The sequence below is a fragment of the Pseudoalteromonas sp. TAE79 genome (genome assembly GCF_000498015.1).
In the GTDB taxonomy this organism is placed as follows: Bacteria; Pseudomonadota; Gammaproteobacteria; order Enterobacterales; family Alteromonadaceae; genus Pseudoalteromonas.
The window spans coordinates 1-57,671 of record NZ_AUTL01000073.1 but is presented as its reverse complement, the minus strand read 5'-3'; the positions used below and the strand labels follow the sequence as shown (position 1 = coordinate 57,671).

General features: G+C 39.1%; 54 protein-coding genes and 4 pseudogenes (1 of these 58 running past the window's edge). 19 read left to right on the top strand and 39 right to left on the bottom strand.

What is annotated here, in order from left to right; all coding sequences use genetic code 11:
* Nucleotides 1-372: the 3' portion of a hypothetical protein gene (locus L655_RS0103165; protein WP_024604072.1), read on the top strand. It extends 177 nt beyond the left edge of the window; the window shows 372 of its 549 coding nt (coding positions 178-549); its start codon lies off the left edge, out of view; it ends in the stop codon at nt 370-372.
* Nucleotides 373-454: 82 nt separating this feature from the next.
* Here L655_RS0103165 and L655_RS1000000128460 read toward each other — a convergent pair.
* The 7 genes and pseudogenes from L655_RS1000000128460 to tkt all read right to left on the bottom strand — a co-directional run bounded on the left by L655_RS1000000128460 (nt 455) and on the right by tkt (nt 6,181).
* Nucleotides 455-768 (bottom strand): annotated as a pseudogene (locus L655_RS1000000128460) (transcriptional regulator).
* Between the two features lie 56 nt (nt 769-824).
* Nucleotides 825-1,241, bottom strand: a complete 417-nt coding sequence (locus L655_RS0103155; protein WP_024604071.1) for a GNAT family N-acetyltransferase — start codon at nt 1,239-1,241, stop codon at nt 825-827.
* Nucleotides 1,242-1,259: 18 nt separating this feature from the next.
* On the bottom strand, nt 1,260-1,715 hold the full coding sequence (locus L655_RS0103150) for a GNAT family N-acetyltransferase (protein WP_024604070.1): 456 nt from the start codon (nt 1,713-1,715) through the stop codon (nt 1,260-1,262).
* A 63-nt stretch (nt 1,716-1,778) separates the two neighbouring features.
* Nucleotides 1,779-3,014: a divalent metal cation transporter gene (locus tag L655_RS0103145; protein WP_024604069.1), complete on the bottom strand. Its 1,236-nt coding sequence runs from the start codon at nt 3,012-3,014 to the stop codon at nt 1,779-1,781.
* Between the two features lie 142 nt (nt 3,015-3,156).
* Nucleotides 3,157-3,513 (bottom strand): ribosome-associated translation inhibitor RaiA, encoded by a 357-nt coding sequence (gene raiA / locus L655_RS0103140; RefSeq protein WP_007376058.1) that lies wholly within the window; start codon nt 3,511-3,513, stop codon nt 3,157-3,159.
* Nucleotides 3,514-3,690: 177 nt separating this feature from the next.
* Complete coding sequence (locus L655_RS0103135; RefSeq protein ID WP_002958974.1) at nt 3,691-4,005, bottom strand: pyrimidine/purine nucleoside phosphorylase; 315 nt, start codon at nt 4,003-4,005, stop codon at nt 3,691-3,693.
* A 184-nt stretch (nt 4,006-4,189) separates the two neighbouring features.
* Nucleotides 4,190-6,181, bottom strand: coding sequence for a transketolase (gene tkt, locus L655_RS0103130; RefSeq protein WP_024604068.1), 1,992 nt, complete (start codon nt 6,179-6,181; stop codon nt 4,190-4,192).
* A gap of 304 nt (nt 6,182-6,485) precedes the next feature.
* On the opposite strand from tkt, the gene metK reads away from it, so the two are divergent.
* On the top strand, nt 6,486-7,637 hold the full coding sequence (gene metK / locus L655_RS0103125; RefSeq protein WP_024604067.1) for a methionine adenosyltransferase: 1,152 nt from the start codon (nt 6,486-6,488) through the stop codon (nt 7,635-7,637).
* A 96-nt stretch (nt 7,638-7,733) separates the two neighbouring features.
* On the opposite strand, the gene L655_RS0103120 is transcribed toward metK, so the two are convergent.
* A complete protein-coding gene (locus L655_RS0103120; protein WP_024604066.1) occupies nt 7,734-9,722 on the bottom strand; it encodes an alkaline phosphatase family protein in 1,989 nt (662 codons plus the stop codon).
* 294 nt (nt 9,723-10,016) lie between these two features.
* On the opposite strand from L655_RS0103120, the gene L655_RS0103115 reads away from it, so the two are divergent.
* From L655_RS0103115 to serA, 4 genes are read left to right on the top strand one after another with little or no spacing between them, the layout of a single operon-like run.
* On the top strand, nt 10,017-10,565 hold the full coding sequence (locus tag L655_RS0103115) for a hypothetical protein (RefSeq protein WP_024604065.1): 549 nt from the start codon (nt 10,017-10,019) through the stop codon (nt 10,563-10,565).
* Nucleotides 10,566-10,583: 18 nt separating this feature from the next.
* A complete protein-coding gene (locus tag L655_RS0103110) occupies nt 10,584-11,180 on the top strand; it encodes a 5-formyltetrahydrofolate cyclo-ligase (RefSeq protein ID WP_024604064.1) in 597 nt (198 codons plus the stop codon).
* Between the two features lie 53 nt (nt 11,181-11,233).
* On the top strand, nt 11,234-11,887 hold the full coding sequence (gene rpiA / locus L655_RS0103105; protein ID WP_002958979.1) for a ribose-5-phosphate isomerase RpiA: 654 nt from the start codon (nt 11,234-11,236) through the stop codon (nt 11,885-11,887).
* 9 nt (nt 11,888-11,896) lie between these two features.
* The gene (gene serA / locus L655_RS0103100) at nt 11,897-13,126 is read left to right on the top strand and encodes a phosphoglycerate dehydrogenase (protein WP_024595232.1); all 1,230 of its coding nucleotides are present in this window, start codon (nt 11,897-11,899) and stop codon (nt 13,124-13,126) included.
* Between the two features lie 53 nt (nt 13,127-13,179).
* Here serA and panP read toward each other — a convergent pair whose 3' ends face one another.
* A complete protein-coding gene (panP, locus tag L655_RS0103095) occupies nt 13,180-14,805 on the bottom strand; it encodes a pyridoxal-dependent aspartate 1-decarboxylase PanP (RefSeq protein ID WP_024604063.1) in 1,626 nt (541 codons plus the stop codon).
* A gap of 267 nt (nt 14,806-15,072) precedes the next feature.
* Between panP and L655_RS0103090 the strand changes: the two genes are divergently transcribed.
* Complete coding sequence (locus L655_RS0103090; protein WP_024604062.1) at nt 15,073-16,953, top strand: GGDEF domain-containing protein; 1,881 nt, start codon at nt 15,073-15,075, stop codon at nt 16,951-16,953.
* Between the two features lie 266 nt (nt 16,954-17,219).
* On the opposite strand, the gene L655_RS0103085 is transcribed toward L655_RS0103090, so the two are convergent.
* The 8 genes from L655_RS0103085 to folB all read right to left on the bottom strand — a co-directional run bounded on the left by L655_RS0103085 (nt 17,220) and on the right by folB (nt 23,392).
* Nucleotides 17,220-17,897 carry an SAM-dependent methyltransferase gene (locus L655_RS0103085; protein WP_024604061.1) on the bottom strand — a complete coding sequence of 226 codons (678 nt, stop codon included), beginning with the start codon at nt 17,895-17,897 and terminating at the stop codon, nt 17,220-17,222.
* Nucleotides 17,897-18,664, bottom strand: a complete 768-nt coding sequence (locus L655_RS0103080; RefSeq protein ID WP_007584748.1) for an ABC transporter permease — start codon at nt 18,662-18,664, stop codon at nt 17,897-17,899. Before L655_RS0103080 ends, L655_RS0103085 begins: the two co-directional genes overlap by 1 nt.
* The gene (locus L655_RS0103075; protein WP_024604060.1) at nt 18,665-19,594 is read right to left on the bottom strand and encodes an ABC transporter ATP-binding protein; all 930 of its coding nucleotides are present in this window, start codon (nt 19,592-19,594) and stop codon (nt 18,665-18,667) included. It abuts the gene before it with no gap.
* The gene (locus tag L655_RS0103070) at nt 19,594-20,214 is read right to left on the bottom strand and encodes a flavin prenyltransferase UbiX (protein WP_002961027.1); all 621 of its coding nucleotides are present in this window, start codon (nt 20,212-20,214) and stop codon (nt 19,594-19,596) included. Before L655_RS0103070 ends, L655_RS0103075 begins: the two co-directional genes overlap by 1 nt.
* Nucleotide 20,215: 1 nt before the next feature.
* A complete protein-coding gene (mpl, locus tag L655_RS0103065) occupies nt 20,216-21,571 on the bottom strand; it encodes a UDP-N-acetylmuramate:L-alanyl-gamma-D-glutamyl-meso-diaminopimelate ligase (protein WP_024604059.1) in 1,356 nt (451 codons plus the stop codon).
* A gap of 175 nt (nt 21,572-21,746) precedes the next feature.
* Nucleotides 21,747-22,547: an undecaprenyl-diphosphate phosphatase gene (locus L655_RS0103060; RefSeq protein ID WP_024604058.1), complete on the bottom strand. Its 801-nt coding sequence runs from the start codon at nt 22,545-22,547 to the stop codon at nt 21,747-21,749.
* On the bottom strand, nt 22,544-23,032 hold the full coding sequence (gene folK / locus L655_RS0103055; protein ID WP_024604057.1) for a 2-amino-4-hydroxy-6-hydroxymethyldihydropteridine diphosphokinase: 489 nt from the start codon (nt 23,030-23,032) through the stop codon (nt 22,544-22,546). The genes L655_RS0103060 and folK overlap by 4 nt, the downstream gene beginning before the upstream one ends.
* A complete protein-coding gene (gene folB / locus L655_RS0103050) occupies nt 23,033-23,392 on the bottom strand; it encodes a dihydroneopterin aldolase (RefSeq protein WP_024604056.1) in 360 nt (119 codons plus the stop codon).
* A gap of 230 nt (nt 23,393-23,622) precedes the next feature.
* On the opposite strand from folB, the gene plsY reads away from it, so the two are divergent.
* Nucleotides 23,623-24,234: a glycerol-3-phosphate 1-O-acyltransferase PlsY gene (plsY, locus tag L655_RS0103045; protein WP_024604055.1), complete on the top strand. Its 612-nt coding sequence runs from the start codon at nt 23,623-23,625 to the stop codon at nt 24,232-24,234.
* A gap of 11 nt (nt 24,235-24,245) precedes the next feature.
* Here plsY and tsaD read toward each other — a convergent pair whose 3' ends face one another.
* The 3 genes from tsaD to L655_RS0103030 are packed head-to-tail and all read right to left on the bottom strand — an operon-like array spanning nt 24,246 to nt 26,234.
* Nucleotides 24,246-25,259 (bottom strand): tRNA (adenosine(37)-N6)-threonylcarbamoyltransferase complex transferase subunit TsaD, encoded by a 1,014-nt coding sequence (tsaD, locus tag L655_RS0103040; protein ID WP_024604054.1) that lies wholly within the window; start codon nt 25,257-25,259, stop codon nt 24,246-24,248.
* A 38-nt stretch (nt 25,260-25,297) separates the two neighbouring features.
* Nucleotides 25,298-25,888 carry a YjaG family protein gene (locus L655_RS0103035; RefSeq protein WP_002961040.1) on the bottom strand — a complete coding sequence of 197 codons (591 nt, stop codon included), beginning with the start codon at nt 25,886-25,888 and terminating at the stop codon, nt 25,298-25,300.
* Nucleotides 25,881-26,234, bottom strand: coding sequence for a DUF2007 domain-containing protein (locus L655_RS0103030; protein ID WP_024604053.1), 354 nt, complete (start codon nt 26,232-26,234; stop codon nt 25,881-25,883). The genes L655_RS0103035 and L655_RS0103030 overlap by 8 nt, the downstream gene beginning before the upstream one ends.
* Before the next feature lie 75 nt (nt 26,235-26,309).
* Here L655_RS0103030 and L655_RS0103025 point away from each other — a divergent pair, with 75 nt between their 5' ends.
* From L655_RS0103025 to L655_RS01000000124965, 3 genes and pseudogenes are all read left to right on the top strand, one after another.
* Nucleotides 26,310-26,732: a DUF2721 domain-containing protein gene (locus L655_RS0103025; RefSeq protein WP_002961042.1), complete on the top strand. Its 423-nt coding sequence runs from the start codon at nt 26,310-26,312 to the stop codon at nt 26,730-26,732.
* Nucleotides 26,733-27,109: 377 nt separating this feature from the next.
* Nucleotides 27,110-27,994, top strand: coding sequence for a LysR family transcriptional regulator (locus L655_RS0103020; RefSeq protein WP_024604052.1), 885 nt, complete (start codon nt 27,110-27,112; stop codon nt 27,992-27,994).
* A 91-nt stretch (nt 27,995-28,085) separates the two neighbouring features.
* Nucleotides 28,086-28,701: pseudogene (locus L655_RS01000000124965) on the top strand (2OG-Fe(II) oxygenase).
* 38 nt (nt 28,702-28,739) lie between these two features.
* On the opposite strand, the gene ubiA reads toward L655_RS01000000124965, so the two are convergent.
* Both ubiA and L655_RS0103005 read right to left on the bottom strand, forming a co-directional pair.
* Entirely contained in the window at nt 28,740-29,618 is an 879-nt protein-coding gene (gene ubiA, locus L655_RS0103010; RefSeq protein WP_024604051.1) for a 4-hydroxybenzoate octaprenyltransferase, read from the bottom strand.
* Nucleotides 29,615-30,166, bottom strand: a complete 552-nt coding sequence (locus L655_RS0103005) for a chorismate lyase (RefSeq protein WP_024604050.1) — start codon at nt 30,164-30,166, stop codon at nt 29,615-29,617. Before L655_RS0103005 ends, ubiA begins: the two co-directional genes overlap by 4 nt.
* 168 nt (nt 30,167-30,334) lie before the next feature.
* Between L655_RS0103005 and L655_RS0103000 the strand changes: the two genes are divergently transcribed.
* Nucleotides 30,335-30,733, top strand: coding sequence for a flagellar basal body-associated protein FliL (locus L655_RS0103000; protein ID WP_024604049.1), 399 nt, complete (start codon nt 30,335-30,337; stop codon nt 30,731-30,733).
* 10 nt (nt 30,734-30,743) lie between these two features.
* On the opposite strand, the gene glpG is transcribed toward L655_RS0103000, so the two are convergent.
* From glpG to L655_RS0102970, 6 genes are all read right to left on the bottom strand, one after another.
* Nucleotides 30,744-31,562 carry a rhomboid family intramembrane serine protease GlpG gene (glpG, locus tag L655_RS0102995; protein WP_024604048.1) on the bottom strand — a complete coding sequence of 273 codons (819 nt, stop codon included), beginning with the start codon at nt 31,560-31,562 and terminating at the stop codon, nt 30,744-30,746.
* Nucleotides 31,559-31,876: a thiosulfate sulfurtransferase GlpE gene (glpE, locus tag L655_RS0102990; RefSeq protein WP_010554397.1), complete on the bottom strand. Its 318-nt coding sequence runs from the start codon at nt 31,874-31,876 to the stop codon at nt 31,559-31,561. The genes glpG and glpE overlap by 4 nt, the downstream gene beginning before the upstream one ends.
* Before the next feature lie 68 nt (nt 31,877-31,944).
* Nucleotides 31,945-32,970, bottom strand: coding sequence for an L-threonine 3-dehydrogenase (tdh, locus tag L655_RS0102985; protein ID WP_024595694.1), 1,026 nt, complete (start codon nt 32,968-32,970; stop codon nt 31,945-31,947).
* 50 nt (nt 32,971-33,020) lie between these two features.
* Complete coding sequence (locus L655_RS0102980) at nt 33,021-34,214, bottom strand: glycine C-acetyltransferase (protein WP_024604047.1); 1,194 nt, start codon at nt 34,212-34,214, stop codon at nt 33,021-33,023.
* Between the two features lie 159 nt (nt 34,215-34,373).
* Entirely contained in the window at nt 34,374-34,937 is a 564-nt protein-coding gene (gene gmhB, locus L655_RS0102975) for a D-glycero-beta-D-manno-heptose 1,7-bisphosphate 7-phosphatase (protein ID WP_024604046.1), read from the bottom strand.
* Nucleotides 34,937-35,995, bottom strand: a complete 1,059-nt coding sequence (locus tag L655_RS0102970; RefSeq protein WP_024604045.1) for a glycosyltransferase family 9 protein — start codon at nt 35,993-35,995, stop codon at nt 34,937-34,939. Before L655_RS0102970 ends, gmhB begins: the two co-directional genes overlap by 1 nt.
* Before the next feature lie 122 nt (nt 35,996-36,117).
* Here L655_RS0102970 and L655_RS0102965 point away from each other — a divergent pair, with 122 nt between their 5' ends.
* A complete protein-coding gene (locus L655_RS0102965; protein ID WP_024604044.1) occupies nt 36,118-36,846 on the top strand; it encodes a 3-deoxy-D-manno-octulosonic acid kinase in 729 nt (242 codons plus the stop codon).
* Nucleotides 36,847-36,892: 46 nt separating this feature from the next.
* Here L655_RS0102965 and L655_RS0102960 read toward each other — a convergent pair whose 3' ends face one another.
* Both L655_RS0102960 and L655_RS0102955 read right to left on the bottom strand, forming a co-directional pair.
* Complete coding sequence (locus tag L655_RS0102960) at nt 36,893-37,978, bottom strand: glycosyltransferase (protein ID WP_024604043.1); 1,086 nt, start codon at nt 37,976-37,978, stop codon at nt 36,893-36,895.
* Nucleotides 37,975-39,048: a hypothetical protein gene (locus L655_RS0102955; RefSeq protein WP_024604042.1), complete on the bottom strand. Its 1,074-nt coding sequence runs from the start codon at nt 39,046-39,048 to the stop codon at nt 37,975-37,977. Before L655_RS0102955 ends, L655_RS0102960 begins: the two co-directional genes overlap by 4 nt.
* Nucleotides 39,049-39,259: 211 nt before the next feature.
* Between L655_RS0102955 and L655_RS0102950 the strand changes: the two genes are divergently transcribed.
* Nucleotides 39,260-40,765, top strand: a complete 1,506-nt coding sequence (locus L655_RS0102950) for a capsule assembly Wzi family protein (RefSeq protein WP_050582180.1) — start codon at nt 39,260-39,262, stop codon at nt 40,763-40,765.
* A gap of 93 nt (nt 40,766-40,858) precedes the next feature.
* Here the strand turns inward: L655_RS0102950 and hldE are convergent, their stop codons facing one another.
* Nucleotides 40,859-42,298, bottom strand: a complete 1,440-nt coding sequence (hldE, locus tag L655_RS0102945; RefSeq protein ID WP_024604040.1) for a bifunctional D-glycero-beta-D-manno-heptose-7-phosphate kinase/D-glycero-beta-D-manno-heptose 1-phosphate adenylyltransferase HldE — start codon at nt 42,296-42,298, stop codon at nt 40,859-40,861.
* A pseudogene (locus L655_RS01000000124960) lies at nt 42,298-42,884 on the bottom strand (SIS domain-containing protein). The gene hldE and the pseudogene L655_RS01000000124960 overlap by 1 nt, the downstream one beginning before the upstream one ends.
* A 182-nt stretch (nt 42,885-43,066) precedes the next feature.
* Between L655_RS01000000124960 and waaA the strand changes: the two are divergent.
* Nucleotides 43,067-44,365 (top strand): lipid IV(A) 3-deoxy-D-manno-octulosonic acid transferase, encoded by a 1,299-nt coding sequence (gene waaA / locus L655_RS0102935; protein ID WP_024604039.1) that lies wholly within the window; start codon nt 43,067-43,069, stop codon nt 44,363-44,365.
* Nucleotides 44,362-44,910 (top strand): DUF1415 domain-containing protein, encoded by a 549-nt coding sequence (locus L655_RS0102930; protein WP_024604038.1) that lies wholly within the window; start codon nt 44,362-44,364, stop codon nt 44,908-44,910. The genes waaA and L655_RS0102930 overlap by 4 nt, the downstream gene beginning before the upstream one ends.
* Nucleotides 44,911-44,968: 58 nt before the next feature.
* Here L655_RS0102930 and L655_RS0102925 read toward each other — a convergent pair whose 3' ends face one another.
* The 4 genes and pseudogenes from L655_RS0102925 to purL form a co-directional block, all read right to left on the bottom strand.
* Entirely contained in the window at nt 44,969-45,298 is a 330-nt protein-coding gene (locus L655_RS0102925; protein WP_002961068.1) for a YdbL family protein, read from the bottom strand.
* 11 nt (nt 45,299-45,309) lie between these two features.
* Entirely contained in the window at nt 45,310-45,507 is a 198-nt protein-coding gene (locus L655_RS0102920) for a YnbE family lipoprotein (RefSeq protein ID WP_002961070.1), read from the bottom strand.
* 2 nt (nt 45,508-45,509) lie between these two features.
* Entirely contained in the window at nt 45,510-47,978 is a 2,469-nt protein-coding gene (locus L655_RS0102915) for a YdbH domain-containing protein (protein ID WP_024604037.1), read from the bottom strand.
* Nucleotides 47,979-48,099: 121 nt separating this feature from the next.
* Nucleotides 48,100-51,937: pseudogene (purL, locus tag L655_RS01000000124955) on the bottom strand (phosphoribosylformylglycinamidine synthase).
* Nucleotides 51,938-52,148: 211 nt separating this feature from the next.
* Between purL and mltF the strand changes: the two are divergent.
* A complete protein-coding gene (gene mltF / locus L655_RS0102905; RefSeq protein WP_024604036.1) occupies nt 52,149-53,663 on the top strand; it encodes a membrane-bound lytic murein transglycosylase MltF in 1,515 nt (504 codons plus the stop codon).
* Between the two features lie 164 nt (nt 53,664-53,827).
* On the top strand, nt 53,828-53,995 hold the full coding sequence (locus L655_RS1000000127500; RefSeq protein ID WP_007584688.1) for a hypothetical protein: 168 nt from the start codon (nt 53,828-53,830) through the stop codon (nt 53,993-53,995).
* A gap of 2 nt (nt 53,996-53,997) precedes the next feature.
* On the opposite strand, the gene tadA is transcribed toward L655_RS1000000127500, so the two are convergent.
* Nucleotides 53,998-54,513 carry a tRNA adenosine(34) deaminase TadA gene (gene tadA, locus L655_RS0102895; RefSeq protein ID WP_010554384.1) on the bottom strand — a complete coding sequence of 172 codons (516 nt, stop codon included), beginning with the start codon at nt 54,511-54,513 and terminating at the stop codon, nt 53,998-54,000.
* A gap of 178 nt (nt 54,514-54,691) precedes the next feature.
* Here tadA and L655_RS0102890 point away from each other — a divergent pair, with 178 nt between their 5' ends.
* Entirely contained in the window at nt 54,692-55,996 is a 1,305-nt protein-coding gene (locus L655_RS0102890; RefSeq protein ID WP_024604035.1) for an inosine/guanosine kinase, read from the top strand.
* A 37-nt stretch (nt 55,997-56,033) separates the two neighbouring features.
* Here L655_RS0102890 and glsB read toward each other — a convergent pair whose 3' ends face one another.
* Nucleotides 56,034-56,957 carry a glutaminase B gene (gene glsB, locus L655_RS0102885; RefSeq protein WP_024604034.1) on the bottom strand — a complete coding sequence of 308 codons (924 nt, stop codon included), beginning with the start codon at nt 56,955-56,957 and terminating at the stop codon, nt 56,034-56,036.
* Between the two features lie 402 nt (nt 56,958-57,359).
* A partial coding sequence (locus L655_RS0102880; protein ID WP_024605253.1) for a group II intron maturase-specific domain-containing protein occupies nt 57,360-57,671 on the bottom strand: 312 nt, incomplete at its 5' end.

Here is a 57,671-nt window from a genome sequence, read left to right as displayed (position 1 = left end):
CAAAACTCTATAAAACCTGTAATTGAAAGGTTTATTAGCGTAGACAATGAAAAGTATGTTTATAACTTCCAACTGAAGAACTACGGTACAGGATCAGCTATAAATCTGAAATATAAGATACTATCAGATGCCGGTGAATTATCTCATAAAGATCTCCAACAGAAACTACTCTTATTTGGAGATATGAAGCTGGAAATAGGAGCGGAATTAGGTATTTCGCCTAATTCATCATTAAATATAATCACTATGAAGATGAGCAATGAAGCTAGTTTCACGGAAGTAATAAAATACCTTGGTACAATTGAACTTCATGTTAACTTTTCATCAATTCAAGATGATGTTCAAGATAAGGTTTTTTCACTCACTCCCTGAAACTAAGTTTAAATAATCCCTTACTCTTCTTGTTGTGATTCAATAAAAAACGAGTAACACATACATATTAATTATTAAATTTTTACAACTCAGCTATATGATTTAGCGTCTCAGGATGACGCTGCACAAGCTTTAACAATGTTATCGCTTGCCCATTCGGTGCGCTGTGTCCTTGATCCAAGTATTCGAGCGTTCTTGCTGAGGTATGTAAAATGTTTGCAAATACACCACGCGACATATTAAATGTTTCTCTAATATTTACTATTTCATCAGGTGAGATAGCAAGGTCGTTGATATCATTTACTTTATAAGAACGTAACGTAAGCTTTCCTTGTGAATGCGCTTTAGCGTCCGCAAGTGCTGTAGTTAATCTGAAAATAAATCACGTTTACTCATTACGCCACACCTTTAAAAGCTATCTTAATAATCTTGATATCAAGCAGCAATAGTTATTACTTGCTAATAAACTTACACATTCCGAACCCTAAAACATCGCCATCACGCTTTACATAACCATATTGTGTATAAAAGCTTTCTTTACCGTGAGCACTTAATAAAGCTATTGTAGCGCCATTAGAACAGGTGTTGCTTAGGTAGTTTTCAATGTGAGTCATAACTAAATGACCAATACCTTTGCTTTGATAACTTGGCGCAATAATTACATCTTGAATATAAAAATACATTGCGCCATCACCAACAATTCTACCAGTGCCTATTAACTTATCAGTGTCGTACACTGTAACCCAAAAAAGTGAGTTTTCGATGCTTGCTTTTAATCTTTTATCGTCAGGATTTTGCCACTTTACTTGTGTACGTAAATTGGCAAACTCATTCAGTACTGGGGCTTTAAGTTCAACGTTATAAGCCATAATATCTCTTTCTCACTTTTAAAGCTCTTTACTCATAAATAAGCTATACGGGTCTAGCTCATAATTACCAAACGGTTCGCACTTTTTAAAACCAAATTGAGTGTAAAGCTTTTGCGCGGGCAAAAATGCCTCTGCTGTTCCAGTTTCTAAACTTAGCTTTTTGTAACCTCGCAGTGTTGCCTGCTCAATAATATGCGTAAGTAACTTAGCCGCTATGCCTTGGCGCAAATAGTTACTTGATGTACGCATTGATTTAATTTCGCCATGCGTTGTATTTAGCGCTTTTAAAGCGCCAACACCCGCTAAATTATTATCAATCCATAAGCTATAAAAGGTTATATCAGGCTGAGTGAGTTTAGTTACATCAAGCGCATGTACGCTTTCTACAGGCGAGTGTTTTAGCATATCGTTATGATGCGCTTGTAGTAACTTTATAACGTGTGGGTTTGAAAGCTCGCCTGTTCTTATATCCATTTATGCCTCATTTAAATTTTAGGCTTAAGGGCTTTAACTAAAGCCCAAAGTAAAAAGCTATATTTAGGCTGCTAGTTTCCAAACCACAAACGCCACAGCAAAACCAACTAAGTACACTAAGCCTAGCCAGGTTAAACTGCGCAGTAATAGGCTGTGCTTAATAGCTGGCTCTGATCGCACAAGGCTAAAGTTAAGCCATGCAAAAACGGGGGTGGTTACAAAAGCAAGTGTCATTGCAAAGGTAAGCATAGGGCCAAGGGCTGATTTAAAAAATAAAATCACCGCCATACCAGCCAACGCTTGTAATATAAGCCACCTATTTAAACTGTGTTTTGATTGCTTAAAACCAAGTAATTTGTGTGATTCGTTAAGTGTGCGGGCGTAACCGTCAAGTACGGTAAGTGTGGTGCCAAACATACACAAAAACGCGATGGCTGATACCAAAGGCCTTGCCCACTCGCCTATTGTTGATGCGTACATATCAATCAGCTGTTTAGCAAACGCTACACCACCGAGCTCTATATTACTGTTTTGCCCATATTGCACTAACGCACCTAAACTAAAAAATACCAGCGCAAGCCCGGCGGTTAACCAATAACCTAGATTAAAATCGAATAAGCCTTGGTTTTTAGTCACATTTTGCTGAGCTTGTTTTTCTTTAAGCCACAACGAGCTCAGTGCCGATATTTCAATAGGCGCTGGCATCCAGCCCATTAAGGCAACCATAAAGCCTAACATGGCAAGTTCATATGGTGAGGGGCCAACGTAGTTTACAGGCGCTACTGGGCCGTTATTTATAGCAATAACCAATGCAGTGATGGTTGCTATAGTAAGTAGCCCCATAATTACTTTTGCTACGTTATCGAGCGCTTTAAAATGCCCCAGTAATAATATAATTAAACACACGGCCAATATTACCCAACACAATAAGGTAACAGGAATGCTAATAGGTAATGCGTAGTGTAATAAGCTCGCCGTAAGCAACAATACACCTGCGGTATTTACCACAGCGGCAATAATATTGAGGGCAATAAAGCTGTAAAAATAGCCAGGGCCTTGGTTTTTATACCCTTCTACTAAACTGTTTTTGGTGGCGAGTGTGTATTCCATACCAAAACGAAAAAACGGGTACTTTAAAACGTTAACCACCATAATAAGCCAAAATAGCTGCCAGCCAAATAATGCGCCTGCTTGAGTAGAGGCCACCAAGTGTGAGCCACCAATGGCAGCGGTTGCCATTAAAATACCTGGGCCGAGCGCCCCTAACCGAGACTTCCATGTGTTTTGTGTGTACTGCATTAACTTCTCAAATTTGGTGTGTTATGTGCTTTTATTATTAATTTTTATCATTAATAAACTGTGTGAATGCATAACTTACCTAAATTACAGGCAATAAAAAAGAGCCATACGGCTCTTTTTTACAATACTTTGGAACTAAATTTTATTTAAGATCCATCTCTTGGATGATCTCGTGTGCTATTTCAGGTGTAGTGCTAACAGGCTTTTCGTGTAAGTTTGCTTTTATCTGCCCTTTTCGATGTTTTAGTGCCGCATCGAGTTTTTTAGCTGCGCTTGCAATGGCTGGGTACATAACTTCGTTTTCCCCTTTTACCGATATGCGCGTGCCTTCGTAATTAGTGCTAATTTCAGCTTGGATTTTATGATGCTCTTTAGACAAAATAATATCGAGTGCAATAAGCGATGGAAAGTGGCTCTCGATTTTTGAAAATTTTTCGTTGATGTGCTCTCTAATAGAGTCAGTAACTTCAACATGGTGACCAGAAAGATTAATTTTCATAGGGTATCCTTTTATTTGTTACCTCATAAATAGTATTGGGGGCTATTTAGATTAACACAAGGAAAAAAGAGAGATATTTGAGGTTTATTTGCGGTTTTTGGTGATTTAAATCATGCGTTGTGCAAAGTTTATGCAAAGCCCATAGTACATGGGCTTTCAGACGTCTAGCTGTATTGATTAATCTGTGTACGAACAACAGTAGTCAGCAAAATCAGATACTTTTACTTTAAAGCTTACATTTGCATCAACATTAAACGATTCACCCGCGTTAAATGTTTTCCACTCACTTGCCCCTGGTAATAAAATATCCCATTGGCCAGCTAAAAGCTCCATGCACTCTTTTTGGTTTGTATCAAAAACAAACTCACCAGGTTGCATAAAGCCTAACGTTTTCGCTTCGCCATCACCTAAAATAACGGTACGGCTCGACACTTTTCCGTCAAAATATACATTGGCTTTTTTTACTACACTCACGTTATCGAACTTTGGCATTTTTAGCTCCTGCTATTAATTTAAGATTTTTATTTATAAATTTTATCGCACTACCTTGCCTGATAGCTTACTTTCTTGCAAGGAAAGCAGCATTGTTCAAGGTGAAGTTGCTTCATGTAAGGGCATAAAAAAACCCGCAGCATGTGCGGGTTTTTCAATTACTTACTTTATTTAATCAAAGCGATTAAAAAAGCTCGTTTGCTTTGCTTACAATGTTTGCCACTGTAAAACCAAAGTGCTCAAACAGCTCACCAGCAGGTGCTGACTCACCAAAGGTAGTCATACCTACTACTGCGCCATTTAGACCTACGTACTTGTACCAGTAGTCAGCAATACCTGCTTCTACTGCTACGCGGCGTGTAACAGATGCCGGTAATACGCTTTCTTTGTACTCTGCGCTTTGATCTTCAAAGGCATCAGTACATGGCATAGATACAACACGTACCTTTTTACCTTGGCTGCGTAGCTCAGTTGCTGAATCTTGTGCTAGTTGCACTTCAGAGCCCGTCGCAATTAAAATAATTTCAGGATTGCCGTCACAGCTAAGGATGTAACCACCCTTTTTAACATCGCTTAATTGCTGTGCGTCACGCGCTTGTTGCTCAAGACCTTGGCGAGTAAAGATTAACGATGTAGGACCGTCTTTACGCTCAATAGCTTGTTGCCATGCAATTGCCGACTCAACTTGGTCACATGGGCGCCAGTTGTATAAGTTAGGCGTTAAACGCATGCTTGCAATTTGCTCTACTGGTTGGTGAGTTGGACCATCTTCACCTAAACCGATTGAATCGTGCGTGTATACAAAAATGCTTGGTTGCTTCATTAATGCAGCCATACGTACGGCATTTTTTGCATATTCAACAAACATTAAGAACGTAGCACCGTAAGGAATAAAGCCTTTATGAAGGGCAATACCATTCATAATTGCCGACATACCAAACTCACGTACACCGTAGTAAATGTAGTTACCGCTTGCATCGTCGTGTGTTAAACCTTTAGAGCCATCCCAAATTGTTAAGTTTGAGCCTGCTAAATCGGCTGAGCCACCCATAAATTCTGGTAATAACGGACCAAATGCGTTTAATGCATTTTGTGATGCTTTACGAGACGCTGGGTTTGCTGGGTTTGCTTGTAATTGCTCAATGTACGCTTGAGATTTTTCAGCCCAATCGCCAGGCAGTTCGTTATTAATACGACGCTTATATTCAGCTGCAAGCTCTGGGTATGCTTTTGCGTATGCTGCAAATTTTTCGTCCCAGCTTGATTCAAGCTGCTGACCTTTTTCTTTGCTATCCCATTGTGCGTAAATATCATCAGGAATTTCGAACGCATCGCCAGTCCAACCTAAGAATTCGCGAGACGCTTTAATTTCGTCATCACCTAGTGGTGCACCGTGACAATCGTGGCTACCAGATTTATTAGGTGAGCCGTAACCAATAATTGTTTTACAACAAATTAGTGATGGTTTATCGGTAACACTTTTAGCTTCTGCAATTGCAGCACTTATAGCATCGCTGTCGTGACCATCAACACCACTAATTACATGCCAACCGTATGCTTTAAAGCGAGCTGGCGTGTCATCTGTAAACCAACCTTCTACTTCACCATCGATTGAAATGCCGTTGTCATCCCAAAATGCAACAAGTTTACCCAGACCTAATGTGCCTGCAAGTGAACCAGCTTCATGAGAAATACCTTCCATAAGGCAGCCATCGCCCATAAATGCATAGGTAAAGTGATCAACAATATCGTGACCTTCGCGGTTAAACTGTGCAGCTAGCGCTTTTTCAGCAATTGCCATACCTACGGCATTTGTGATCCCTTGACCTAATGGACCCGTAGTAGTTTCGATTCCTGGTGCATAGCCATATTCAGGGTGACCTGGTGTTTTAGAATGCATTTGACGGAAGTTTTTAATTTCGTCCAGTGGTAAGTCGTAACCACTTAGGTGCAATAGAGAATAGATAAGCATTGAACCGTGGCCGTTTGAAAGAATAAATCTGTCACGGTCAGCCCACTCTGGATTTGTTGGGTTGTGTTTTAGATAATCGCGCCATAATACTTCTGCGATATCAGCCATGCCCATAGGGGCTCCAGGGTGACCAGATTTGGCCTTTTGTACTGCGTCCATTGACAAGACGCGAATAGCATTTGCAAGTTCTTTGCGAGATGGCATGAATTCTCCTACCTTTATGTGTATTTGCGCGGGTATTTATGTGTTTGTTTATGCACCCAAGTAACTTGGGTTTGTTTATATAGACCATTCTTACTTATTGTGGGGGCTGTGTGCAATTAAAAACCCTATAAAAGTGAGGCATTATGAATATTTTTTAAGACCAAAAAGTTATTAGAAATTTTATTTAGACGTCTAGGCGTAAAAACACTATGCAAGGTGTTTTGTTTTCGATAAAATACGCCCCTTAATTTTTTAGCGCTAATACCGACGTTTGTGAAGCGCAATATTTGTGAGCAGAATTACAATGGCAAAACATTTATTTACTTCTGAATCAGTTTCTGAAGGTCATCCGGATAAAATCGCCGATCAAATCTCTGATGCGGTACTTGATGCTATCCTAGAGCAAGACTCTCATGCCCGTGTTGCATGCGAAACTTACGTAAAAACCGGTATGGTTATGGTTGGTGGTGAAATCACTACTAGCGCATGGGTTGATATCGAAGAAATTACACGTAAAACAATTCGTGACATTGGCTACACAAATTCAGACATGGGCTTTGATGCCGATTCATGTGCAATTTTAAACACTATTGGTAAACAGTCTCCTGACATTAACCAAGGTGTTGACCGTACTAGCCCAGAAGAACAAGGCGCTGGCGACCAAGGCTTAATGTTTGGTTACGCATGTAACGAAACAGAAGTACTAATGCCTGCTCCAATTACTTACTCACACCGTTTAGTACAGCGCCAAGCTGAGGTTCGTAAAAGCGGCGAGCTTAACTGGTTACGTCCAGATGCAAAATCTCAAGTTACTTTTGCATACGAAAATGGTAAGCCAGTAGGTATTGATGCAGTAGTACTATCTACTCAGCACAGCGAAGACATTTCACAAAAAGATTTAGTAGAAGCGGTGATGGAAACTATCATCAAGCCGGTACTTCCTGCAGAGCTTATTACAAGCGCGACTAAATTTTTCATTAACCCAACAGGTCGCTTTGTAATTGGCGGACCAATGGGCGATTGTGGTTTAACAGGTCGTAAAATCATCGTTGATACATACGGTGGTATGGCTCGTCACGGTGGTGGTGCTTTCTCTGGTAAAGATCCATCAAAAGTTGACCGCTCAGCTGCATACGCTGCACGTTACGTTGCTAAAAACGTAGTTGCGGCTGGCCTTGCTGATAAGTGTGAACTACAAGTTTCTTACGCAATCGGTGTTGCAGAGCCTACATCTATCAGCGTTGAAACGTTTGGTACAAGCAAGTTAGAAGAAAGCCGTTTAATCGAGCTTATTCGTGAACACTTTGACTTGCGCCCTTACGGCTTAATTCAAATGCTTGATTTAGAGCGCCCTATCTATCTTCCTACAGCGGCTTACGGCCACTTTGGTCGTGACGAATTCCCTTGGGAACGTACAGATAAAGCTGATGCACTTCGTGCAGCCGCTGGCCTTTGATTGGTTAAGTAAATATAAAAAAAGCGCCAATTGGCGCTTTTTTTTATATGTAAACTAATTGAGTAAAAGCAGCTTTAAAAGCTACTTTTAAATCTATTAATCCATTCCTTTAGTAAGTAACTGCCACGCTGTAGCCATATACTTATTATAAGCTTGCTCTGTTGCTACATCAACTGGTTCAAAAGGCTGCGGCTTAAGTGGTGCTAAGTTAATCCGATCCTCTGGTTCAACTTTTTGATACTCATATATTGACGAAAAATCACCACGCCAAAGCTGTTCTGGTTTACGCACAGTTTGAAAACCAAATACAGTACGATCTTTAGGTTGATTTAATAGCGACTGGCCCATGCTATAAAATGTCGTATTTTGCGGTGCTATTAAGTTTAATAATGTAGGTGCAATATCCATATGGCTCGCTAATTGCTCGCTCGATACCCAGTTTGGATTTACACCTTTACCATAAATAACAAGCGGTACATGTGTTAGTTCATATAGATCAGGGCGATGATGTAAATAACGGCGACTATAGTGATCACCTGTAATTACAAATAATGCATCTGGGTAGCGCTGCTCCATTTTACGAACAAATTGACCAAGCATTTTATCGGCATACCATAAATGCCCTAATACGTAAGGGTCTAATAAGTCATCATCTAAAGCTTGAATTTCCTTTGGATAGTCAGCAACTGATTTTAAAGGATACCCATACTTATCTAAATCTAAGTTAAATGGCCCGTGGTAACTCCCACTCATGATTAAGTTAAAACTTTTTTCATCTGTTTCAGTATCGACTAAATCAAATAACTGACCATCATCAATTCCCCACACACCAGCACTTCCTTTACCTCCAGTGTCTGCGGCCGAAAATACTTTATCAGCTCCTTGTGAAAGCACATATTCGCCTATATTTTGCCATGACAGCAAGCCGCCATAATAAAATCGACTTTGATAACCTAGTTGCTCAAGTTGATTAAATATTGATAACTTACTCGCTGGTTTTTGTGGTCCAATACGGCTCATGTTAACGCCCGAAAACGCTATACCAGACATAAGGCTAGATAGCGAATTCATAGTACTGCTTGCTGCAGGTAATACATTATTTAAATATATACCTTTACTAGCTAAATTACGTAGTTCATTAGTTAAATTGAGCGATGTATATTTTTGCTGTAACGGCCAAGCATCATAACTTTCCATAACAATAAAAAACACTTGTGAAGGTGCCGCTAACATTGGCGCACTGGTTTTTTTCTCAAGCGTCGCTAAAGGGTTATCTATGTCAGGTGCATTTTTTTGTAAGTAAGGATTGTGACCATTTAAACCAAAACTTTGTAAATCATTATAATCTTTAATGGCATATATAAAGCTTCGAAACGGATTTATTACAAGATTATTTACAAAAGCATCTGTCGTTACTGCTGACCATTTTCGAGAAGCAGGACGAGTTTCAAATGATCCTCTTATTGCACAAACAAATAAAACAATAATCAATGCAACTAAAATCGTACGCTTTAATATATTAGTCGTGAAAAGATGGTTGATAGCACTATAGCTTTTCCTATCAACTAGTTTATTTATTTTAAATGCTATCGCTAATAAAATAACTAAACTAAGTAGGCTACCCCACGGTTTATATTGCTCGATTACAGTTAATGCAATTGCCTGTTGATCGTCATTTAGCCCTTCGAACATAAAAAAGTTAAACTGGCTTCCATATTCAGCAATGTAAGTAATACTCGTTATACATAGTATTGTTGACGTAATGAAAAATATTCGACTTGTATATATACGTGCTTTTCTAACCCATTGTCCTAAACGCAGAGGCTGTAAAATACAGTTTAAAATAAAAACAATACTAAAACAGACTCCCGTCGCGGCAGAATCAAATGCTAGACCCGCTTTTAATGTCGCGATTATTGAATCAATATCTAGTTCGGAAGTTATACGATCACTAAAGTGAATTAAAAAGAAAATCCGAAAGCCCATAAAAAGTAGTACACCAGCAAACCAAAGAGTGGCGATACGTCCGCTTTCTTTTACAAATTCTAGCCAGCGACTAGATGGAAGTGTGTGTGTGTTTAGCAAAATCCTGTACCTAATATATTATACCCCTAGGAAAACAATTTTACTTGTTTAAGCTATTTCAACAAGGAAATAGCTGTAATTACTTATAATTAAAGAATAAATTTTACATATAAAATATTCTATTCACATTTAATTGCAAGTAATGGAATATTCTATTGAAATACTAATCAACTTTTTTTGTAAGTCATCTTTTGGGAAATAGATACGTTTAACAATTTTATTTTACATAAGAGATACATTTATAAAGGGGTTCGGTTTATACTCGCTTCATTATAAAGCTTTAGGGATAGTTAAATGGCCGATAACTTTCGCGTTATATTTGCAGGACTTGGCGATAACGTTGACATAAAAACAGCGTGCGCAAACTTAGCTGCAAAATTAAAAACGTCAGATGAAAAAGTAGCTCTTTTTTTTAAAGGTAAGCCGCTGTTTGCGCCAAGCGATAAAGACAAAGCGTTAAAACAGACTAAGTTATTAGCAAGCCTAGGTATTAAAAGTAAGCTGCAAGCTGTTTCAAATGCGATTCAAAATAGCTCCCCCGCAGCTGCAAATAACAACCAACGTGATGAACGTATTTTTGATGCACTTGATTACATCACTAGCAGCTTAATACGCCTTGAAGAAAAGCTAGATGAGCTAGAGCAACGCCTTCCTGAAGCTCAATTAAATACACCAGACGAAAGTGTAGACGAATGGCAAAATGACGACCTAATGCTAGATGAGGATTTAGCGACTCCTAAAAAACGCAGTAACTTACTTTTATATTCATTGATTGCAACTGCCACCATTTTGCTAGTCGTACTGGCTGTTTTTTTAATTTTTCCCGATTTATTCTCTTTTTAAAAATGGCTAATTAGTTTAATGAGCAATAAACGCGCACAAATAAGAGCTGAAATTCGTAACACCCGTAAAAACTTGTCAAATAATCAGCAAATGATTGCTGCGCAATCGCTAAAAATGAATTTTATTCAACACTTAAAAAGCGAAAACACAACGAATTCAAAGCATATTGCCATTTATTTAAGTAACGACGGAGAACTAGACACTTCATTGTTAATTAAAGAATTATGGAACTTAAACCACGTTGTTTATCTACCTATAATACACCCATTCAATGGCGCTAATTTACTATTTCAGCGCTATGAGAAAAACTCACCCATGAGGGCAAATCGCTATGGTATCTTGGAGCCTAAGCTGAACTGCTCTCAAATATGCCCATTACCAGCGCTTGATTATCTCCTTATGCCGTTAGTTGCATTTGATAAACAAGGTAATCGCCTAGGAATGGGAGGTGGGTTTTACGACCGGACATTGGCGCGTTTACATGAACAAAATTGGCAAAAACCGCAACTAATTGGCCTTGCACATGAATGCCAAAAAGTTGATGCTCTACCAATTGAGTCGTGGGACGTACCACTTAAAACCATTATCACCCCAGATAAAACATACTGTTGGTAACATTTAATTTTGGTTACTAGCCGCATATTTCTGACATACATGAGCACAAAGCAATGACACAAGACGAATTAAAAAAAGCAGCTGCCTGGGCAGCACTCGAGTTTGTAAAAGAAAACACCATTGTAGGTGTCGGTACAGGCTCTACTGTTAATCACTTTATTGATGCCCTTGGCTCAGTAAAGGACACTATTGTAGGCGCTGTATCAAGCTCAGAAGCGTCAACTGCACGTTTGGAAGCGTTAGGTATTGAAGTGTTTGAACTTAATAACGTTGATGCTTTAGATGTATACGTTGACGGCGCTGACGAAATAAACGCTCAAAACGAAATGATTAAAGGCGGCGGCGCAGCGCTAACACGTGAAAAAATAGTAGCAGCAGTTGCAAAACAGTTTGTGTGTATTGTTGATGACACAAAGCTGGTAGATACATTGGGCGACTTCCCGCTTCCGGTAGAAGTTATTCCAATGGCGCGCAGCTACGTTGCACGAGAATTATTAAAACTTGGTGGTGACCCTGTTTATCGCCAAGGCGTAGTTACCGATAATGGTAACGTTATATTAGATGTATTTAACTTAAAAATTACCAATGCCAAACAACTTGAAACACAAATAAATTCAATTGTTGGCGTAGTTACCAACGGCCTATTTGCGATGCGAGGTGCTGATAAAGTGATTATCGGTACCAAAAATGGGCCACAAATTAAATAGGATGAGGTTATGAGTAAGGTATCGTTAGCAAAAGACAAAATTAAAATTCTCTTGCTTGAAGGTGTTCACCAAAGCGCTGTTGAAACGCTAAAACGTAACGGTTACAGCAATATCGACTACGTTAAAACATCCTTACCTGAGGACGAGCTTAAAGAGCGCATTAAAGATGTTCACTTTGTAGGACTTCGTTCTCGTACTCATATTAACCAAGCCGTATTAGACTCAGCTGAAAAGCTAGTTGCTATTGGTTGTTTTTGTATTGGTACAAACCAAGTTGATTTAGATGCAGCACGCGAACGTGGTATTGCTGTATTTAACGCTCCATTTTCTAATACTCGTTCAGTTGCTGAACTTGTACTTGGCGAAATTCTACTTTTATTACGTGGTATTCCAGAGCGTAATGCAGCGGCTCATCGTGGTGGCTGGTTAAAAACAGCAAATGGTTCGTTTGAAGCACGTGGTAAAACATTAGGTATTATTGGCTACGGTCACATTGGTACTCAGCTAGGTATTATGGCTGAAAATATCGGTATGAACGTGGAGTTTTACGATATCGAAGATAAGTTATCACTGGGTAATGCAACACAAGTTCATAATCTTACTCAGCTGTTACAACGCTCTGATATTATTAGCTTACATGTACCAGAAACACCGCAAACTAAAAACCTTATTGGTACAGCAGAACTTGCAGTTATGAAGCAGGGGTCTATTTTGATCAATGCATCACGCGGAACTGTTGTTGATATTGATGCCCTTGCAGAAGCGCTTACAGAGAAAAAACTAAGTGGTGCAGCAATTGATGTGTTCCCTACTGAGCCAAAATCTAACGATGAAGAATTTGTATCGCCACTGCGCCAATTCGACAATGTTATTTTAACGCCGCACATTGGTGGTTCTACACAAGAAGCGCAAGAAAACATTGGTATTGAAGTAGCGGGTAAATTGGCTAAATATTCAGATAATGGCTCAACTATTACTGCGGTTAACTTCCCTGAAGTATCGCTACCTGAGCTTGCTAATCGTAGCCGTTTATTACACGTACACCACAACCGCCCAGGTGTACTAACGCAAATTAACCAAGCGTTTGCACAGCACGGTATTAATATTGCTGCGCAATACCTACAAACAGACGCATCTATTGGTTATGTAGTTATTGATGTAGATACAGATCAATCTGAGGTAGCACTTAAAGAACTAAGCGCTGTTGAGGGTACAATTAGAGCACGTATTTTACATTAATAAATACTTTTTATATTAAAAAGGGTCCTTATGGACCCTTTTTTGTATTTAGATTACATATATTTTCTTAAATATTTTTTGAATACCGGATCTGTTGCAGCCAACTCTTTTTGCTCAGCTAATATCTCTTTTAAAATAGCACCTGAGGTAAGCGGGTTTGCAAGTACCACTCTAAATACAACTGTAGGTTGATTATCGTATTTAGAAGGCGTTAAACGAGTACGTGATACAAATGAGCGACCAGACTCTCGCTGACGTTTTTGCATACTGGCAGTAAAACGATTCAATGAAGCAAAAATATCTAACCGAGTTGCAGCATCTGCATCGGTTATTGCTTGTTTAATTTGCTTAGGTACATAACGATACGTTAATAAGCACAATTCAGGTTCTGAAATAAGCTCAAAGTCTTCATCAGCTTTAATTAAATCAGCAAAGTAATGTGCTTTTTTGATGCTTCGATCAATCAGCATTTCGTAACCTTTACGACCAATAACACGTAAGCAAGCATGTACTAACATTGCCATACCAGGTCGGCTGCCTTCAAGTGTGTGGCTACCTAAGTCTTTTGAACCTTTACGTAATATGTACTCAGCATGATGTTCTATTGCATCTGTGGCAGCGGGATCTTTAAATAAAACTAAGCCCGCTCCCATTGGTACATACATTTGTTTATGTGCATCGATGGTAATTGAATCTGCTCGCTCAATCCCTTTTAGTAAAGGGCGATGCGTGTTCGATAAAAGGGTCGCTCCTCCCCATGCAGCATCTACATGAAAATGACAGTTAATGTCTTGTGCTAAGTCGGCCATTTCATCAAGTGGGTCAATATTACCGGTTTCGGTTGTACCCGCTACCCCAATAATCGCCATTACTTTAATGCCTTGCGATTCAAGCTCACGTGCTTTTTCGCGCATAGCTCCTACATCAACTTTATTATTTTCGCAGGTTTTAATACCAATTAAGTTATCGCGACCAATACCGAGTAAATCAACTGATTTACCTAATGAGTAATGTCCGCGTTCTGATATTAATACTGCTAAACCTTTATAGCCGTAATGCAGCATACCGGCAATTAGGCCTTGTGCGCCAATACCTCTAAAATCACCATCGGGTTTTAATAAGCGGTTTCGCGCAATCCAAAGCGCAGTAATATTAGCAACCGTTCCACCTGAGCAAAATGCACCTAATGAGGTTTTAGCACTGTGCATCCATTTAGAATAAAACGAATCTTCTTGCCCATAAGCTAAATGATGCATCATTCCAAGCACTTGACGCTCAAGAGGCGTAAACGCTTTAGACGTTTCTATTTTTACTAGATTTTGATTTAGCCCTACCATCAATTTTGACAGCGGTAATAAAAAATGCGGCAATGCAGAGGTCATGTGACCAATAAAGCTAGGCGCAGCTGTATGCACAGAATGCGCAACAAGTTGCTCCATTATGTCTTGGGCATAAGCAGATACAAACGTTGGATCCTCTGGGATCACTGCCGACTGAAAATCTTTTTCAATTTCATGTAATGGTTTTTCAATTGCCGCTATATTTTCGTTTAGAAAACCTGCTAAATTACTCGAAATTTCAAGCTCGATTTTGCTTAAAGTTGAGTCTGGCGCTTCAGGTACAGTAAATATACGCTTAAGGCTTTCTTTAGAGGCGACGGCACAACGCTTTTGATCCATCTTAATACCTAGTGTGTGTGTAGCTAAAACACGCGCTTACCCATCAAAAACGCCTATTTTTTTAGGACATTTAGAGCAATCGTGTTTCTTTAAAAATTGCGCTAACTTTACTGCAATATAACTAAAATGTCTCGTTTAAACCTATAAAAGCAATCAAAGCGATGACAAAAAAATGATAATTTAATTAAAACTCTACCAAACCTAATTATTTATTGGGCATTTACTTATTTTGGGTATAATAAATTTGATAACAAAAAAGGGACACATATGCCAGAAGGAAGAGTCAAAGTTAGTTGGATAGTGGCAGGCTTTAGCTTGTTTTTAATAAGCTTGCTTACCTACGTTTACTACACTTACCAAACTACGCGTGCTGAAATAATGCAGTCGGTTGATAATCGCTTACTCAATGCCGCCACCAGCGTTAAACATATCTTAGGTGAAAATTACCTAAGTGCGGTTAATCAAGGCGACAACATAAGTTTTTCTTACTATCAAAATAAGAGTAAACAGCTCTCTGAGTTCGCTCAAGCACTTGATATTGCTTATGTGTATTCAATGATTTTAAAAGACGGAAAGGTTCTTTTTAGCTCATCAAGCTACACGCAAGACGATCAGAATAATGGCAAAGTAACTCAATTTTTAGATCTCTACCCTGAAGCTACCGATGCCAATATAAGTGCTTTTTATTCAACAGAACCTATATTTGAAATATCGAGCGATCAGTGGGGCCACTTTAAAACTATTTTTATTCCTTACGTTGACCCTATTAACGGCAATACCTATTTAACGGGTGCCGATATAACTATTTACAATTTAAACGAACAACTTAAAGAAAGTGTGTCGAAAGCTGCTGCAATGGCTAGCTTCTTCTTTTTTATCGCGATACTTGTTGCCGCTATATATATTTATTTACTAAAGCGCTCTTTAGCAACTGACTCTAGTACTGGTTTTTCAAATCATATTGCTCTTGAGTACTTTATTAAAAAAAGTAATGCACATCACATGCAGTTAGCCGTTATTTGGGTTAATGAAATAGAAGATATAAACAGTTTCTACGGCACTGAAGTGGGTGATAAAGTAATGAAAAACTTACTTATTCACTTTAAGCTCAGAAGCTCTGCGCATTGCCATATATACAGGCTAGCAACCAATAAAATAGTATTACTCGCGCCAAAAGAAATGAGTAATGACGAATTTACCGAGCTCGTAAAAACATATAACTTTAATACCCCAGTGTTAACTGATCCTTTTATTTATATAACCCTATGTGCAGGTATTGCCAGTGGTAATAAATCGCTACTACTTGAAAACGCTCATATAGCAGCGCTGCAAGCTAAACAAGGCAGGCATAATGTAGTTAACTACTCAAAAGCGCTACACGATGTAAAAACGCAATATCAATACAATGTAGAAATGGCTAAAGAGGTGCGTGAAGCGTTTGATAACAACCGTATAGTGCCTTACTTTCAACCCATTATTGATACTAATACCAATAAAGTTGTTCAATACGAATGTTTAGCTCGAATGGTAACAGCCCAAGGTGAAGTATTAAAACCTGATGCATTTTTAAATGTTGTTACTCGCTCAAGAATGGACGGCATACTGACCCGTACTATATTTTCACAATGTGTTAGTCGCTTTAGAAAAACAGATATTTGCTGGAGTTTAAATATAACTGCACAAGATATGCTCGACCCTAATTTAAGTGAGTTTATTGCGGACGAACTTAAGCGTTATCCGCATCCTGGTAATATCACACTAGAGCTTTTAGAAACCCAAGCTATTGCTAACTTTTCTGAAGTAAAAGCATTTATTGGAATGGTTAAAACGAAAGGCGTTAAGGTTATTATTGATGACTTTGGTAGTGGTTATTCAAATATATCAAACGTACTTAAGCTTGAAGTAGATGGTATTAAGCTCGATGGCGCACTAATAAAGCAAATAGTGAATGACAAAGACATCTACTTGTTTATTGAACATATAGCCAGTTTTGCTAATCAACTTGGTTTACAATTAATGGCAGAATCCGTAGAAAATGCAACCATAGTAACCGCACTTAAAAAGGCGAATGTGACACTAATGCAAGGCAACTATTTTGCCCACCCAGTGCCACATGTTAATACGGTTACAGAGGAATTAGCACTTTAACTTACTTTAACCAGGGCGTGTTGATCTTTGTGGATTGAAATTTGTTCAATCTAGGGGCGATTAAATCGCGGCGAGAGGTTTGTAACCTAGTGGGCTAAGTAAAAACTGAGCAACAAAGAGTTAATCGTCCCTAGAAAGAACCCAAAGGGCAGCACATGTTTGGTCTTTATGCTGCGTTATCGCCTATTTATGGGGAATAACCACACTACATAGGCTCCGCCTTGCCTAAAAACCAAACATGCTGCTGCAAAATCAATCACGAAAGGTCAACACGCCCTAGGTAAGTTAATAACGAGTCGGTGGCTTTGCTGGCCACTGGCCCAGTATTTACGCTCAAAAGGCGTAATTGCATCGTTTGACTCATAAAGTGTTACATCGCAAGGGTTGCCTGTTAATTCAAGCGCCCGAGCAAACTCCTTGACGTAAATATCCCAATTGCTGCGCACTTCTAATTTTCCACCTAACTTAACGATAAATGGAAAAATAGCTGCGCCATGCCAGCGCCTACGAATATGCTTAGATTTAGGCCACGGGTTTGGATACAACAAATAATGGTGCGTAGGTTGCCAATTAGCAGCAACCGCTAAACGCCAAAAGTCATTTAAGTCTGCTTGCACTAAGATGTACTGACCACTGTCGGTTTGCTTATATTCAACATCGTGCTTATCTAAGCGGTGCGACGATTTATCAATACCGATTACAAGTGCATCAGGATGGCGCTTAGCTAAGTTAGCTGAGCTTTCACCTACGCCACAACACGAATCTAAAATAAGCGGGCCACTAAAGGCTTGTACTTTGGCATTAACCTCGTCAAATGCGGCTTGGGTATGAGCTGCAATTGGCTTTTTAAATTCAGCATCTAAGTGCTTATTTACTATTTCATCAAGCTTTTCGTGAATACCCGCTTGATTAGATACAATACTACGTGAATTTGCATCACTCATTAGTGTCTTAGCCCCACACCTTTTTTGATCAATGTAAGCGCCAATGTAAATAACGCTGTTATAAATACTAAAATAACCCCAAGAGCCACGCTCAAATCAACATCCGACACACCTAAAAAGCCATAACGAAATGCGTTAACCATATAAATTATAGGGTTGATTTGTGATACATTCTGCCAAAACTCAGGCAGCAACGTAATTGAATAAAATACACCGCCTAAGTAAGTTAATGGCGTTAGTATAAAGGTGGGGATAATGCTTATATCGTCAAAACTATTTGCGTAAATTGCATTAATTAAACCACCTAAAGCAAACACAGCTGAGGTTAAAATAACCGTCGCCATAATTACAAAAATATTATGAATTTGGATATCAACAAATAATAACGACACACAGGTCACTATAAAGCCCACCATAATACCGCGTGTCATACCGCCACCCATATAACCTAGAACAATGATGTAGTTAGGTACAGGTGCAACTAAAAGCTCTTCAATGCTTTTTTGAAACTTTGTTGAGTAAAAACTAGAGGCTACGTTGGAATAGGAATTAGTAATAACCGACATCATTATAAGGCCAGGTACAATAAACTCCATATAACTAAAGCCGCCCATATCACCAATACGTGAACCAATTAAGTTACCAAAAATAACAAAATATAAGCTCATCGTAATTGCTGGCGGTACTAAAGTTTGCACCCAAATACGTAAAAAACGGATACACTCTTTAATCCATAAACTCTTTAAGGCTACACCATATTTAAACATTTATTCGCCCCGCCCTTGCTCTAGTAATCCTACAAATAACTCTTCTAATCTGTTTGCTTTATTTCGCATACTCAACACAGTATTACCTTGAGCTGTTAATGCACTAAATACAGCATTTAGCCCTTGAGATTTAGCGACTTCCACTTCAACAGTATGATCGTCCGTCATCGTAAACTTATAACCTTCAAGCGTGACAGGGCTTGCTGGCACTTTTAAGTCTAAAATAAAGGTTTCTTTATCAAGTTTTGCAAGCAATGCTTTAATAGTAGTGTTTTCAACAATTCGGCCATTATCGATTATGGCGATGTTTTTACACAGTAACTCTGCTTCTTCAAGGTAGTGTGTAGTTAAAATAATAGTAACGCCTTGCTCATTTATTTGGCGTAAAAAATCCCACATTGAACGACGAAGTTCTATGTCTACCCCCGCTGTTGGCTCATCAAGTATAAGCAACTTAGGTTCGTGCATAAGGGCGCGTGCAATCATTAATCGACGTTTCATTCCGCCTGAAAGCGTACGAGCTTGCTTGTCTTTTTTCTCTAATAAACCCAGCTGTGCTAGGTATTTATCAGCACGTTTATGGGCTTCGCCACGTGGCACACCATAATAACCGGCTTGGTTAACCAGTATTTGGCTAAGCGTTTCAAACTGGCTAAAGTTAAATTCTTGCGGCACTAAGCCTAAATGCGCTTTTGCAGCTTCTAAATCAGTATCAATATCACAGCCAAATACTTCTACTTTGCCTTTTGTTTTATTAACAAGTGACGAAATAACACCAATAGTGGTTGATTTACCGGCTCCATTTGGACCAAGCAAAGCGAAAAAATCGCCCTCTTCAACTTGTAAATCAACGCCTTTAATTGCCTCAACACCATTTTTATAAACCTTGGTAAGGCCTTCTATATTTAAAGCAATATTTTGCTTATTCATTACTTACCCTCACCATAACCCCAACGTTTTGTTAGGTTATGCTCAATGTTTAAATGATCTAAAATTCTCGCCACCATAAAATCAACTAAGTCTTCGATACTTTGTGGCTTATGATAAAAACCAGGTGCGGCTGGCATAATTGTTACCCCTAGACGAGATAACTTAAGCATGTTTTCTAAATGAATTTCGTTAAATGGTGTTTCGCGAGGCACTAAAATGAGCTGTCCGCGTTCTTTAATTACCACATCAGCGGCGCGCTCTAATAAATTATCAGACGCCCCCACTGCAATTGCAGAAACCGACCCGGCACTACATGGGCATACTACCATTTTTTTAGGAGCAGCAGAGCCCGAAGCCACAGGGCTAAACCAGTTATCTTTACCGTATACTTTTAGCTGTTCAGGTTTGGCATTAAACAGCGTACTTAACTGCTCTGTGGCTTTATCTTCATTACCAGAGAGCTTAATATTTGATTCTGTATCAAGCACCACGCGTGCTGCACTTGAAATGAGAACGTAGACCTGAAATTGCTGCTCTAGTAATACTTCAAGTAACCTAAGCCCATAAGGCGCACCCGATGCACCACTAAATGCGAGCGTAATTCTATCTTTAAATTGCACACTATTCTCCGCTGTATTTATCAGCTAAGCCATCAACAAGGTGTTGATGAAGGCCATTAAAACCGCCATTGCTCATAATTAAAATATGTTGATTAGGCTCAATATTTTCAAGCACTGTATCAATAATTGTTTGTGTGCTGTTAAAGCACTGCATGCCTGCTTTATCTGCTTGCTCTTTTAGCGACCAATTTAGATTCTCTGGTTCAAAAAGGAGTACGTTGTCAGCATCACGTAATGAATCTAATAATGTATGTTGGTGTACGCCCATTTTCATGGTGTTTGAGCGCGGCTCTAAAATAGCGATAATTTTTTCATCGCCTACTTTTGCGCGCAATCCTGCAAGCGTAGTTTTAATTGCTGTTGGGTGATGCGCAAAGTCGTCATACACTTTAATATTATTTATATCCGCCTTTAGCTCCATACGCCTTTTAGGGCTAATAAACTCTCCTAAAGCATCAATACTATGATCAATGGCTATACCCACATGGCGCGCTGCTGCGATAGTCATAATCGCATTTTGAACGTTATGCTCGCCTATTGCTTGCCAACAGACAGTGCCCTGCTTTTCGCCATTAAGTAATACATTAAACTCACTTCCATCGGCTTTTATTAATTCATAGCTCCAATCATCGCCTAGCGTTTCGCTTTCGCTCCAAAGCCCTTGTGCTATTACGTCATTAAGCGCTACGTCTTGCTTTGGCCAAATTACCTTGCCGCTTTGAGGTAATGTACGCATTAAGTGATGAAATTGTTTTTTTATTGCGTTTAAATCTTCAAAAATATCAGCGTGATCGAATTCAAGATTATTTAAGATAAGTGTACGCGGGAGGTAGTGTACAAACTTACTGCGCTTATCAAAAAAAGCTGTGTCGTATTCATCGGCTTCAATAACAAAAAATGGCGTTTCACCCACTTTTGCCGATACACCAAAATTTTGCACTATGCCGCCAATTAAAAACCCTGGTTTTAAACCTGCGTACTCTAATACCCACGCAAGCATACTTGCTGTGGTTGTTTTACCATGCGTACCAGCAACCGCAAGCACCCAAGAATCTTGCAGTAAGTTATGCTTAAGCCACTCAGGGCCAGATGTATAAGGCAGACCTTTATCAAGCACATATTCAACACATGGGTTACCCCGGCTCATTGCATTACCAATAACGACCATATCTGGCTTTGGCTCTAATTGAGATACGTCATAGCCTTGAGTTAGTTCAATGCCAAGCTCTTCAAGTTGCGTACTCATTGGTGGGTAAACGTTTTGATCGGAACCCGTTACTTTATGACCCAACGATTTAGCAATGGCTGCAATACCACCCATAAACGTGCCACAAATACCCAAAATATGTATATGCATATACTTTCCTTAAATCGTATGCTCACTTTACAGCTATGCAAAGTTTAATGGCGCTATAATGCCAAAATTCGTGCTTAGTTACCATTGCGAGTAAGCATTTCACTCGTGCCAAAATGACCACTTGATAATAAAAAAGCCTTCTTAATTAGAAGGCTTTTTCATTAGTCATTATTTGCTACATCATTAAAAATACTATCAAACCTATACCGAGCAATAAACGATATATCACAAATGGCAACATACCCATTCGCTCTATTACTTTTAAAAACATAAATATACAGGCATAAGCCGATAAGAACGATAACACCACACCTAGTAATAATGTATTCCAATCAACCACATGGTCACCCAAAGCAAGCTCTGCAGTATAATAAAGCCCCATCATAGAAATAATTGGAATTGCCAGTAAGAACGAAAAACGCGCTGCGCTTTGCTTATTCATTCCAAGCATTAAACCAGCAGTCATCGTGATACCTGAGCGAGAAGTTCCCGGGATCATTGCAACAGCTTGTGCAAAACCAATAATAAGTGCTGTTTTCCAATTAAGCTGATAAATAGTTTTAATTTGCTTACCTTTTACATCCGCGTACCAAAGCAATAAACCAAACACAATTGTGGTAGTAGCAATTACCCAAGCGCTTCGTAGGTACAACTCTATAAAGTCTTTTAAAAGTAAGCCTAAAATAGCGGCAGGCACAGTGCCTAAAATTATCCACCAACCTAGCTTACTATCATCAGTAGTACCCTGTGCTCCAAAGGATTTAAACCACGCACTGAGTATGTCGACGACCTCTTTGCGAAAATAAATAACAACGGCAATTAAAGTACCAACATGTACTGCCACGTCAAACGCAAGCCCTTGATCTTCCCAGCCTAAAATTTGCGATGGGAGAATTAAGTGCGCAGAACTAGATATTGGTAAAAACTCAGTAAATCCCTGTATGAGGGCTAAAATAATTATTTCGATGATACTCATGGGTTAGAAAACTCCACCTTCCATAGCTTTTGTTGAGGGTTATTATATTCATTCCATAACTGCGCAATCGTTTGTTTAGCTACAGGATGATAGAAATCTGGGGCAACCTCGCTAAGAGGTTGTAATACAAATGCGTTTTTAGTTATTTCATCTCGTGGTAATTGTGCTGGAGAAGCGCAAATTACATCATCATAAAATAGTAAATCTAAATCGAGCGTTCGTGGACTAAATTTTTTATCGTTCGCTGTGCGTCCATTATCACGCTCTATTTGTTTTAATAAAGCGCATACATCAACAAGCGACATATCAGTTGTAGCGCCAACGACTGAATTATAAAAATTATTGCCAGCAAACCCAACTGCTTCACTTTCAAAAACAGACGAGTGTACAATATGTTCAAAGTGCTGCTTAAGTGCAATTAATGCACATTGTATATAATGCGCTTTATTTATATTTGACCCTAGGCTGATATAAATTTGAGCCATTTAGTCAGTTGCCTTAACACGTGTAATTTCAACACCTACAGTTTGCGCTTGTGCTACTGCTGCTGGTTTACTTACTCTTATAGTAACTTGTGGAGTATTAAACTCGCTTAAAATAATATGCGCTAATTGTTCAACTAAAGTTTCTAGCAACTCTACAGGTTTTAAAGTGCAGTGCTCAATAACTCGCTCACTTACTTTTGAGTAATCGAGTGCTAAATTAATATCGTCATTTTCAGCTGCAGGCTTAATATCGCTTAGCATTTCAATATCAAAATAAAGGCTCTGTTTACTTTCTTTTTCAAAGTCGTACACTCCAATAATAGTGTCGACGTGCAATTGAGATATAAAAACCTTATCCATTGATACTCCAAATAACAACAAACTACTAAGCAACTATACTAAGCATCAATAAAATTAATACTGTATATGGTTTAGCCAGTGTTTAAATATGTAAAAATAACTTCTACAATAGCAAAATAACTAAACTAGCTATTAAATAGCCTGTTAATAATTTTTACGATAAATTTTGCTGCCAATAATAGCCTAAAAGCACTATCAATTGGTATAGCAATTAAAAAATAAGGAAGCGCGTGTTAGCCACTATAATGTTTGTTTTAGCTTATTTACTTGGGTCGATTTCGTCGGCTATTTTAGTGTCGCGGTTGTTCAAACTCCCAGACCCTCGTAATAGTGGTTCTAATAACCCAGGAGCTACAAATGTTTATAGATTAGGCGGAGCATTTCCGGCTTGCTTGGTTCTAGTGTTTGATATTTTAAAAGGCACTATTCCGGTATGGGGGGCTTATTTTTTAGAAGTTGAACCTTTAGAGCTTGGTTTAGTCGCAGTAGCTGCTTGTTTAGGTCATATGTACCCACTGTTTTTTAGCTTCAAAGGCGGTAAAGCCGTAGCAACGGCATTTGGCTCATTATTACCTATTGGCTTATCATTGGCAGGTTTACTTGTGTGTACTTGGTTAGTTATAGTGGCAATAACACGCTATTCATCACTGGCGGCGCTTGTAGCTGTATCTTTAGCGCCCTTGTATACATGGCTAATAAAGCCACTTTATACTCTTCCCGTTACTTTTATCACGCTGTTAATTATATTTCGTCACCGTACTAATATTATTCGATTATTTAGTGGGGAAGAACCAAAAGTGGGTGCTAAAAAAGCACCCAACGATGAAAACAAAAATATCTAAAATATGAGTCATTAAATCGGCTCAAGGCTATCTATAGGCCAACGAGGTTTTGTTTTCATATCAAGCGTGGCAAATTGCCCTGCTTTTAAACGTTGCATTCCGGCATAAGCAATCATTGCACCATTGTCGGTACAAAATTCAGTACGCGGATAAAACACTTCGCCTTTCATACCTTTCATTACGCGTTCGAGCTGCAGTCGAAGCTGTGTATTTGCACTCACACCACCGGCGATAACCAAACGCTTAATACCTGTTTGTTTAAGCGCACGCTTACACTTAATAACGAGGGTATCAATAACCGCAGTTTGAAATGCATGCGCTATATCAGCTTTGGTTTGATCGTCGTCGTCATTTTCACGAATCGAGATTGATGCCGCTGTTTTTAAACCACTAAAACTAAAATCAAGACCTGGCTTGTCGGTCATAGGGCGAGGAAATACAAAGCGCTTTGCTACGCCTTGTTCAGCCATTTTAGCTAAGCGCGGGCCACCGGGGTAATCAAGACCAAGTAACTTAGCCGTTTTATCAAAGGCCTCGCCTGCGGCATCATCAACTGACTCACCTAGTACTTCGTATTGTCCAATACCCGCTACTTTAACCATCATGGTATGACCGCCCGATACAAGCAATGCAATAAACGGAAACTCAGGGGTATTTTCCTCAAGCATCGGAGCAAGTAAATGCCCTTCCATGTGATGTACTGCTACCGCAGGTATATCCCAACCGTATGCTAATGAACGACCAATAGACGTACCTACCAATAAGGCACCAACTAGACCTGGGCCTGCTGTATAAGCAATACCGTCTAAATCTTCAGGGCCACAACCTGCTTGTGCGAAAGCTGCATCTATAAGTGGTAATGTTTTACGAACATGATCGCGCGATGCAAGTTCCGGCACTACACCGCCGTAATCAGCGTGTACTTTTACTTGGCTGTATAATTGATGAGCTAACAAGCCTTTTTCGTCATCATATATTGCAATACCCGTTTCATCACATGACGATTCAATGCCTAAAATTCGCACTGTACTTCTCCTGCCTTTTAAATTCTACTTTGCTACTTTTATAACGTAAGACCAATATTTGTTTGGCCATCTTCAAGGGCAAACTTTTTTAGTGCCTTTACGCTATCAGAGGTAATACGCCCCATATTTTCTACAAAATCAATTAGCTCACCTAATACTTCAATTTCGTACTGCATTAATGGGTGCTCTCTCACTGCTGTGTTATCAGCAATCTCACCTTCAACCGTCATTTGATATTCAATAAAGCGAGCCACTGTTGCTTGAGATATTTTGCTCACACTAATGAACTCTTGCTCATCTTGCGCCACTAAACCATGCATTAAGCTAAGTAAAGACGTTGCAGCATCAATAGCAGGATAAGTACCAAACATATCAAAATCAGCAAGTTCAGGAACATTTGGCTCTATTTTTTCAACTTGTTTTTCGAGATCTATTTTACTTTTAGGCAGTAATATTTTTTCCCAACAAACATTAAGCGAATTACGTAATAAGGTTTCATCACCAAACCCCGTTGCTTCGCTAAATAAACCGTAATTTGGCAGCATTCGCTCTATTAAAGCACTTGCTAAGACGGCCTTTTGTAAATAGTTAAGCTCTCTAATACGCTGAAAATTATTTGCTTTAGTCATTCTTTAACGTCTCACACGACCAACAAAAATCAAATGTTGATCCATTATGCTCATTACAATTAGGGAATACCCAATCTGGAGCGGATTGTTTTACTTGTTGATAGTTTACCAATATTTGCCGCGCATGGCGCTCTTTTATCGCATAAACCTGCACACTAACTTGCGCCTGATCATATGGGATTTCTCCAAGCGCCCCTTGGAGCATCTCGCCTTTAATTTTACACTCTATTCCAGCAGTTTGTATTAAGCCTTTTACGATATTTGCTTCCAAGGTATTTTCAGCTTTATAAATTGTAACCCATTGAAAAGAGCTATCTGTTGAATTGTTATTATTAATATTTTGCAATATTCACCTCATTTATTTTGTGTTAACAATATCCTGCGCTAGATTATTAGCATGCTGTACTTTTAAGGAATAAACATGACACTAACAACCCCTGGCTTACTTTTCCCGGCCATATCGCTGCTATTACTGGCCTATACAAACCGATTTTTAGTTTTAGCGCAATTAATTAGGGAGCTAAATGCACGTGAAGGTGAATCTATTCGGCCTGTTGTAGTGGCTCAAATCACTAACTTACGTAAACGTATTAAGCTAATTAGAACGATGCAAGTGTACGGGGTAGCCTCTTTTCTACTGTGTACACTATCAATGTTTGCATTATTTATTGAGTTTAATGCCACAGGAATTATTTTATTTGGCATTAGCTTAGCTTGCTTAAGTTTATCGTTATTAACGTCTTTATTTGAAATACATATTTCCTGTGATGCAATCGAGATAGAACTACAAAGCATTGAAAATAAACCACTAAGTAGCCGAATAAATAGAAATTTTGTAAAATAGTTTATTATAAATAAAACACTCTATTATTTGTCACAATCATGTTGTATGAATGCCCCTTTTTGGGGCGTACTTTTTTATTAATTAGAACAATTTAATCCAAATATACTAACTAACTTACTGACTACAAATAAGTTTACTTAGCTAGCCCATTGCAAAAACATAGATAAAATACAATAAACAACTAGTTATGAATTTAAAAAGCAATACTATTTGGTCGCTTTTCTCTTTAATTAATACTAAAAGGGGGGTATCCTGCTGGAAACACGTATGAACTTACAAACGTATTTCAATATAGAATTTTACTAAACTTTAGAATAAAAATTAATATATTTGATGTCCGTGGTATCTGCGACTTACTTATAAAAAGGGACTATAAAGTGAGATTTGAACAATTAGAGCAATTTGTAGCACTTAGTATATTACGTCATTTTAGACAAGCTGCTGAACAAACCCAAATTAGTACTTCAGCGCTAACGCGCAGCATTCAAACACTTGAGGATGAAATGGGATATGAGTTAGTAAAACGCTCAACACGCTCTGTTAAATTAACGCCAGAAGGCGAGCTTTTTCTAGAATATGCTAAAACGACCCTATCGGAACTTGAGCTAACGAAAAAGCGGATTTTTCAATCAGTAAACGGTAATGCCAATGAAAAGCTCGTTATTGGGTATACCAATAAGGCAAGCAGCATAGTACCTATTTCTTGTGGACAGTTTTTAGCTCAATACCCTCATATAAAAATTGAGATGCAGCTACAAGATCAGCAAGAGCTAACGCGCAAACTCCAACAGGGTGAAATAGATATAAGCGTATACTCTCAAGCTATTAACAGCATTGGTAGTGACATTCACTTACCAGATCAGCTTGTATTATTTGTTTCAAAAAACCACCCTCTTGCCCATAAAAACGATATAAGTAAACAAAACCTTGATAGCTACCCGATGTTTGGCTGTTTCTCTGAGTCTAAACAAGTACAAACTATGCTTAATGAAGCGATTGATTCTTTAAATAAATCATCAAGTATTAAAGTGGGCAGTATTGAGCAAGTAATGGCAAGTGTAGTTAAATCAGATCATTTTGCTATTGCAAGCATTGAACATGCTAATGCAATCGCAGAGAATTCTGAATTAGTACAACTTAAAACAAATAAAGGTTTAAACCACGAACAACTCGTTGTACAAACAAGCCAACAGACGTCGATTACTGAACATGTAGAGCATTTACTATCGCTTATAAAAAAAGCGGGTGCTGCATTTAGCTAATCTGATGTTTCAAAAAGTGCGGCACAATAAACAGTAGCTTTTAATAGCTTTTCGGCTACACTGTCGCACCTTTTTTAAACAGCTGATGTGAATGAACACACTTTTTGGTCCTGATGTCTATTTAGATGATATAGAACGCCAAGGATATACCGTAATTCATAACGCGCTTATTGCCGATTTAGTTAACGATTTAGTTGCAGACTGCCACCGTATAAACCCTCACTTTAGCCTTGCTGGTATTGGTCGATTAAATGACTTACAAATAGATAAAGCCGTACGTACTGATAAAACCTATTGGTTTGACGGCAGCTCTCAAGCACAGCTTACCTATCAAGCAATAATGCAAAGTATAAAGACCACGTTAAATCGCAGTTTTTTTATGGGGTTATTTGATTACGAATGCCATTATGCAAAATATACACAGGGTGATTTTTACAAAAAGCACTTAGATGCATTTAAAGGTCGCTCTAATCGAGTATTTACAACGGTACTTTATTTAAATACGCCTAAGCAAGGTGGCGAACTTGTTATTTATAAACCTAAAAGTAAAGAGATAGAAATAACAATTAAACCAACTGCTGGCACATTAGTAATGTTTGAAAGCGAACGCTTTGCCCACGAAGTACTTCCCGCCNGATCGCTATTCTATTGCAGGCTGGTTTAGAAAAAACGCCTCTATTAGCGGCATTATTGATCCGCCCCGATAACTCCTAATAGAGCATTTTAACAGCCTTTATTGAGGTTTTTAAAATGCTATTGGGTATGAAAGTAATAACCCTATAAAGATAGCCAAACCCACGTAATGATTATTTAAAAACGCTTTAAAACAGGCATCTCTTTCACGTTTATGAATAAGCGTTTGTTGGTATGCCAATAGGCCCGCAGCAATACTTAAACCAACGCCAAACGCGACACTTAAATGATTGCTTATACCAATAAAAGCAACCAACGCTATAAATACAGCATTAAGTAAAAAGATAATATGGCGGTCGTATTTACCAAATAAAATAGCGGTTGATTTTACCCCTATTTTTAAATCGTCGTCCCTATCAACCATCGCATACATGGTGTCGTAAGCCACTGTCCAGCAAATATTGGCTATAAATAATAACCATGCCTGCTGTGGTAGTGCATTAATTGAAGCCATATACGCCATAGGAATAGTCCAACCAAATGCAGCCCCTAAAACAACTTGAGGTAACTGTGTATAGCGCTTCATAAAGGGGTAACAAAAGGCTAAAGCCAAAGCTCCAAAAGAAAGCAAAATAGTATTAACGCTAAGCATTAATACTAAAATGAACGCAATAACTATGAGTAGTAAAAATAGACTAAGTGCTTCACCACTACTCACCTGCCCTGAAGCTAGCGGCCGTTGAGCTGTGCGTTTTACCGAGCCGTCTATTTTTCTATCTGCAAAATCATTAATTACACACCCTGCGCTACGCATAACAACAACGCCCAGCGTGAATATAATAAGGTTGAGTAAGCTCGGCATCCCACTATTAGCAAGCCATAAAGCCCAGTATGTTGGCCAAAGTAATAACAAGGTACCAATGGGCTTATCTATACGCATTAACTGTATATAATAAGGAATATGTTTTGGCTTTAAAGCGGCTAATTTCATGAGTATAAATATGCTCCTGGTAAAAACACTTCACACACTAAAAATTTATATTCTCGTAGCGAAAACACACTTCGACGACCGAGTAAGTTTTGTTTAGATAAATTTAATTGAGACACCAACTGCTGCAATGAATGCTCGCTGTTAAAACATGCTATTTCTATATCAGTACGCACTAATTGAGAGTCTTGAAAAATAACATCACCAAGAGGTCGATTTCCCATGTTAAGCAGAGGATTATGCGATTTTTTTTGTCGTTTATTGTCGGGTAGCCAACTTTGTGCGTAGACCATTGGCTTATCATCACATAACAAAATCACTTCTCTATTTAGTGCCGATACTGCTGTGCAACTAAGTAATTTTTGTTGCTCAATCGATAAATCAAACGTTTGCTCACTAAGTACTTTTACAGAGAAGTTTTGCGATCGACTTTTTAATTTAGCCGTTAATGAATGAGGCTCAAATAGCCAATCACGCTCAGTCGCTGTTAAGCCGCTTACTTGTGAAGTATGTTGCCAGTTGGCAGACAAAGAAATAGGGAAAGTAGTCACAATTGCTCCAATTAAATAAAAACCGGAGCAATAATAACATTGCCAATGCATTTGAAAAAGTGATGATTTACTGCCTTAAATAACTAAGATAAATAACTGCTTGGCGCTGTTTATTACACACCATTGGGTATAAACTATTTACAACAGGTTTTTAGAAACGCTTTAAATATGAAAAAAATAGTATACGCAGGTCTTTTTACATTCTTTGTAAGCGTTATAAGCTTTACAGCTCGAGCTGAATCCACAGTTGGTTATTTTGGTTTTGAGCCAGATATAATTACTAACTATATTGGTCCATCAAGTAAAAAAATGGGCTATGTGCGCGTAACTATAGATTTAATGCTTAATGACACTTCAGATATTGCAATAGTAGAGCACCACACCCCTTTACTGCGCGATGCCCTAGTAGAGATTTTATCTAAAGAACCAGAAGAGAAAATAAAATCACTTACTGGTCGAGAAGAAATACGTGCAAAGTGCGCCGAAAAACTAAAAAGCCTGTTAAAAGAAGAAACAGGACAAGAGATCATCCGTGAAGTCTTGTTCACTAAATATTTATATCATTAGTATTTAACGGTTAACGATTTGCGTTAAATATTTTGGCGGTATAGGCAAAAGCCATACCGCTAACTAATCCACCTAAGTGCGCCCAATTAGCCATGCCAACAAATAATACATCTGCAAAACCTAGCACCAGCCAAATCAACATAAAACCAACAATAGCCGTACTAACTAGCGCAGGTTTATTAGGGTTTAAAAAACTATGAATCCAACAAAAACCTAGTAACCCATACACCACACCGCTTAGGCCGCCAAAATTCGGGCCAACCATTAAATATTGTGCCCAATTACTAATAAGTGCAGTCACTAAAAACAAGCCTATTAAACTTAGTTTTCCGCATTGTTTTTCGATATTGTCACCAAGCGACATCCACCAAATTAAATTAAACACTATATGCATCGCGCTAAAATGTACGAGGGTGGGCGTTAACCAACTTAAAGGCTGCGTAGGTTTAAACTGCATCATGGTGTAAATGGTCTCAAAACCACCTAGTAAAAAAGCAAAATAAATTATAACGCTTACAATACTTACAGTTTGATTTAACCAGCTGAGCGCTTTAAATCGCGCCATAAGATTAAGTGATTGCCCTTGATATTTAAGCGGCGACTGTGTGCTGCCTACATCCCAAGATGCTTGCTGGTATTTTTCATGATTAGGATTTTGTGTAAACTCAACCCATAAAGGCTGAACTTGATGAAAGTCCTCCTCAGCCACACTAATGACGACATTACTACCATCTGCTGAGTGTACCTTTGCATCTAGGCCTTGGCTTTTTAAATAGTCTATAAAGCCCTGTGCTGCACGCGGGTTATTTAAACTGCCAAGCTCTATCATCGCTCTACTTTCTCGCTGTAAGCAGCTTCCCAAGCTGTAAAGCCGCCATCCATACTGTAAACGTCTTCAAAACCTTGCTCAACTAAGTAGCTAGCTGCGCCTTGTGAGCTCATACCGTGGTAGCAGACAATAATAATTGGCTGATCGAATTCTTTTTCCATCATAAATTGTGCGATATTACCGTTAGAAAGTGCTTCTGAGCCTGGAATGCGACCGGCTTGATACGAATTAGGATCGCGAATATCTGCAATTACCACGTCTTCTTTATCTAAAAGCTCTAACGTTTGCGCTATAGAAATATGTTTAAATGCCATTGAAATCTCTTTAATTAATAGTATAAAAAAGGCGGCTAAAGCCGCCCTTCTTGTAATTTAGTTAGGAACTAATCCCAGTTTAAAATTACTTTACCTGACTGACCTGAAATCATCATATCAAAGCCAGCTTGGAAGTCATCCACAGAATATTGATGTGTAATGATTGGGTTTAAATCTAGGCCAGATTGAATCAAACTTGCCATTTTGTACCACGTTTCGAACATTTCGCGACCGTAAATACCTTTAATCACTAAACCTTTAAAAATAACTTGGTTCCAGTCAACTGCCATATCAGATGGTGGAATACCCAGCATGGCAATTTTACCGCCGTGGTTCATATTATTAAGCATTGAATTAAACGCGCTTGGCACACCTGACATTTCAAGGCCAATATCAAAACCCTCTGTCATACCTAGCTCTTTCATTACATCTTCAAGCTTTTCATTGGCAACGTTTACAGCGCGTGAAGCCCCCATTTTACGTGCTAAATCTAGGCGGTATTCGTTTACGTCGGTAATTACAACGTGGCGAGCACCAACATGTTTTGCAACAGCTGCTGCCATAATACCAATTGGGCCTGCACCAGTGATAAGTACATCTTCGCCAACTAAGTCAAACGATAGTGCGGTATGAACTGCGTTACCAAATGGGTCGAAAATAGAAGCGAGTTCGTCAGAAATATTATCTGGAATTTTAAATGCGTTAAATGCAGGAATAACTAAATATTCGGCAAACGCACCTTCACGGTTTACACCTACACCCGTTGTATTACGGCATAAATGTACACGCCCTGCACGACAATTTCGACAATGCCCACACGTAATATGCCCTTCGCCAGATACGCGGTCGCCAACCTGAAAGCCACGAACTTCTTGGCCCATATCAACGACTTCACCAACATATTCATGGCCAACAACCATAGGCGTTGGAATGGTTTTACTTGCCCATTCGTCCCACTTGTAAATATGTACGTCGGTACCACAAATAGCTGTTTTGCGAATTTTAATCAGTAAGTCGTTATGACCTACTTCTGGCTTTGGTGCATCTGTCATCCAAATGCCCGGTTCTGCTTTTAATTTTGATAATGCTTTCATAATCCACACTCAATTAAAAAACCGAAGCGAGGCTTCGGTTTAAAATAAAATTAAATAACGCCCATTTCTTTACCAATACGGGTAAATGCATCGATAGCTGTATCGAGTTGCTCAATACTATGTGCCGCTGAAATTTGTGTACGAATACGCGCTTGCCCTTTTGGTACTACAGGGAATGAAAAACCGGTTACGTAAATGCCTTCAGCAAGTAATTTATCAGCCATTAACGAGGCTACTTTGGCATCTCCTAGCATTACGGGGATAATTGCATGATCTTTACCTGCACACGTAAAACCAGCAGCTTCCATTTGCTCACGGAAATATTTAGCATTTGACCAAAGTTTAGCGCGAAGCTCGCCGCCATTTTCAAGCATTTCAAGTACTTTAATTGATGCAGTAGCAATTGAAGGCGCTAATGAGTTTGAGAACAAGTATGGGCGTGAACGCTGACGTAACCATTCAACAATTTCTTTTTTACCTGATGTATAACCACCTGAAGCACCGCCCAGCGCCTTACCTAATGTACCGGTGATAATATCTACACGGTCTAATACATTACAGTACTCAGGTGTACCCTTACCGTTTTCGCCAACAAAGCCAACTGCGTGAGAGTCATCTACCATTACAAGCGCATCATATTTATCGGCTAAGTCGCACACAGCTTCTAAATTACAAATAACGCCGTCCATAGAAAACACGCCATCGGTAGCAATTAGTTTAGTTTTAGCACCGGCTTCGTCTGCTGCAATAAGTTGCTTCTCAAGATCAGCCATGTCGTTATTTGCATAACGAAAACGTTTAGCTTTACATAAACGTACACCGTCAATAATTGATGCATGATTTAATGAATCAGAAATAATAGCGTCTTCTGCGCCTAAAATAGTTTCGAACAAACCTGTATTTGCGTCAAAACATGAAGAATATAAAATAGTATCTTCTGTTTCTAAAAACGCACTGATTTTTTGCTCTAGTGTTTTATGGATATCTTGCGTGCCACAAATAAAACGTACTGAAGCCACACCAAAACCATGATTATTTAAACCATTTTGCGCCGCTTCAATTAACTCTGGGCTATTAGCTAAACCTAAGTAGTTATTAGCACAAAAGTTGATTACTTTACCTGATGCAACTTCGATTTGAGCTTGCTGCTGGGACTTAATAATACGTTCGTTTTTATACAAACCTTCGGTTTTTACGTCTTCAATTTGCTGTTGTAACTGGCTAAAAAAAGCAGATGCTCTCATCTAGGTTCTCCATCTATTTGAACAGGTAAACAACCGCACTTTCACGGCTGTTTATTATGCGGGGTATTGTAAAAGTTTAATGGGTAAAATGCACGGTTTGCAGTTCGTCGCAAACACCCTAAGTTGGAAGGAATTCCTGCCAGTTTACAGGCTGTTTATTTATGTGTTTAAAAGTGCAGGTAAACTACTTATAGAATCGATAATTAAATCAGCTTCTTGCTTAGCGCTTTCGTCAAAGCTTTGCCCTGAACGCACTAAAACACGGGTAGTGATCCCTGCTTTTTTCGCAGCCTGCATATCACTGAGTTTATCGCCCACCATAATACTGCAAGCAGGGTCGATATTATGCTCTTGTATGCCTTGTAATAACATACCTGGCGCAGGCTTTCTGCAACTGCACTCTTTCAAATATTCAGGGCCCGCTTTTTTAGGGTGATGCGGGCAAAAATACACATCGGTAACTGCAATGCTGTGGGCACTAAACTGGTCTTTCATCCACTCGGTCAGTGCTAAAAAATCAGCTTCGGTGTAATAACCTCGACCAATTCCAGATTGATTAGTGACGATTATGATTTTATAGCCTGCATCATAAAATGTTTTACAAGTACTAAAAACACCGTCAATAAATTCAAATTTATCGCTTTGATACACATAACCATGATCAACATTTACCACGCCATCTCGGTCTAAAAAAAGCGCTTTATTTTTTTGTTGTGCATTCATTACAAAGACTCTTTTTGTACAACATGGTCAAACATCGCTTTTACATCATCAACTGTAATTTGGCTCATTAAATCATCGCCTTTTACGCGTGTCCCCCACGGTACTTGCTCAGCCGTTTTACCTGTTTGCTTAAACAAGTTTTGATGATAAACCTCTACCACGTAGTCTTGATATAAATAAGGACCTGTGCGTGCTGGATTTGAATGTGCATATAAACCAATAACCGGCGTACCAACTGTTACTGCCATATGCGCAGGACCCGTGTCGGGGGCAAGCACTAAGCTGCCACGCTTTAACACGCACAACAACTCTTTGAGTTTTGTTTTACCTACTAAATTTAAAATAGGCGTGTTGCTGTGCTCAATAATGCTATTTGCTAGGTTAATTTCAAGCTCTGTTGGACCACCCGTCAATACCACCTTAAAGCCTTGCTCGCTTGCATAATCAGCCAATGTGGCATAACGATCAGCGAGCCAATTACGCTGCGCTTTACTAGCTGCGGGCGATATTACTAATAGTTTATTAGTTAGGTATTCTGGTGTTAGTAACTCATCTGCAACCGCTTGGTCTTGCTCGGTATATGGCATGTTCCAACTCGGTTTATAATCAGAAACACCAATGGCTTTTGCAAAACCTTTAAAGCCTTCAAGAACGTGCGCCTGAGCTTGTGGATCTATTCGTTTATTAATAAATAAGCTATGTAATTCTTTTGAACGAGCCCTATCGAACCCTATTTTTACTTTTGCAGGAATACAACGCGCTACAAACCCAGCCCTTAATGCAACTTGCATATTAAGAAGCACATCAAACTTTTGGTTGTTGAAGCGTTGCTTTAAGCTTTTAAGCGCTGCTTTGCCTTGCTTTTTATCAAATACCACCAGCTCAACACCCTGTAAGTCAGCAAGTAACATGGCTTCTATTTTGCCAATTACCCAGGTGATTTTCGCATTCGGGTGTGCTTTTTGAATGGCTTGTACAGCACTCACACCATGACATACGTCACCAATGGCAGAGAGTCTTAATATACAAATAGATGAATAATTAGGAGCTTGAGTCACACATTCCCTTAGGTATTTAATACAAAAGCCGATCTTAAATTATAATCACGCTATTGCAAGCACTTATCCTGCGCTTTAAAACGCGCTAATATAGGCCTATTATTTAGCAATTACACAGAGCTATGTTTAAACAACACATGCAAGGCAATCACACTGTATTAAGCCACCCTAAATACACAAGCCAAATTACCCTCGATTGGTTTGATACAAATTATTGGCAACAACAAAATAAAATTGTGGGTGCTAAAAAAGGCAGAGCAACAGCATGGTTTTTTAAACAAGACAAATTAACAGCCGTACTTAGGCATTATTGGCGCGGTGGTTTAGTGGGTAAATTGCTAAGCGATCAATATTTATACCCAGGGCTTGAAAAAACCCGTGTGTATAAAGAGTTTAGCTTAATGACTAAGCTTATAGAGCTTGGTTTAAACGTACCCACCCCTATTGCAGCTAAAGTAACCCGCAGCGGGTTAATTTATCGTGGTGATATTATTACCGAGGCCGTTACAGGTGCTAAAAGTGTACTCGACATATTAATTGAACGTTCATTGACTGAAGATGAGTTGGAGCGCATTGCTAAAACAATCGCGCTATTTCATTCAAAAGGCGTTTACCACGCTGATTTAAACATTAATAACATTTTATTTAATGATATTGGTGATGCGTATATTATCGACTTTGACAGAGGTGAAATAAGAACGCCTAACCCACAGTGGCAACAAAGTAATATAACACGCCTTGAGCGCTCATTTTTAAAAGAACAAGGTCGAAATGATGTATTTAATTGGCAAGTGAATGACTGGCAAACTCTGCACAGCAACTACTTCAAAGCGCTCGCCAATATCAGTTAACCTAATATCAGTTAACCTAATATCAGTTAACCTAATATCAGTTAACTTAGTTAGCCAAAGCTAAATACTGCAGAGCAACCTGCTCTGCCTGTACTTGTTTTAGAATATCTGCGTTTTCTACATTTGGCTTATCTGCTAGCACCTGCATAACGGCATTGGCTAATGCCTCACTTTGTTGAACGGGTACTAAATATTTACTCAGCTCGCCTGTTAATATCTCGCTTGGTCCAAATGTACAATTAGTGCTAACTACCGGAGTACCCACCGCTAAAGCCTCAATTAATACCGTTGGCAGCCCTTCAAAATCAGAGCTCAAAACTAAAGCTTTGGCATGCTTAATCCAGTTGTATGGGTTTTGTTGAAATCCAGGCACTACTAACTGTTTATCTATGCCATATTGCTGTGCAAGCTTTAACGCTTTTGCAGGTTTATTACATAAAAGGACTAACTTGTATTTTTTATCAAGCTTTGCAAATGCTGCAAATAATATATCGTGGCGTTTTTGTTTGGCGAGCCTTCCTACATGAATTAAGTAAGGCTCATTTGGGATGTCGTTATTTTTCTCATTTGCTTGTTGGTTTATTTTTTCAAAATCGAACGGGTTATAAATAGTCGCGATTGCACTTGGGTTAATTAAATCCCCTTGTGTTATTTCTTTTTCAACACCCTTTGATACGCAAATAAGTGATTTACCATTTAAGTTTTGCTTACTTTTTTTAAGGTATAAATATGAAAATGGACCTAACTTTTTTTGACGGGCAAGTTCTGAATTGACGGAGTTATGAATAACAAAGTGAACATTTTTGATATTACTACGTGCAAGTAAATTATTACTTCTATCAAGGTTAGAAAGCACTAGGTCAATATTGCCAATCTCGCTTTGTTTTTTTTCAAACCACGCTTCTAATCGCAAAATACTATTTTTTCGCTGCCAGAATCTATCTACTTTAGATGCTCTATCAGGAAAAAGGCTGTCAACTTTAACTATATCAGGAATGTCATACTCAGCGTTGCTCGCAAGAGATAATATAGTGACATTGTGCTGTAGTTTCGCCATTTTATCAGCCAAAGTAAGCATTACTTTTTCAGCACCACCACCTACTAGTGAATCAATTACAATCACTATATTCATAAGCGATCTCCTACAAGCATATTTTTTATACCGGTAGTGATCACGTCGAAGCTATGTGTACTATCGAGTTGCTTATACTTACCAATAAATTCACTATAAAAAGGCTCGGTAATAACTTGAGCTATTTTCGTTGTAATTTCATCAATATCAAGATTCGCTTTTATTACAACACCTGCATTAACGCAATGATCCAAACGTGTATTTTGATCTTTTGAGATAGCACATGCCACAACAGGGGTTTGAACTGCAATTGCTTGCAATAAAGTATCTCCACCACTAAGTAATGCGACTTTAGCTTGGCTCATTAATGCCAAAAATTCGGTTCCTTGCAGGCTTGATAAACAAGTAACCTCATCACTTTTAGGAATTGCTTTATTATAATTTGCACCAAACACAACAACTGCTTTTAAACCAGTATGCTTAGTAATTTTAAGCGCGGCTTTAAAGTAAACCTCAGCACAATTAAGATTATTTAATATATGCCCGCCAGAACCCGCATTAACAATAAAATAGCCATCAGATACTAAGTTATAGCGATTTAAAACATCACGTTTTTGCTCACAAGAAGCAAATGGAACAAAAGGGCCTACATTACGAGGGTGTGCCAAGGGAAACATGTCTAACTTCGCACTTTCAGCCCATGTAAGTGGCTCAATACAATAATCAGGCTGTACAACCCAATGTGTATCAATTAAATTAATCCTGTTTAGCTTCAATCCCTTAGCGCGTTTTTTTGCATGCTGAGAAATAAATACAACTTTAGCGCCTACTTTTTTAGCCGCTTTCATATGCCCTGCACGTCCTGCACAATCAAAAACAACGACGTCAGGTTTAAATTGCTCTATAAAGTCGCAAACAGAATCAAGCTCTTTAGTCGCTGAGTGTTCAAGCAATGTGGCTTCAAAAGGACACTTTTTTGCGTAGCTTGTATGCTTGTTTAGTATGAAGTGAATATCGAGAGAATCAGTAAGTTCTGCCTTTAAACTTTGAGCCAACAACAACGAGCGCATATATTCACCAATGCCTTCTGGTGATGATACGGGAATAAATAAAAGTCGTTTGTTGCTCATTACATTCTCAATTTCCTATTTGAACTCCAGTATACCAATCAGATACTTATTACGATAGCTAGGTTACATTTTAATATATTAAATTAGCTCTATAAATTTGATTATTTACTGCAATAACAAGCTTAGGTTGATAAACTTAGCCGCAATCTAAATCACAAGGATCTGAACTTTGCGAAACAGAATTTTTCTACTTTCTACTCTTTTTTGCGCTATGAGCGCGTCAGTTAATGCTGAACCATGGGTAAAACCCGATGATTACGGTCTTAGAGCTGATATTCAACAATTAGCTGATGCAGGTGTTATTTTAGCTCCTGTAACTACCTATCCGCTTATGTGGAAAAGTTTTATAAGTGATGTGCAAAGCATGCCGCTTGAGCAATTATCTCCAAGCTTGCAAGATGCTTTACTTCGCGTTAAGCATCGATATAAATCAGAAAATAGCAGCTCGCATAGTCTTCAATTATCAGCTTTTGCAGCCACAGATCCGATCATAGCAACAAGCTTTGGTGCAACAAATACACAAGAAACAGAGCTTTCAGCAGCTTACGCTTATTTAGGCGATAACTTTGCAGCTAAAGTAGCTATAAATTACAGAAAAGACGGTAAAAAATGTTTAGTTGATGGAAAAACGACTGATGATATAGCCACTGATGAGCAAGCTTTAACTGATTGTAACGACACCTCATTTGATGACAGCTACTTAGCATATCGCTTAGGTAACTGGATTTTTAGAGCGGGTGCTGTGGAACAATTTTGGGGCCCAGGTGTTGATAACAGCTTAATTATGTCTGGTAATGCAAAACCACTCCCTGCATTGAGTGTTACTCGAGAAAAAAGTACCGCTTTTGAAACACCATGGTTAAGTTGGATCGGCCAATGGGGCTTTACTGCACAAATGGCAAAGCTTGAATCAACGCGTGTTGTTCCTGATACTTTACTTTGGAGCAGCAGATTAAACATTCGTCCAATACAACAATTAGAAATTGCCGTGAGCTGGTCTGCTCAATGGGCTGGTGACGGACAACCTGGATCTGCAGGAGACTTTATTGATGTTATCACTGGGCAAACAGCATGTATTGATGGCAATGATAGTTGTGATAGTCAGTTAGAATCAAAAATTGGTAATCAGTTAGCGGGTATTGACGTTCGTTGGTCAGATACACTTTTTAATCAACCTTATGCTGTATATGCCAGTACAATTGGCGAAGATGCTAGTTCTCAGTTTAAACCAGCCGATAGAGCCTATTTGTATGGTGTGCAAACTACACAACGAATATACGATCAAAGCGTATTAATAAATGTAGAGTATATAGATACAAGTGTTTCATGTTCAGCTGAGTCTACAAATGAAAATTGCTACTATGAGCACTCAGATTACAAATCTGGTTATCGTTACCACGGCCGTACAATTGGTTCAACTTATGATAACGACGCCCAATCAGTTGTTTTAACTTTATTAGGCCAGCTGTCGAATGGTAATGATTGGCAGGTAAAACTGCGCAGTGTTGATTATAATAGTGACAATCGCGATCGTTATCCTAACAATCCTGACTTAGGAAATACAATTACTAAAACAGGGTTTAACTCTAAACAGCTAGAAGTACGTTACAGAATGCTTTCTATGGGCGGCCGCGTCACTTTAGGTGCTTTTGCATCAAACAATGATGACGTAGATAATGATACATCGGCATTTGCCAAATATGAATACAACTTTTAATACGTTACTTTTAATAAAGTAACGTATTAAAATTAAAAAAGGGATGAAAACACCGTTTTCATCCCTTTTCTTTTTAATAAGTAAAATCAGTAGTTACTGTTTTATTTTACTAATCACTTTTGATGTTGAGCACCCATCTAAAAACTCAAGCACTTCAACTTTTCCGCCATGGCGAAGTACATGTTCAGCACCCGCTATTTGTTCTACGGTGTAGTCGCCACCCTTAACTAAAATATCAGGACTTATTTGCTCGATTAATTTAGCGGGTGTATCGTTTTCATCTGGACTGCCAAACGGAATAACCCAATCAACTGATGAAAGTGCGCTAAGTACCATTGCACGCTCATCTAGCGGGTTAATAGGACGATCTGCCCCTTTTAAACGCGTAATAGATTCATCATTATTTAATCCAACAACGAGTCTATCGCCTCGTGCTTTAGCTTGTGCTAAATAACGCACATGCCCAGCATGTAAAATATCAAAGCAGCCATTAGTGAATACAATTGTTTCGCCATTTTGTTTGGCAAATTCAATATGTTGAAGTACATCATCAAATGGTGTTTGGTAATGCTCGCCGGTAGTATGTAAATACTGACCAAGTTTACGACTTAACTCTTCTGGCGAGACCGTTGCTGCACCAAATTTACTAACCGCTATACCTGCCGCTAAATTAGCAATTTCGACAGCATCTTTTGGTTCCATGCCCGCACCAAGCATAACCGCGAGTGTCGCTATAACCGTATCACCGGCCCCAGTTACATCGCTTACTTCAAGCTCTTGTGCTGCAAAATCAAACTTTTCATCTGCATCAATTAACGACATACCTTGCTCAGAACGTGTAAGTAACATGGCTTTAATGCCATTTTTGCTAATTAAATCACGCGCACTTGCTGCTAAAGCCTCTTCTGAATCGGTTTGACCGCCCGCTGACTTAAACTCATGTAAATTAGGTGTAATGTAATCAGCACCTTTATATAAATGTAAGTCAGGTGATTTAGGGTCGATTAAAACAGTTTTTCCAGCGCCCTTAGCTAGGCTTACCATTTCTTTAATTAAGCTTAAAGATCCTTTGCTGTAATCAGAGAACACAATAAAGTCGTATTCATCTAGTACAAGCTCTAAGCGGTTTAGTAGTAATTGACTATGTTGCTCAGTAAACGTTTCTTCTAAATCAAGGCGAACTAGTTGCTGATGGCGACTAATAACGCGCATTTTAGAAATAGTCGGTAAATCACACACACTGACTAATTGTGAGCTTATTTTTTCACCTTTTAAAATGGTCTCTAAAATCTGCCCACTTTCATCTTCGCCAATTAAGCCCAGTAAGCCAACTTTTGCATCTAACCGTGCTATATTTTTTGCAACGTTAGCTGCACCGCCCGCTTTGTCTTCAAATTTACTTACTTTAACAACAGGTACTGGCGCTTCTGGCGAAATACGCCCTGTGTCGCCATACCAATAACGATCTAGCATTACGTCGCCAACAACTAATATACGTGCTGCCGATAAGTTTTTTAATAACGATAAATCCATTACTGCTGCTCCGCAACAACCATATCCATGGCTTCACATAACCAGTGACCTATAAACATGTGAGCTTCTTGAATACGTGCTGTTTCGTCATTTTTTATAATAATAGGTAACTTAGCAATATCTTTTACTTTGCCGCCATCCCGCCCTGTTAAAGCGACTGTAAAAGCACCTAGTTTATTTGCGGCTTCTAATGCTAAATTAATATTGTTGCTAGTACCTGATGTAGTTAAACCAATCACTAAGTCTTCTGGTTTACATAGCGCTTGAACTTGACGTTCAAACACCGTATCAAAGTGATAATCGTTGCTGTGTGCTGTTAAAATTGATGTGTCGGTGGTCAGTGCCATAGAGGCAAGCGGACCACGCTCTAATTTATAACGCACTACAAATTCCGCTGCTAAATGCTGTGCATCGGCTGNCCGCCGTTACCAAACCATACAATCTTGCCACCAGCTTGTAATGCACTATGGCATGCTTCTAACAATTGCATAGATTCTTGATGATAAGCCTCCATCGTTTCAAATAATGCCTGATGACGGTTTAATGTTTCAACGTAGCTAGTTGCCACTGAATCGATAATTGACATGAAAAAATTCCTCTTGGAACTGAAATGGCAGGAAAAATTAAATTCATTATTCCATAATTTTATTTAATTGTGTGTATTTTATCGGGTTATAACTGAACCCAGACCATATTTTATAACGAGTATGTTTAGAAAACGGCTATTTCACGGTAAACTAACGCCACTTCCCTTTAAGAAAGATCAGTATGGCACGCATTTTTTACTCATTCGCATTAATTATTATTAGCCCACTGATTGTATTTTATCTCTATATTTTACGAGGTAAAAAAAACCAAGGCTATCGTGCACACTTTAAAGAGCGCTTTGGGTTTGTCGGTAAGTCTTTATTTACGGTTAAAACTAAACCTTTAGTTTTTCATTGTGCTTCTGTTGGTGAGGTACTTGCCGCAACGCCACTCATTAAAGCTTTGCAAAAAGTGCATCCAAATTTAAATATACTTATAACCTGTAATACTCCAACAGGCAGAGAGCAAATACTTAACCAGTTCAAAAACTCTGTGGCGTGTAGCTACTTACCAATCGATTTTCCGTTTGCGACAGCCCGATTTTTAAAGCGTATAAAGCCACAAGCATTATGTATTTTAGAAACAGAGCTATGGCCAAATTTAATGGCGATAAGTCACAAAAAAAATATACCGGTACTTGTTATCAATGCAAGACTCTCTGAAAAGTCACAGCAAGGCTATCAAAAGGTCGCTAAATTAACGCATATTATTATGCGCTCAATTACGGTACTTGCGAGTCACAATAAAACAGATGCTAAACGTTTTATAGAGCTTGGTCTTGAGACTTCGAAAAGCCATGTAACAGGCTCTATAAAATTTGATATAACACCAAGTGAAGAGCAATTAGCTAAAGTACTCAACCTTAAACAGCTTTATAACAGTAATGAAGACAATAACGATGAACGCTTTGTATGGGTGGCAGGCTCAACACATCCTGTTGAGCATGAGCTGGTACTTTTAGCCCATCAAGAGTTACTAAAAAAGCAACCTAATGCATTACTTATAATTGCCCCGCGCCATCCAGAGCAATTTGACAAAGTGGCAGAGCTTTTAACGCAAAGCCCACTTAGCTTTAGCCGTCGTAGCCAAAATAACTACAACAATGAACAAGTACTTCTTGCTGATACGCTTGGTGAATTACAGTGTTTATATGGCGCTGCAAACGTGAGCTTTATTGGTGGCAGCTTAATTCGCAGAGGTGGGCATAACCCACTGGAATCAGCAGCGTTTTCAGTAGGTGTAATAACAGGCCCACACACATACAATTTTGACCATGTTTATCCCGAGCTAACAAAGCTCAAAGGTGCTGTAGTGGTTGATAGTAACGACGAACTCGCAAAGCAGCTTATAACGTTTAGCCAAAACACAAAAGCGTGCCAAACCTTAGGTATTAAAGCTGCGCAATGCGTAACTAAGAACCAAGGTGCTATACAAAAAACACTTACCATTATTAATCAATATTTAGAGCCAAAACCGTGACCAACATAGCTATAAGCCAAACCCGCGAATGGGTATCATCTGTTATTGTTAAATATAACTTTTGCCCGTTTGCTCGAAAAGAAGTAGAAAATAACTGTATTCATTACATAGTAAGTCCAGCAGCAAGTGTGGATGATGCTGTAATGGATATGCTTGAGCAATGTGTTGAGCTTGACCGTGAACCAGAGCGCGAAACAACCCTTATCATGTTTGACAATGGCTTTAGTGACTTTGAAGACTTTTTAGACTTGGTCGATTTAGCTAATGCACTTTCAGTCGCGCAGGGCTTTGAAGGTAAGTATCAAATCGCTAATTTTCACCCAGATTATGTATTTGCCGACAGTGATGAAACCGATGCCGCAAACTACACAAATAGAGCGCCCTTTCCTACATTGCATTTAATCCGCGAAGCAAGTATGAGCGAAGCACTTGATAGTTATAACGAGCCTGAATCTATTCCTGAGCATAATATAAATCTAGCAAGGCGTAAGGGGATTGATTTTTGGCAGCAGTTACTTGAAGGCTGTAAAAAACCGAGCGCTTAAATGCTCGGTTTTATTTTGGTTTGTAAAAAAACTTTTGCAAAACAAGTAATACCTAAGCTTATTTTTTAACCCAATTACCATTTACTTCAACGTAATGACCACTTTGGGTTTTTTCAATTGTTTTAGCGGCAGCAAGCGCTTCTACTTGTGAAAGTGACAAGTTATTCTTTTTAGCGAGCTTTAAGTACTGCGCTTTACGCTTTGCATTTATGTCATCAACAACGGCTTTTGCTTCTGCGTTTTGTACAACAAGCCCTAAATAACCAGAGCTATCCTCACCTACTAAACCTTGGTTTTTAGCGTCATCAAGGCTAATAGCCCACGCAGAGAACGACATACATACTGCACTAACTAACGTAATAATGTTTAATTTTTTCTTCGTATTCATGTTCTAGCTCCTTAAAATAACTCACTGTCGTCACTAAATAAATTGTCGAGTTCTTTATCTACTTTTACGCGAATTTCGTGATCGACCTTCACATTTAAATTAATAGTAATGGGCTCTTTAGCAGACACCTCAACACGATGCGTGCAAGCACTTAGTGCACTAATAGCACCCAGAGCGAGCAGTACTTTTATCAATAACGACTGTCTCATTATTAGTTTCCTTTTTGTGAGTATTGTTGCTCAACTTTTTGTGTAATTTCGTCACTTAAACGTAGTGCGCGTAAAAGTGTAAATACGTTTTCTTCGTGGTTATAATTAAAGTTAACCTGCTGCTGCTCTGCTTTATTATAGCCTTGCAAATTAACCCCTAGTTTTAACCAACCATCATTTTTTAGTGCCACACTGCTATTAAGTTTTTGAATATCTAAATTAGTTAATAGCCCTAAAACAGGTTGTAACTCTTGCTGTTGCTGCATTACTGAATCAAAAGCGGCATTATTGGTGATTTTTAAATTACCTGTTCCTTGGCTAAATAAACTACCGTCAATTATTTCAATTTTTCCACTATCAAAATGGACAGGTAAAGACCCCGCCAAGCGCCCCGTTAATACAATGCCCGACTTATCGTCGAGTGTAGCGAGTTTACTTGCATCAATGTTTTCAAACTTAACATTTGCAACTTGGTTTGGCTTCCCTATTGTGTAGGTATCTAACGAAAATTCGCCACCAAACACACTTCCTTTTACATCATTTATAAGCGCGGTATTGTTATTAACTTGCCATTGACCTTCAATCGCTTTAACTACAGCACCCGCTCTAAACTCATTTAAATTAAAGGTAGTTGGTTTTACATTAAGCTTACCTGAATTATATTCCCCGCTAAATACACTGTTTAAATCACTCGCAAGGTAATCATTATACAGTGCACTTGTATGACTAATCCCCATATTGAACGATGCATTTTGTAAGTTTACATCGCCACTAATATAGCCATTAAATTCGCCCTCTGTTAGTTGTGCAAGTGGCTCAAATTGCCTAATAAGCGCATTTAACAGCAGCGTACTTTGTTCAGGAATAATGACTTCAAACGGATGAGCTTGCGACGACATATGATGATTTACAACTAACTCAACATTGTTTATAAATGCGTGATGCGTGGCTTTTAGTGCACGGCTTTGCAAGCCCGTAGACTCTACTTTTATATTATTAAGTTTTATGTCGGGGCTATTAACAGCCTTTATATTCGTTTTTGCTGTTAGATCAGCAAATAACTCACCTACGCCTAAATTAGCATTTGCTGTTAATTTGTTACTTATATCTGTGACTTTAAATTCTTTATATTCTGCGCTTTTTAATTGCTGCGTTAACGCTACCTCTGCGTTTAACTGTTTATCCATTTTTGCTGTTAAATCACCTTGATATTGCACTGTACTTATATCAAACGCATCTACACTATTAAGCGTTAATTTAGCATTTATAAGCCCAATTGGTTTTGAGTCTATAAACTCACTTATATTAAAGTGACCACTAAGGCTAAGCCCATTCGCTGTTGCAGGTGCAAACTCAGGCAAGTCTTCAAGCATAACGGCGTAGTCGCCTTTAATCACAGCGCCAGATAACTGAGCATTAACGCTAATATTATTTATATCGGGTGTATTTATTTGAGCTGATAAATTTGTCTGTAAGTACTCAAGTGGAGATGTAATATTTAGTGTTGTATCTGTTATTAAAAAATCGAATAGCTTATCGCCTTCACTCACCAAATTAATTACAGGTACACTGAGTTCACTACCCTCTAAGCGAATTGATTGAGGGAGTTTAAGTTGCCAATTTAAAGGAACTTGTTTGCTAAAAAAGCCTGCATATTCACTCGGTGGAATTAACTCAGTACAGCTTGGTGTTAGATTAATTTTGTTATTAAGCAAATCGGTATTAAACATTAACGCTTGGCTATTTAAATTAAAATGAGTCGCCAGTTTACCAGTGGTTAATACGTTAATCTGGCACTGCTGATTTGTATGAGAAAACTCATACGTGTGAGCAAACTGGGAGCTAATATCGCCATTTAATTCAAGCTCTATACCGTCAAAGCTAAACGCTTGCTGGGTATTAAAATTAGCATCTGCAATTAATGTATTTTTAGTGTTTATAGCTTGCTTTAAAAGAGTGTTATCAATTTCAAACTGACCACTTACTTTATTAGCAGTCAAAATTGCACTCGCGTTTATATCACCCGTAACATTAAATTTATTTAGTGTGGGTTCTAATATGCTTATTTTAAGTGGCTTATTGAGCTCATCACTTTTTACTACAAGCTGTTTAATATTGATTAATGGGCGGTTTAAGGGAAGTGCTAAATCGAGATTTTTTGCAAGTTGATTAGCATTATCACTTTTAGGGAGTGAATTAACTGTTAGCACTGCATTTTCAATATCTACACGCTTTGTATTTGCAGTAATACCAGTAAGTTGTAATTGTTGATTTTGATAATTTACACACACTTTATCAGCATGAATATTTAGTTCAGACGTAATTGAAAAATCGAGACAACTTAACGTAATGCCTGCTTTTTTAAGCTCAGGCGCTATAGCCCACTGTAATAACGGCAAGCGAAACACATAACTAAGCAGCAAGGTACTTAGCAATAAAACACCAACAATTAAACCAACTCGCTTAAACATACTATCCTTAAATGCTTTGTGCTTTTAGCTAAAACTATACTAATCAAAAAAGGCTGCACAATGCAGCCTTTTTTATTTTACAGTAAGATTATGAATCTAACTTGTATAAACGCAAATGTAATTAACCTACATTTTTACGTGCGTTACGGAACATACGCATCCACGGGCTATCCTCGATCCACTCATCAGGATGCCAAGAGTTGGCAACGCTTCTGAATACACGTTCTGGATGCGGCATCATTACAGTGGCGCGACCATCAGTTGACGTAATACCTGTAATACCTTCTGGAGAACCATTAGGGTTAGCTGGGTACTGCGTAGTAGGGTTACCGTAGTTATCTACAAACTTAACCGCTACAGTGCCGCTATTAAGCGCCGCTTTAGTGGCTGNGCGAGCCAGCCATTCCATCAAAGAACACAGACGGATTCTCTTGTATTTCTACTAAACTAAAGCGTGCTTCAAAACGCTCTGATTTATTAGTTACAAAACGCGGCCAATGTTCAGTGCCAGGGATCAGCTCTTTTAACGTTGATAACATTTGGCAACCGTTACACACACCTAAACTAAAGGTATCTTCACGGTGGAAGAAGTTTTGGAACTGATCGCGTGCCATGTCGTTAAACAAAATAGACTTAGCCCAACCTTCACCCGCACCAAGTACGTCACCGTATGAGAAACCACCACAGGCCACTAAACCTTTAAATTGCTCTAGTGTTAAACGACCTTCTAAAATGTCGCTCATGTGTACATCAACGGCTGCAAAACCTGCGCGATTAAACGCCGCCGCCATTTCTAAATGAGAGTTAACACCCTGCTCACGTAAAATAGCCATTTGCGGCTTAGCACCGGTTGCAATGTATGGTGCAGCTATATCTTCGTTTAAATCAAAGTTAAGTTTTACGTTTAAGCCTGGATCTTTTGCATCAAACTTAGCATCAAACTCTTGCTTAGCACACTCAGGGTTATCACGGCGTGCTTGCATTTGATACGTTGTTTCAGCCCAAATAGTACGAAGCTCAGTACGCGTATGATTAAGTACCGTATTTTCGCCACGGTTAAATATAATCGTATCGTCACTGTTAAGCGTGCCAATGTTGTGACTAATGGCTGCTATACCATATTGTTCAAACACCGCATTTACTGCATCTAAATCAGCATTCGCAACTTGAATTACCGCACCTAGCTCTTCGTTATAAAGCGCTTCAATGTCAGAACCTGTTAAAGCTGCTAAATCAACCGTTACACCGGTATGACCCGTAAACGCCATTTCAGCTACTGTGGTAAATAAGCCACCGTCTGAGCGGTCATGATAAGCAAGTAACTTACTATCAGCCACAAGTGCTTGCATTGCGTTATAAAAGCCTTTTAATAACTCAGGGCTATCAACATCAGGGGTTACATCACCTAATTGCTTATAAACTTGTGCAAGGCTTGATGCGCCCATGCGGTTTTTACCCGCACCTAAATCAACTAATATAAGCGATGTATCGCCTTTATCTGTGCGCAGTTGTGGAGTTACTGTTTTACGTACGTCGTCAACACGACCAAATGCAGTTATAACCAGTGAAAGCGGCGATGTTACTGACTTCTCTTGTGAGTCACCTTCATCTTTCCATGTCGTTTTCATTGACATAGAATCTTTACCTACAGGAATCGTTAAACCAAGCGCAGGACAAAGCTCTTCGCCTACGGCTTTAACAGCTTCATATAAACCAGCATCTTCACCTGGGTGACCCGCTGCTGCCATCCAGTTTGCCGATAACTTAATGTTTTCAAGGCTACCAATATTTGCACAAGCAATATTAGTTAACGACTCTGCCACAGCTAAACGAGCAGATGCACCGTAATTAAGTAATGCAGCCGGAGTACGCTCACCGAGTGACATAGCTTCACCGTGGTAAGTGTCATACGTTGCCGCAGTTACAGCACAGTTAGCAACAGGTACTTGCCAAGGACCAACCATTTGGTCGCGCGCCACCAAACCAGTAACTGAGCGATCGCCGATTGTTATTAAGAATGTTTTTTCTGCAATGGTTGGTAAACGCATTAAGCGCTGCGCTGCATCTGCTGCATTTATTGATGTGATATCCAGCGCTTTGCCAACAACTTGCTTTGACGTTACATCGCGGTGCATTTTAGGTGCTTTACCTAATAATACGTCCAGCGGCAAATCAACAGGGTTATTTTCAAAGTGGCTGTCTGACACCGTTAAGTGAGGTTCAGCGGTTGCTTCACCAATAACAGCGTACTGAGCACGTTCGCGCTTACAAATTGCTTCAAAGCGGTCAAAGTCCTCTACGCCAACAGCGAGTACATAACGCTCTTGTGATTCATTACACCAAATTTCGTGTGGTGCCATGCCTGGCTCATCGTTAGGGATGCTACGTAATTGGAATTTACCACCACGTCCGCCATCATTAACAAGCTCAGGAAACGCATTAGATAAACCACCGGCACCTACATCATGGATGAATGCAATTGGATTTTCGTCACCTAGCTGCCAACATTTATCGATAACTTCTTGGCAACGACGTTCCATTTCTGGGTTTTCGCGCTGTACTGAAGCAAAGTCTAAATCTTCGTTTGACTGACCTGAGGCCATACTTGATGCAGCACCACCGCCTAAACCAATGTTCATTGCAGGCCCGCCTAGCGCAATTAATTTAGCGCCAACAGGAATATCACCTTTTTGAACATGATCAGAGCGAATATTACCTAAACCACCGGCAAGCATAATTGGTTTATGGTAACCACGTACTTCTTCACCGTTATGGCTTGTTACTTTTTCTTCGTAAGTACGGAAGTAGCCTAATAAGTTAGGACGACCAAACTCATTATTAAATGCAGCGCCACCTAGTGGACCTTCTGTCATTATATCAAGTGCGTTTACAATACGACCCGGCTTACCAAAATCGCTTTCCCACGGTTGCTCGTAACCTGGAATACGTAAATTTGATACAGTAAAGCCAACTAACCCTGCTTTTGGCTTAGAGCCACGACCAGTTGCGCCTTCATCGCGAATCTCACCACCAGAACCTGTAGCAGCACCTGAGAATGGCGCAATAGCTGTTGGGTGGTTATGAGTTTCAACTTTCATTAGTATTTCAATGTCTTCTTGATGATACGCATATTCACCTTGCGCATTTGGGAAGAAGCGACCCGCTTTTGAGCCTTTCATTACTGCCGCGTTATCTTTATACGCCGACAATACATTTTCAGGATTTAGCTCAAACGTATTTTTAATCATTTTAAACAGCGATTTTGGCTGCTCTTTACCATCGATTGTCCAGTCAGCATTAAATATTTTATGGCGACAATGCTCTGAGTTCGCTTGTGCAAACATAAACAATTCGATGTCGTTAGGGTTACGTCCTAACTTTGTAAAATTTTCTACTAAGTAGTCTATTTCGTCATCAGCAAGCGCAAAGCCTTGCTCAACATTGGCTGTTGCTAGTGCTTCGCGTCCACCACCTAAAATATCGACAGACGACATTTGGCGTGGGGCATCACTGCGAAACAGCTGAGCCGCATCTTCAAGTTCATTGTGTGTGGCTTCAGTCATGCGGTCGTGCAATAACGCAGTTACTTGTGCAAGTTGTTCTGCGTTTAAATCACCTTCAACATAATAAGCAATACCGCGTTCAACACGGTGAACCTGCTTTAAACCACAGTTGTGGGCGATGTCGGTAGCTTTAGATGCCCAAGGTGAAATGGTACCTGGGCGAGGTGTAACAAGTACAAGTTTGCCAGCTGGGGTATGCTCAGCAATAGTTGGACCGTAAGTTAATAGTTTTTCAAGCTTGGTTTGCTCAGAGCTACTCAACGGCGATGTTAAATCGGCAAAGTGAGCATACTCGGCGTATACGTTAGTGACTGGAAGTTGCGATTGTTGGCAACGCGCTAAAATTTTATTAACTCTGAACTCTGAAAGTGCTGGTGCACCACGAAGGATCAACATAGGTAATTTCATCCGGGGTTAGGGATTGAACGATATTTTAGGCACGCATTATAGTCCAATTAGCATTCAGATTTAACTCAAAATTACGCTTTTCATAAAATTAACTTTTTAGCTTTATTTATAGCCTCTTTTGGTTAATAAAATAAAAGGTAAAGTGACGCGATGGCTTAGTTTTGCTATAACGGTGGCTGGCGAGCTTAAGGGGCACTCAATGTTCAAAGAAAAACTAATAATAATCATTACTTTAGTTATGCTGTTATGTGCATGTGATATGCAAGAGCAGCCAACTCAACTCGCCCAAATAAAAGAACAAAACAAAATACGTGTAGGTACACTTGCAAGTGCTAGTAATTATTATCAAGCCGTTCAAGGTGAACAAGGCTTTGAATATGAGCTATCTCAAGCATTTGCTGAATATCTAGGTGTAGGGCTTGAAATAGTGCCATTTTTTAACTTATCCGATATGTTTGAACGCCTTGAAAGCGGTGATTTAGATTTAATTGCCTCAGGACTTACCTATAATAAAACCCGTGCAGAGCAATACCGTTATGGACCAACTTACAGAACAATCAGCCAAAAGTTAGTTTATAAGCAAGGACGTGTTCGTCCTCGAGAGTTTGCCGACTTAGATGGCAACTTTACTGTTATCGCTAAAAGTAGTCATTCGCTTACTCTGCAAAAAATGAAAAAAAACAATCCAGATCTTACTTGGATAGAAAGCGAAGAGTTTGATGAAGAAGAACTACTTCAAGCAGTTATTGATGGCGAGATTGATTACACACTCGCTGATACACATACGCTATCGTTATTTCGCCGTTATCATCCAAATTTAAGTATCGGTTTTTCTGTTAGTCATAACGACCCGATTGCATGGATACTTAATAAATCAAAAGATGATTCTTTATATTCCTTATTAGTGCCATTTTTTGGCGATATAAAACAGAGTAATCAGCTCTACGTACTTGAAGAAAAATACTTTGGCCACGTGCGCCAATTTAACTATGTAAATACCCTTGCTTATATCGAAGCTATCAAAGAAACCTTACCAACATACCAACCATGGTTTGAACAATATGCTGGTAGCCTTGATTGGCGTTTATTAGCGGCACTTAGCTATCAAGAATCTATGTGGAATCCTCGTGCTAAATCGCCAACAGGCGTTCGCGGTATTATGATGTTAACCCGCAGTACAGCAAAACAAGTAGGTGTTACCAACCGCTTAGAGCCAGAGCAAAATATTCGCGGTGGTGGTAAGTATTTAAGTAAACTGATTAAGCGTATTCCTGATAGAATTCCTCAACCTGATAGAACATGGCTTGCACTAGCGGCTTACAATGTAGGTTGGGGGCACGTTAACGACGCGCGTATAATTACCGAGCAGCAAGGCGCAAGCCCTGATAAATGGGCTGATGTAAAAAAACGCTTACCGCTGTTAATTAAAAAGCGCTATTACCGTAAAACTCGCTATGGTTATGCGCGTGGCGATGTAGCGGTTAAATATGTTGATAATATTCGTCGCTATTACGATGCACTTGTTTGGCTAGATGAGAATAATGCTATTGCTGTAGAACCTGAACCAGAATCAGAACCAATCACAGAGCAGAGTACTGATACCAAGCCAAAGCTAAATGAAGAAAGTGACGAAAAAAGTAACAAAGATGAAGCGCAAACAGGAAAACAACAGCCTATAATTGAGCCCGAACAACCGATTGAAAACAATAACTAAGATTTGTATAGGTATCAGTTTTTTGAGCAAGCCAGTAAGCAAAATTTAAGTAAATTAAATATCTGTTTACTTGTCATCAAATGATCACTAATGTGTATTACTTGTATATTATTATTTTATAAGATATACCCTGCGCCTTTCTCACTCTTGCATTAGGAGAAAACATGCTAAAACGTAGACGCACACAAAGATTAAAACGCAATGTCATTTACTCAACGGCCACACGTCGTCGTGTTATGTTGCGAAAACTACACAAAAAAATCATCTGGCGTCGCCGAATGTTTGCTATGCAGCAAATGGCTGAATCAGAAATAGAGCCAATCGCTAGTTAACTTTAGTTAGGCTTATTTATTTGATCATCACGAGCAGCTTTCTTAGCTGCTTTAATTTGCGCTCTTCTACGTTTAAAAAAATTCGAAATAGTATCCCCGCACTGCTGTGCCAAAACACCACCGCACACCTCAACTTGATGATTTAACTTAGGCTCTTGTAATAAATTCATAATTGAACCCGCAGACCCTGTTTTCGCATCGACTGCTCCAAACACTAAACGCTTTATTCTGCTATGCACTAACAATCCCGCACACATAGAACAAGGCTCTAACGTTACGTATAGGGTGCAATCAATTAAGCGGTAATTGTTAAGGACTTTTCCAGCTTCTCGCACTGCAATCATTTCGGCATGGGCAGATGGGTCATTATCCGTTATTGAGCGGTTATACCCGACTGAAACTAGCTGGTTATCTTTGACTACAATTGCTCCAACCGGAATTTCATCAAGCAGCTCTGCTTGCTTTGCATACAAAAGCGCTTGTTCCATCCAGTAGGAATCATCAAATGGTTCGTTCATTATTTCTACTTAAATAACCTTTTATGCTGTAATTATACCTAGTTAGCACTCTAAAGTGCGCCATTCATTACTTTATTCCAAAAATAAAACAATATTTACCCGTTTGTAATGGCTCACTCGTGCTGATTTACGCTATAATCTCACGCTTTTTTTATTTAGCTCACAACACGGGTAGCAAATGAAATTTCCTGGACGCCGCAGGCATAAACATTATTTTCCAGTGGAAGCCAAAGATCCACTTACCAATCAACTTAACGCAACAGAGCGATTACAACGTAGTTATATTACGGGTATCGATCAGATCGTTGTTGATATAGAGGCAAAAGTTGATCAAGCTTTCCTTGACGAATTTCAACTACGTAGAGGGATGTCGCAAGTTATTGATAGCGATACAACAAACGCCTTATACGATCGTTTAAAATTAAACAATATGGTTGATTTTGAGTTTGCCGGTGGAACCATTGGTAACACTATGCACAACTACTCTGTACTTGCAGATGATCGCTCAGTTTTATTAGGCGTAATGAGCGAAAATATAAAAATAGGTAGCTACGCTTACCGTTTTTTATGTAATACCTCAAGCCGTGTAGACTTAAACTACCTTCAACCAGTTGATGGGCCTGTAGGCCGTTGTTTTACATTAATTGATGAAACCGGTGAGCGTACTTTTGCTATAAGTGCTGGCCTAATGAATCACTTACGTCCTGAATCTATCGATAAAGACCTTATTGAGAATTCATCAGCGTTAGTGATTAGTGCCTATCTTATGCGTACTCAAGGTAGCGAAACAATGACTGAAGCCACTATGCAAGCGGTAAAATACGCTAATGACGCAGGTGTGCCAGTTGTGCTTACACTCGGTACTAAGTTCTTAATTGAACAAGACCCTACTTGGTGGGCAAACTTTGTTGAAAAGCATGTTGATATTCTTGCTATGAACGAAGAAGAAGGTTTAGCTATTACAGGTTTTGAAGATCCTCTTCTAGCTGCTGATAAAGCACTTGATTGGGTAGACTTAGTTATTTGTACCGCTGGCGAAAAAGGCTTATTTATGGCCGGCTACGTAGACGAAAGCTTAAAGCGTGAAACCGAATACCCGTTACTACCAGGCGCCATACCTGATTTTAACCGTTACGAATTCTCACGAGCTATGCGTAAAGATGAGTGTGATCAACCTATCAGAGCATATAGTCATACGGCCCCATTTATGGGGGGACCTGATTCAATCAAAAACACCAATGGTGCAGGTGATTGCGCACTTGCGGCTGTACTACATGATTTGTCAGCGAATGTTTACCATAAGCTTAATGTGGCAAACTCAGCTAAACATCAGCAACAAGCTATTACTTACTCGTCACTATCGCAAATTAGTAAATATGCTAACCGAGCGAGCTATGAAGTATTAGTTCAGCACTCTCCGCGTTTATCTCGTGGTTTACCTGAACGTGAAGATTGTTTAGAACAAGTTTATTGGGAACAATAAATAACGGTGGGAGCAATTATTGCTCCCTATCGATTTCCTAAAAAATAGAAATATCGAGCTTTTTAGATAGCAGTTCTAATGCTGCTATTCCTGCAACGGAGTTACCAAACGAATTAAGCCCCGGAGAATAAACAGCTACAGTAAACTTATTTGGTAACACAGCTAAAATAGTTCCTGACACTCCCGACTTACCTGGCATACCCACTCTGTAACCAAAATCACCGGCAGCATCATATAAACCACTCGTGAATAAAAGCGAATTAAGCTGTTTATTCTGACGACTACTTAAAACACGATTGCCCGATCGATTATCAACACCTTTATTAGCTAAAAAATTATAAGCTTTTGCTAATTCAATACAGTTGAGCTCAATAGAACAAAAGTTAAAGTAAGCCCATAAAACATCATCTACTTCGTTTTCAAAATTACCAAACGATTTCATCAAATGCGCCATCGCAGCATTTCGGTGCCTGAACTCATACTCTGAATTAGCGACTTTTTTATCAATTACTATGCCTCTATTACCAGCTAATAACCTGAAGGTTTCGAGCATAGAATGCATTGGCGCAGATAAGCGGCTGTATAATGCATCACACGTTACAATTGCGCCTGCATTGATGAATGGGTTACGAGGAATCCCCTTTTCAAACTCAAGCTGTGTAAGCGAGTTAAAGGCTGTACCTGAGGGTTCCTTTCCGACTCTATGCCAAAGTTCATCACCATAACGCTGTAGTGCCATAGTAAGTGTCATAACTTTAGAAACTGATTGAATAGTGAAGCGTTGAGAACAATCCCCTGCGCGCACAGTTTCACCATCAGTTGTATAAATAGCGATAGAAAATTGCTCAGGATCGACCTCGGCAAGCGCCGGTATATAATCAGCTACTTTCCCTTGTGATAATAAAGGACGTACTTCATGTGCTATTTCATCAAGCACCTTTTGGTAATCAGCTGTAGGCAATCTAGACCTCTATATCATCATTCATAAAAATTGGATTTTAGCACGCGCGAATAGACGCAACTAGTTTTGTTGTTGAATTTAAAGGGGGATGTTTTTCTTAATTTTAAAAAGCAAAAAAAACGTCACATTGCTGTAACGGGTTTCTCTTAATTAAATCCTAGTAATGTCGTACTGCCCACAGCGGTAGAGAGTCACATAGCAAATGCTACACTATCTTTGTGTCGGGGCGTCCTTCTGCGGGGCTCGCCTTAGAACTATTTTATTTCGCCACTGAGTTCGGCATGGACTATTTACAAAATTCCAAAAAGCATCGAGTAGGGTGAGGCTTATGCCTCATCCCTCTCACAGAACCGTACGTACGGACCTCGTATACGGCTCCTGTACCCTTCACATTTTATCAACTTATTTCCTAAACGCTGATAAAGCAAGCCATCCCGTATTCACTTTTTCTATTGGATATAAACCAAGCTCCTCAAACCATTGGTTTGGCATCGATACACAAGATAAAGGGCTTAGTGAGTTACGCCACGAGTTCATCTTTATGAACTTAAACGGTGGCTTTTTCCCTAACTGCTTTAGTCGTCGATGTAGCCTTGATGGCTTCTTCCACAACCTCAGCTGTATTGCCCTTAGTCTTCGTCTGATCCAACCTGCCAAGGCTTTTAGCTCTCGCTTACAATTGGCTATACTAAAATAATTTACAAAACCGCGCAC

Bases quoted from the DNA above. Each gene is read 5' to 3' on its own strand.
- L655_RS0103155 (WP_024604071.1), bottom strand. From the start codon at position 1,241: ATGGCTTATAACGTTGAACTTAAAGCCCCAGTACTGAATGAGTTTGCC.
- L655_RS0103150 (WP_024604070.1), bottom strand. From the start codon at position 1,715: ATGGATATAAGAACAGGCGAGCTTTCAAACCCACACGTTATAAAGTTA.
- L655_RS0103145 (WP_024604069.1), bottom strand. From the start codon at position 3,014: ATGCAGTACACACAAAACACATGGAAGTCTCGGTTAGGGGCGCTCGGC.
- raiA (WP_007376058.1), bottom strand. From the start codon at position 3,513: ATGAAAATTAATCTTTCTGGTCACCATGTTGAAGTTACTGACTCTATT.
- L655_RS0103135 (WP_002958974.1), bottom strand. From the start codon at position 4,005: ATGCCAAAGTTCGATAACGTGAGTGTAGTAAAAAAAGCCAATGTATAT.
- tkt (WP_024604068.1), bottom strand. From the start codon at position 6,181: ATGCCATCTCGCAAAGAACTTGCAAATGCTATTCGCGTCTTGTCAATG.
- metK (WP_024604067.1), top strand. From the start codon at position 6,486: ATGGCAAAACATTTATTTACTTCTGAATCAGTTTCTGAAGGTCATCCG.
- L655_RS0103115 (WP_024604065.1), top strand. From the start codon at position 10,017: ATGGCCGATAACTTTCGCGTTATATTTGCAGGACTTGGCGATAACGTT.
- L655_RS0103110 (WP_024604064.1), top strand. From the start codon at position 10,584: ATGAGCAATAAACGCGCACAAATAAGAGCTGAAATTCGTAACACCCGT.
- rpiA (WP_002958979.1), top strand. From the start codon at position 11,234: ATGACACAAGACGAATTAAAAAAAGCAGCTGCCTGGGCAGCACTCGAG.
- serA (WP_024595232.1), top strand. From the start codon at position 11,897: ATGAGTAAGGTATCGTTAGCAAAAGACAAAATTAAAATTCTCTTGCTT.
- panP (WP_024604063.1), bottom strand. From the start codon at position 14,805: ATGGATCAAAAGCGTTGTGCCGTCGCCTCTAAAGAAAGCCTTAAGCGT.
- L655_RS0103090 (WP_024604062.1), top strand. From the start codon at position 15,073: ATGCCAGAAGGAAGAGTCAAAGTTAGTTGGATAGTGGCAGGCTTTAGC.
- L655_RS0103085 (WP_024604061.1), bottom strand. From the start codon at position 17,897: ATGAGTGATGCAAATTCACGTAGTATTGTATCTAATCAAGCGGGTATT.
- L655_RS0103080 (WP_007584748.1), bottom strand. From the start codon at position 18,664: ATGTTTAAATATGGTGTAGCCTTAAAGAGTTTATGGATTAAAGAGTGT.
- L655_RS0103075 (WP_024604060.1), bottom strand. From the start codon at position 19,594: ATGAATAAGCAAAATATTGCTTTAAATATAGAAGGCCTTACCAAGGTT.
- mpl (WP_024604059.1), bottom strand. From the start codon at position 21,571: ATGCATATACATATTTTGGGTATTTGTGGCACGTTTATGGGTGGTATT.
- L655_RS0103060 (WP_024604058.1), bottom strand. From the start codon at position 22,547: ATGAGTATCATCGAAATAATTATTTTAGCCCTCATACAGGGATTTACT.
- folK (WP_024604057.1), bottom strand. From the start codon at position 23,032: ATGGCTCAAATTTATATCAGCCTAGGGTCAAATATAAATAAAGCGCAT.
- folB (WP_024604056.1), bottom strand. From the start codon at position 23,392: ATGGATAAGGTTTTTATATCTCAATTGCACGTCGACACTATTATTGGA.
- L655_RS0103035 (WP_002961040.1), bottom strand. From the start codon at position 25,888: ATGACTAAAGCAAATAATTTTCAGCGTATTAGAGAGCTTAACTATTTA.
- L655_RS0103025 (WP_002961042.1), top strand. From the start codon at position 26,310: ATGACACTAACAACCCCTGGCTTACTTTTCCCGGCCATATCGCTGCTA.
- ubiA (WP_024604051.1), bottom strand. From the start codon at position 29,618: ATGAAATTAGCCGCTTTAAAGCCAAAACATATTCCTTATTATATACAG.
- L655_RS0103000 (WP_024604049.1), top strand. From the start codon at position 30,335: ATGAAAAAAATAGTATACGCAGGTCTTTTTACATTCTTTGTAAGCGTT.
- glpG (WP_024604048.1), bottom strand. From the start codon at position 31,562: ATGATAGAGCTTGGCAGTTTAAATAACCCGCGTGCAGCACAGGGCTTT.
- glpE (WP_010554397.1), bottom strand. From the start codon at position 31,876: ATGGCATTTAAACATATTTCTATAGCGCAAACGTTAGAGCTTTTAGAT.
- tdh (WP_024595694.1), bottom strand. From the start codon at position 32,970: ATGAAAGCATTATCAAAATTAAAAGCAGAACCGGGCATTTGGATGACA.
- L655_RS0102980 (WP_024604047.1), bottom strand. From the start codon at position 34,214: ATGAGAGCATCTGCTTTTTTTAGCCAGTTACAACAGCAAATTGAAGAC.
- gmhB (WP_024604046.1), bottom strand. From the start codon at position 34,937: ATGAATGCACAACAAAAAAATAAAGCGCTTTTTTTAGACCGAGATGGC.
- L655_RS0102965 (WP_024604044.1), top strand. From the start codon at position 36,118: ATGTTTAAACAACACATGCAAGGCAATCACACTGTATTAAGCCACCCT.
- L655_RS0102960 (WP_024604043.1), bottom strand. From the start codon at position 37,978: ATGAATATAGTGATTGTAATTGATTCACTAGTAGGTGGTGGTGCTGAA.
- L655_RS0102955 (WP_024604042.1), bottom strand. From the start codon at position 39,048: ATGAGCAACAAACGACTTTTATTTATTCCCGTATCATCACCAGAAGGC.
- L655_RS0102950 (WP_050582180.1), top strand. From the start codon at position 39,260: ATGAGCGCGTCAGTTAATGCTGAACCATGGGTAAAACCCGATGATTAC.
- hldE (WP_024604040.1), bottom strand. From the start codon at position 42,298: ATGGATTTATCGTTATTAAAAAACTTATCGGCAGCACGTATATTAGTT.
- waaA (WP_024604039.1), top strand. From the start codon at position 43,067: ATGGCACGCATTTTTTACTCATTCGCATTAATTATTATTAGCCCACTG.
- L655_RS0102925 (WP_002961068.1), bottom strand. From the start codon at position 45,298: ATGAATACGAAGAAAAAATTAAACATTATTACGTTAGTTAGTGCAGTA.
- L655_RS0102920 (WP_002961070.1), bottom strand. From the start codon at position 45,507: ATGAGACAGTCGTTATTGATAAAAGTACTGCTCGCTCTGGGTGCTATT.
- L655_RS0102915 (WP_024604037.1), bottom strand. From the start codon at position 47,978: ATGTTTAAGCGAGTTGGTTTAATTGTTGGTGTTTTATTGCTAAGTACC.
- mltF (WP_024604036.1), top strand. From the start codon at position 52,149: ATGTTCAAAGAAAAACTAATAATAATCATTACTTTAGTTATGCTGTTA.
- L655_RS1000000127500 (WP_007584688.1), top strand. From the start codon at position 53,828: ATGCTAAAACGTAGACGCACACAAAGATTAAAACGCAATGTCATTTAC.
- tadA (WP_010554384.1), bottom strand. From the start codon at position 54,513: ATGAACGAACCATTTGATGATTCCTACTGGATGGAACAAGCGCTTTTG.
- L655_RS0102890 (WP_024604035.1), top strand. From the start codon at position 54,692: ATGAAATTTCCTGGACGCCGCAGGCATAAACATTATTTTCCAGTGGAA.